Annotated in this window: 35 protein-coding genes, 1 tRNA gene and 1 pseudogene; 11 read left to right on the top strand and 26 right to left on the bottom strand. The window is 55.7% G+C overall.

Annotation, left to right across the window (positions count from 1 at the left end; all coding sequences use genetic code 11):
- Window positions 1-182 precede the first annotated feature (182 nt).
- The 5 genes and pseudogenes from DMG62_21250 to DMG62_21230 all read right to left on the bottom strand — a co-directional run bounded on the left by DMG62_21250 (window position 183) and on the right by DMG62_21230 (window position 6,323).
- Window positions 183-554 (bottom strand): hypothetical protein, encoded by a 372-nt coding sequence (locus tag DMG62_21250; GenBank protein PYY20948.1) that lies wholly within the window; start codon window positions 552-554, stop codon window positions 183-185.
- 646 nt (window positions 555-1,200) lie between these two features.
- The gene (locus DMG62_21245; GenBank protein PYY20947.1) at window positions 1,201-1,905 is read right to left on the bottom strand and encodes a hypothetical protein; all 705 of its coding nucleotides are present in this window, start codon (window positions 1,903-1,905) and stop codon (window positions 1,201-1,203) included.
- 81 nt (window positions 1,906-1,986) lie between these two features.
- Window positions 1,987-2,100, bottom strand: a pseudogene (locus DMG62_21240) (bleomycin resistance family protein).
- A gap of 70 nt (window positions 2,101-2,170) precedes the next feature.
- Window positions 2,171-4,597, bottom strand: a complete 2,427-nt coding sequence (locus tag DMG62_21235) for an ABC transporter substrate-binding protein (protein ID PYY20946.1) — start codon at window positions 4,595-4,597, stop codon at window positions 2,171-2,173.
- Window positions 4,598-5,084: 487 nt separating this feature from the next.
- The gene (locus DMG62_21230) at window positions 5,085-6,323 is read right to left on the bottom strand and encodes a hypothetical protein (GenBank protein PYY20945.1); all 1,239 of its coding nucleotides are present in this window, start codon (window positions 6,321-6,323) and stop codon (window positions 5,085-5,087) included.
- 142 nt (window positions 6,324-6,465) lie between these two features.
- On the opposite strand from DMG62_21230, the gene DMG62_21225 reads away from it, so the two are divergent.
- A complete protein-coding gene (locus tag DMG62_21225; GenBank protein PYY20944.1) occupies window positions 6,466-7,128 on the top strand; it encodes a hypothetical protein in 663 nt (220 codons plus the stop codon).
- Window positions 7,129-7,366: 238 nt separating this feature from the next.
- On the opposite strand, the gene DMG62_21220 is transcribed toward DMG62_21225, so the two are convergent.
- Genes DMG62_21220 through DMG62_21205 form a run of 4 tightly spaced genes read right to left on the bottom strand, consistent with a single transcriptional unit; the run spans window position 7,367 to window position 10,978 of the window.
- Window positions 7,367-8,683: a hypothetical protein gene (locus DMG62_21220; protein PYY20943.1), complete on the bottom strand. Its 1,317-nt coding sequence runs from the start codon at window positions 8,681-8,683 to the stop codon at window positions 7,367-7,369.
- Window positions 8,680-9,594 (bottom strand): hypothetical protein, encoded by a 915-nt coding sequence (locus tag DMG62_21215; protein ID PYY20942.1) that lies wholly within the window; start codon window positions 9,592-9,594, stop codon window positions 8,680-8,682. The genes DMG62_21220 and DMG62_21215 overlap by 4 nt, the downstream gene beginning before the upstream one ends.
- Entirely contained in the window at window positions 9,591-10,073 is a 483-nt protein-coding gene (locus DMG62_21210) for a hypothetical protein (GenBank protein ID PYY20941.1), read from the bottom strand. The genes DMG62_21215 and DMG62_21210 overlap by 4 nt, the downstream gene beginning before the upstream one ends.
- Entirely contained in the window at window positions 10,070-10,978 is a 909-nt protein-coding gene (locus tag DMG62_21205; GenBank protein ID PYY20940.1) for an ATPase, read from the bottom strand. The genes DMG62_21210 and DMG62_21205 overlap by 4 nt, the downstream gene beginning before the upstream one ends.
- Window positions 10,979-11,137: 159 nt before the next feature.
- Here DMG62_21205 and DMG62_21200 point away from each other — a divergent pair, with 159 nt between their 5' ends.
- Together DMG62_21200 and DMG62_21195 are read left to right on the top strand one after the other, a co-directional pair.
- Window positions 11,138-11,464 carry a hypothetical protein gene (locus DMG62_21200; GenBank protein PYY20939.1) on the top strand — a complete coding sequence of 109 codons (327 nt, stop codon included), beginning with the start codon at window positions 11,138-11,140 and terminating at the stop codon, window positions 11,462-11,464.
- A 3-nt stretch (window positions 11,465-11,467) separates the two neighbouring features.
- A complete protein-coding gene (locus DMG62_21195) occupies window positions 11,468-12,640 on the top strand; it encodes a hypothetical protein (protein PYY20938.1) in 1,173 nt (390 codons plus the stop codon).
- 7 nt (window positions 12,641-12,647) lie between these two features.
- Here the strand turns inward: DMG62_21195 and DMG62_21190 are convergent.
- A tRNA-Glu gene (locus DMG62_21190) sits at window positions 12,648-12,725 on the bottom strand.
- Window positions 12,726-12,985: 260 nt separating this feature from the next.
- On the opposite strand from DMG62_21190, the gene DMG62_21185 reads away from it, so the two are divergent.
- Window positions 12,986-13,588, top strand: coding sequence for a hypothetical protein (locus DMG62_21185; protein PYY20937.1), 603 nt, complete (start codon window positions 12,986-12,988; stop codon window positions 13,586-13,588).
- A gap of 256 nt (window positions 13,589-13,844) precedes the next feature.
- On the opposite strand, the gene DMG62_21180 is transcribed toward DMG62_21185, so the two are convergent.
- The 11 genes from DMG62_21180 to DMG62_21130 all read right to left on the bottom strand — a co-directional run bounded on the left by DMG62_21180 (window position 13,845) and on the right by DMG62_21130 (window position 25,371).
- A complete protein-coding gene (locus tag DMG62_21180) occupies window positions 13,845-15,977 on the bottom strand; it encodes a glycine--tRNA ligase subunit beta (protein ID PYY20936.1) in 2,133 nt (710 codons plus the stop codon).
- A complete protein-coding gene (locus tag DMG62_21175) occupies window positions 15,970-16,965 on the bottom strand; it encodes a glycine--tRNA ligase subunit alpha (protein PYY20935.1) in 996 nt (331 codons plus the stop codon). Before DMG62_21175 ends, DMG62_21180 begins: the two co-directional genes overlap by 8 nt.
- Before the next feature lie 65 nt (window positions 16,966-17,030).
- Window positions 17,031-17,771, bottom strand: a complete 741-nt coding sequence (gene recO / locus DMG62_21170; GenBank protein ID PYY20934.1) for a DNA repair protein RecO — start codon at window positions 17,769-17,771, stop codon at window positions 17,031-17,033.
- A 247-nt stretch (window positions 17,772-18,018) separates the two neighbouring features.
- Window positions 18,019-18,279, bottom strand: coding sequence for a ferredoxin (locus DMG62_21165; GenBank protein PYY20933.1), 261 nt, complete (start codon window positions 18,277-18,279; stop codon window positions 18,019-18,021).
- A gap of 276 nt (window positions 18,280-18,555) precedes the next feature.
- On the bottom strand, window positions 18,556-20,541 hold the full coding sequence (locus DMG62_21160; GenBank protein PYY20952.1) for a 3-isopropylmalate dehydratase: 1,986 nt from the start codon (window positions 20,539-20,541) through the stop codon (window positions 18,556-18,558).
- 348 nt (window positions 20,542-20,889) lie between these two features.
- The gene (locus DMG62_21155; protein ID PYY20932.1) at window positions 20,890-21,606 is read right to left on the bottom strand and encodes a sensory transcriptional regulator; all 717 of its coding nucleotides are present in this window, start codon (window positions 21,604-21,606) and stop codon (window positions 20,890-20,892) included.
- Window positions 21,607-21,726: 120 nt separating this feature from the next.
- The gene (locus DMG62_21150; protein ID PYY20931.1) at window positions 21,727-22,140 is read right to left on the bottom strand and encodes a hypothetical protein; all 414 of its coding nucleotides are present in this window, start codon (window positions 22,138-22,140) and stop codon (window positions 21,727-21,729) included.
- 371 nt (window positions 22,141-22,511) lie between these two features.
- Window positions 22,512-23,294 carry an inositol monophosphatase gene (locus DMG62_21145; protein PYY20951.1) on the bottom strand — a complete coding sequence of 261 codons (783 nt, stop codon included), beginning with the start codon at window positions 23,292-23,294 and terminating at the stop codon, window positions 22,512-22,514.
- A 65-nt stretch (window positions 23,295-23,359) separates the two neighbouring features.
- Complete coding sequence (locus DMG62_21140; GenBank protein PYY20930.1) at window positions 23,360-23,638, bottom strand: Sm ribonucleo-like protein; 279 nt, start codon at window positions 23,636-23,638, stop codon at window positions 23,360-23,362.
- A 66-nt stretch (window positions 23,639-23,704) separates the two neighbouring features.
- Entirely contained in the window at window positions 23,705-24,640 is a 936-nt protein-coding gene (locus DMG62_21135; GenBank protein PYY20929.1) for a VWA domain-containing protein, read from the bottom strand.
- Window positions 24,637-25,371: a molybdopterin synthase gene (locus DMG62_21130; GenBank protein PYY20928.1), complete on the bottom strand. Its 735-nt coding sequence runs from the start codon at window positions 25,369-25,371 to the stop codon at window positions 24,637-24,639. Before DMG62_21130 ends, DMG62_21135 begins: the two co-directional genes overlap by 4 nt.
- 447 nt (window positions 25,372-25,818) lie before the next feature.
- On the opposite strand from DMG62_21130, the gene DMG62_21125 reads away from it, so the two are divergent.
- The gene (locus tag DMG62_21125) at window positions 25,819-29,418 is read left to right on the top strand and encodes a hypothetical protein (protein PYY20927.1); all 3,600 of its coding nucleotides are present in this window, start codon (window positions 25,819-25,821) and stop codon (window positions 29,416-29,418) included.
- A gap of 387 nt (window positions 29,419-29,805) precedes the next feature.
- Window positions 29,806-31,011 (top strand): hypothetical protein, encoded by a 1,206-nt coding sequence (locus DMG62_21120; GenBank protein PYY20926.1) that lies wholly within the window; start codon window positions 29,806-29,808, stop codon window positions 31,009-31,011.
- Window positions 31,012-31,328: 317 nt separating this feature from the next.
- Here DMG62_21120 and DMG62_21115 read toward each other — a convergent pair whose 3' ends face one another.
- Entirely contained in the window at window positions 31,329-32,411 is a 1,083-nt protein-coding gene (locus DMG62_21115) for a rod shape-determining protein (protein ID PYY20925.1), read from the bottom strand.
- 263 nt (window positions 32,412-32,674) lie between these two features.
- On the opposite strand from DMG62_21115, the gene DMG62_21110 reads away from it, so the two are divergent.
- The gene (locus DMG62_21110; protein PYY20924.1) at window positions 32,675-35,389 is read left to right on the top strand and encodes an alanine--tRNA ligase; all 2,715 of its coding nucleotides are present in this window, start codon (window positions 32,675-32,677) and stop codon (window positions 35,387-35,389) included.
- Between the two features lie 3 nt (window positions 35,390-35,392).
- On the opposite strand, the gene DMG62_21105 is transcribed toward DMG62_21110, so the two are convergent.
- The 3 genes from DMG62_21105 to DMG62_21095 all read right to left on the bottom strand — a co-directional run bounded on the left by DMG62_21105 (window position 35,393) and on the right by DMG62_21095 (window position 38,103).
- Window positions 35,393-36,673: a histidine--tRNA ligase gene (locus DMG62_21105; protein PYY20923.1), complete on the bottom strand. Its 1,281-nt coding sequence runs from the start codon at window positions 36,671-36,673 to the stop codon at window positions 35,393-35,395.
- Between the two features lie 91 nt (window positions 36,674-36,764).
- Window positions 36,765-37,409 carry an AraC family transcriptional regulator gene (locus tag DMG62_21100; protein ID PYY20922.1) on the bottom strand — a complete coding sequence of 215 codons (645 nt, stop codon included), beginning with the start codon at window positions 37,407-37,409 and terminating at the stop codon, window positions 36,765-36,767.
- A 157-nt stretch (window positions 37,410-37,566) separates the two neighbouring features.
- A complete protein-coding gene (locus DMG62_21095; GenBank protein ID PYY20921.1) occupies window positions 37,567-38,103 on the bottom strand; it encodes a gamma carbonic anhydrase family protein in 537 nt (178 codons plus the stop codon).
- A gap of 365 nt (window positions 38,104-38,468) precedes the next feature.
- On the opposite strand from DMG62_21095, the gene DMG62_21090 reads away from it, so the two are divergent.
- Together DMG62_21090 and DMG62_21085 are read left to right on the top strand one after the other, a co-directional pair.
- The gene (locus DMG62_21090; protein PYY20920.1) at window positions 38,469-38,666 is read left to right on the top strand and encodes a 30S ribosomal protein S21; all 198 of its coding nucleotides are present in this window, start codon (window positions 38,469-38,471) and stop codon (window positions 38,664-38,666) included.
- A 202-nt stretch (window positions 38,667-38,868) separates the two neighbouring features.
- On the top strand, window positions 38,869-39,177 hold the full coding sequence (locus DMG62_21085; GenBank protein ID PYY20919.1) for a zinc-binding protein: 309 nt from the start codon (window positions 38,869-38,871) through the stop codon (window positions 39,175-39,177).
- A gap of 44 nt (window positions 39,178-39,221) precedes the next feature.
- Here DMG62_21085 and DMG62_21080 read toward each other — a convergent pair whose 3' ends face one another.
- Complete coding sequence (locus DMG62_21080; protein ID PYY20918.1) at window positions 39,222-39,680, bottom strand: response regulator; 459 nt, start codon at window positions 39,678-39,680, stop codon at window positions 39,222-39,224.
- A 143-nt stretch (window positions 39,681-39,823) separates the two neighbouring features.
- Here DMG62_21080 and DMG62_21075 point away from each other — a divergent pair, with 143 nt between their 5' ends.
- Together DMG62_21075 and infC are read left to right on the top strand one after the other, a co-directional pair.
- On the top strand, window positions 39,824-41,266 hold the full coding sequence (locus DMG62_21075) for a tRNA (N(6)-L-threonylcarbamoyladenosine(37)-C(2))-methylthiotransferase MtaB (GenBank protein PYY20950.1): 1,443 nt from the start codon (window positions 39,824-39,826) through the stop codon (window positions 41,264-41,266).
- Window positions 41,267-41,479: 213 nt separating this feature from the next.
- The coding region (infC, locus tag DMG62_21070) for a translation initiation factor IF-3 (GenBank protein ID PYY20949.1) at window positions 41,480-41,787 on the top strand (308 nt) is incomplete at its 3' end.

Below are 41,787 nucleotides of genomic sequence, written 5' to 3'. Positions count from 1 at the left end.
ACAACATCCACCTCTGAAAACGCCCGCCGACCTCAAAATTGACTCCACTCTCCTGCCGTAGAGCGAGCCCGGCGAGCACAATCGTGCACATCGCGCCGGGAACTGCCATATCGAACAGCAGTTGCATCAGATCCGTGAGTAACCGCGGTATGCTCATGGCGTCATTCGGTCCTTGCGCTTCACTACTGCACTCCCGTCTGGCCCTGCTGAATCCAGAATTCGAGCAGTCGCGTAAGACCTGAAACCATCAACAGGCCAGCGGCCGCAATTGCCCAGCGTGCTACGCCGCGACCGCTGGTGTAATGAATAATCGCCATCACGACACACAGCGCGGCTCCCACGGGAGCGATCACGTTTCCGATCCAATTGACCAGGTTCAGGAATGCGCCTTCCGGCTGAGCTGCGGTCTGGCCTTGAACGGCTCTATTTATCTGCGGAGTGCCTCCCAGGTTTTGGGAATACAGAAGTACTGGGGAGAGCTGAGCCAGGAGGTTGAAAAACAGAAATGCACTCGCCAGGCGAAAGGTAAATCTGTTAGCACCGTGATGAGGCATATTCTCCTCTGCGATGAACGGATTGAATTTCGTTCGTTGTCTTCGCGGAGGACTTTAGGATGGGTTACGAACTCGCGCAAAATTTCAAGCCACTTGTGACAGAGAAATGACGCCAGATGTCATTCCGGTGTAAGCGCACCTTTGGGAAATCAAGTTTCAAGTGAACTTCGCTCTGGCGAGATCCCCCAGGCTTAGACGACTAAATGCAGTTGAACATGCAGATTTTGGACAATAGAAGCGCACTGGCACGTCGTCTGAATTGTTGTCCAAGTCGCGATATATCCATTTTGAATCATGGTGGGAACCGAACCTTCGTCGCAGAGTTTTATGGCGCTGGCACGATGTCTGACATATTGGCCAAGTCACCAGACTTTTCTCGTTCAGACTTGTTTTTCGATTGCTATGCTTTGCTTCCGAAATACTGAGGATCTCCGCAGACCTGTAGGACGCGGTTAAACATAAAAGGAATGATCTTAACTTCCGAGTAGCCGACGATCCACGAAGATGACGTGCTCTGGCGTTGTGAGTGTTAACGCGATTTATCCTGAATTGATCCTCGGCCACTCGCTACTACAGTGCGGTAGGAATGATATGTGCTTGATCTCGGACGGCGTGCCACAACATCGTCTGCTAGAGTCGGGGTAATTCAAGATCTGAACACCATGCGCGCAATTCGCGTCTCCACATCAAAGTAGATAATCAGGACCGCCGCCACATCGAATGCGGCATGCGCGATCATCACAAACACAAGCTGGCCGGTGTACGCGAAGATCGAACCGAAGGTCAAACCGGTGATGATCGCTTGCACCACTCCATCGCGCCCCTGTCCCTGGTAGTGAGCCATCCCGAACAGCACCGCCGTCAGCAGCACAACTGTTATCTTCGTCACTGCACTCGATCCGAACATATGCTCCACGCGTTCGAATAGGTAGCCACGCCAGAAGGTTTCTTCGCCCCATCCTGCGCTCACCACAACCAACAGCAGAAATCCGGGAAGCGCCGCAGAATTGTGCGTCAGGAAGTGATACGCGCGATTAACAGGATCGGCACCCAGCAGCGGCATGACTACTGCCTTCAACAAAAGCTTCAAGGCGACGCCGAATGCGACACCACCGCAGATCGTCGCGGCATAGTTTCTAGGTCGAACATAGCCGATCTCGCGCCACGGCGTCTTCGAGAGCACGACCCACAACACGACCAGCGTCGCGGCAACCAGCCCGTTCACCAGGGCTCCGGCCAGAATGATCGCAACGCCCAGCAGGCCCATTGGCCCAAAACTGCGCAGCCGCTCTGCGAGGTTCTGCTGTTCCCCAACGTTCCCCGTCTGAGGAGTTACTGAACCTGTAGCCATGTTCACCTTACGATAACAAGCGTTATCTTCCCCATCGGCGACGATACATGCTCGATGAGCAACATTTCGGTTTGGTAGCTATTAGTTTGCGGGCCCAGCGAACAGCAGCAGATTCCCATCCGGATCCTTGACGACGAAATTCTTAGCGCCCCAAGGCTGCTTTTTCAGCATCTGGTGAAACGCGACGCCAGCGGACACCGACAGAGAGTTGGCTTGAGAACTGCGGCTTCATCTTTGTCCAAATCTATTTAGCTTCCTGGGAAGCTCACTCCGCGCGAAGCAATATCACAGGATCAATCGACAGCGCGCGTCGCGCCGGTATCCATGTTGCCGATAAGCCCAGCAGCACCATGATTGCAACAACGCCTATCAATACCAGGGGATCGTTGGGAGTTGCTTCATACACGATCAAAGCAAGCACGCGGCTCGCCAGGATTCCCAAGAGCAGTCCCGCAGCCGAACCAAAAGCCAACAACCTAAAAGCGCGTCCCAAGGCTGCCTTTAACACTTCCTTGCGCTGTGCGCCAAGGGCCACGCGAATCCCCAACTCTCGCAGCCGCTTGCTGACCGAATATGCTGCCATTCCGAAGATTCCTGTGATCGCCAACATTGCGCCCATCACGCCCATCACGCCCAAGACCAGAGCCGCCATTTGCGCAGGAAACATAACTGCCGCCATCTCGTCGTAACGGCGTTCGATTTGAACCGGCAGTCCTGCATCCGATTTGCGCAGTACGCTCCTTATATCTGAACCCAGTTGCTGGGGATCGCGGCTGGAGCGCACGACCACCCACGCCGAGCCGGAGGGCCATTGCAGGATTGGGAGGAACAGCGCCGCGTGCGGGTCTTCGGTGAGAGTGGAATACTTTCCGTCTTCGACGAGGCCGGCCACCTCTACGCGAGTTCCATTCGGCATCTTGAAGTAACTGCCGATTGCCTTTTCTGTTGGGCCGAAAAGTTTGCGCGCAAACTCCCGATTCACCACCGCAACCCGCGGCGCATTCTTATCGTCATGCAAGGTGAATTCCCGGCCGGCGAGCAAGGTAGTGCCCTCGGCACGAAGATAGCCAGACGAGACGTGGTACACGTACGTATTCGCTGCGGCATTCGCTGCTCGCAGATCCGTCGCAGTATCGGTAAAGACATCCGAACTGTTCTGGTCATTCAGAAGCAGCGCGTCGGTAAGTCCGACAGACTCTACGCCCGGAATCGCCGTGATGGAGTCGATCATGCGCTTCTGCATCGGCGGGACTCGATCGCCGGTGTAACCCGCCATGTGCAGATCAGCACTTATCAGCACAGCGTTCTTTGGCTCAAAACCGAAATGGGCGTGCAATGTACGGGAGAGCCCGCGCACTGCAACCATCGACGAGGTGACCAGCACTGCGCACAACGCAATTTGCACTGCGAGCAAGATGTCTCGCCCAGTAATATGCCGCCCGACCCTCGCAGACGACCCCGACTTGACGATCTCATATGGACTTGTACGGAGTACGTGGGCTACAGGGACTGCGGCAAACAGGAATCCGCTGATCACGCTCAGAAGGAACGCAATTCCATACACAGTCGTGTCAGGGTTTACTGGCGCATGCATAGGGAAATTCCCAAATGGCTGCCATTCACTCAATCGGCGCAGTAACGCTGCACTGGCTATCACACCCACCGCGCCTCCGGCGAGGGAGATGAGCACTGCTTCGGAAAATAGGCCGCGCAGAATCCGGTTGCGGCTGGATCCGAGCGCGAGTCGCAGAGCAATTTCACGGGAGCGGTCGGCGGCCCGCGCGGCAAAGAGGCTGCCGAGGTTGGCGCATGCTGCCAGCAAAACCAGCCCAGTCAGCAGCATCAATCCCGCAAAGAATGCCTGAAATGGCCCGGTAAAGTGATCACCCAAGAGATTGGGACGCGCCAACGAGAAGCTCATGCGGCCATCGACTTTGGGATAAGCCTTTTCAAGATAAGAGCCAACTGAGTTCAAGTCGGCGATTGCCTCTGCCGGCGTCACTCCCCTCTTCACGTGCCCCATCACCATGAGGAGCGAGCGATTCCCGCGATCATTCAACTGATCGTTGCCGTCCACCTGCTCGCAATTCACAATCGGCACAAAGAAATTGGGAGAGAAAAAGACCAAAGTCCCGCGAAATTGAGGAGGGGCTACGCCGATGATCGTGAAAGGATGTTTGTTGATCTGAACCACTCGGCCCAATACGCCGCGATCATCTTGGAAATGGGTGTGCCAATACGCATAGCTGAGCACGATGTACGGAGTGCTGTTGAGACCGTGCTCATCAGAGGCGTGAAAAAAACGGCCGAGATAAGGATGAATCCGCAATGCGTCAAAGTAGTTCCCGCTCGCCTCCACACCCCAGGTCGTGGATGGCCCTTCGCCGGTATCGAGCGCGACTTGAGAGATGCCGTAAGCAACCAGACCATCAAAGCTGCGGTTGCGGTCGCGCAAATCCTGATAATCAGGATAGGAGTGGCTTGTGTCCTTGCTGGTTGTGCGCTGGACTCCGTAGAGGGTTTGCGCATCGGGCACATTCAGTGGCCGCAGAATCAGCCCATTCATAACGCTGAATACCACGGCGTTCGCGCCGATAGCCATCGCCAGCGTGCAAACGGCGGTAATGGTGAAGCCCGGGGACTTGCGCAACTGCCGCAACACGTAGCGAAAATCTTGAGCCAACCCACTCATAGCCTGGAGTCCCTACCATTCAAGACAACAACAACGAAGCGCAATTCAACTACCATCTACGGAGGTTTGTAAAGCATAGATGGTTAAGCTGATGCACGCTGAATCGAAACGTGTGACCCGCACCAGTTTGTCCGCCGGTAGAAGACTGTGTTCGAACGTGGACAGCTTCTCGGACGACGGGTCGCGACGGGTGGGAGTGCGCATCGACCGAATCCGCGTCTGCCCAACGAAGCGGTGGTTGGCAGTTGGAGTGAATTCTCAGTTTCTAATTCCTGGGCGAATAACGGGCAATCCGGAACTAATGCCTCTGATTGGTGCCGGTAAACGCGCTGGTGCTCATTGAACGGGGCCGACTCCGGGATCGTCAGGCATTCGGAGTGATCCCCTGCCGCGCATAACTTCCGGATTGCCGACAATCCAGGAGTAATCGCGTGGCGGCCCGAATCGAAACACCGAGTACGGCCACTTACGTCTCTACTTTTTTAACTTACTCGATTGCGCGAACATCTCGCTGCAGAGCTCCAAAGACTGAGACCACTGAAACCGCCACTCCGGCGATCATGAACATGCCCTGTACGCTCCAGGAGACCGCCGCGCCGGCTCCGGCCATCGACAGTGGCATGAGTCCGAAGGCCGCGAGCATCATCAGGCTGGCTACGCGTCCTAAAACGGCACGATCGACACGCTGCTGGAACCAGGCCTGAATCTGCACGTTGGTGAAGCCACTCAGGCATCCCATGATTGCAAGCAGTGCCGCAACGGGTATCAATCCCGGAATGAAACCAACGATGCTTGTAAGCAGTCCCAGAATGCTGGTGGCTCCGACCAGCGCCAGACCACGTCGCTTCATGCGAATCACTCCCGCCAGCAACATTCCCATGAGGGTTCCTGCCGCAACGCTCGAAATCCATACACCGAACGAAACCGGGGAAGAGAACCGCCTTTTCGCCATATAGGCCAAGCCGATACTCAGCGGTCCAGCCAGGAAAAGATTCAGAACCGCGGCGACAAGCAGAAGCGCACGCAATGGCCGGTCGTTGACGACATAGCTAAGGCCTTCTTTGATCGAGTTGAGGACGCTGGGCTTCGGCGCTCCCGGTTTGGCGGCGATGAAGTCGGGCAACTTCCACAGCGCTCCAATCAGAAATAGAAAGCTGAAGGAATCAAGCAAGAACGCCCAGGCAGCTCCCAGCGATTTCATGATCAGGCCGGCAGGACTCGGAGCGGCCACGCCGGCCAGCAGGGCTGTGCTTTGCCATACTGAATTTGCCGCCGGCAACTGCTGCGGTTCAACCAGTGAACGCATCATCGCCGGAGCGGACGGCATCGCGAAGGCATCGGCAATTCCGAAACCGGTGGCGAGCAAGTACATGTGCCAGATGGCGAGATGCCCGGCCCACAGCAGGCATCCAATGGCTCCCACCAGGATTGCGCGACACGTGGCTGTGATCATCATCAGCTTGCGCGGAGAGATGCGATCGGCCACTGCTCCCCCCATCAGCATCAGCACGGCGCGAGGAATTCCCGCGCACATGCTCACCATGCCCATGGCGACCGCTGAACCGGTCAACTCCAAAACCAGCCAGGGCAGGGCGACTATATAAAACTGATCGCCGAGCAGGGAGAGTGTGGCCCCCGTCCACCACAAAACAAAGTTGCGGTTCTTCAGCGGGTGGGGAAGCTTCTGCGGTGCAGGTGACGCTATCTGCGCTGGCGCCGTCGCCATAATCGGGCTCCTTCAAGATGTAAATATCGATTTACATCACTGTAAATGTGAATTTACATTTACTATTGCCAATGTCAACACTTTTGTGATCAAGGCCGCCCAGACGGGCGGGACGAATGGGAAAGCTGATATAAGGAATTCCATGCCTAAAACCAAGAAAACGTTGGAGCCCCAGCAGGAGCGCAGCCGCGAATCGGAGCGTAAACTGCTGAAAGCCGCTGCCGAGGTTTTAGGGCAACATGGCGTCGCTGGCGCGACGATTCCCCGAATCGCCCGCCATGCCGGATTAACTCCGGGCGCGGTCTATCGGCGCTTTCGCGACAAAGATGAACTGCTAGAGACAGCAATCCTGGGAATTCTGGAGCGACAGGACGAGCGCACGAAGGTTGGATTGGCTCCTAAAGCGGCCGCGCAGATTCCCCTTCCGGTCTTTGCCGATCAAATCATCGGATCGATGGTGATCAGCTATCGCGCAAACGCCGCTCTGTTAAACGCGATGCGGCAATTCGTCCAGGGACGCGCCAACACAGAATTTTGGAAGAGAGCCTCAGTCTTGGAGATGCGCACCTTTCGTCGTCTTCTGGAGCTGTTTCTCTCACATCGCGACGAAATCCATCATCCGCAGCCTAAGATGGCACTCTCGCTGGGGCTGATGATGGTGATCAGCACTCTTTTTGAATTGGTCGTGTTGCCGCAGGATCCGTCGTTGTACAAGGGACTCTGGCCACAAGATGATCGCGTCATGAAAAAGGAACTGGTGCGCGCATTCTTAAATTATTTGGGCGCCATTCCCAGAACAGATTAGTTTTGTGCGGCTCTTGATTTGAATGGAGAGAAAGCTACACTCATCGGCAAACCGTTTCCTGAAACGATATTATTGAAACGCCTTCCAACGCTGACGGTTCCCCGATGACCTCGCCAATTAGCGGCTCCTCTCGCGGATTGCGCCCGAATCACGGGCTACTCGGAAACTGGCGAATCGAAAGTTATTTCGTGACTGGCACGATGTCCAGATTCTTTCCCAGAACTCTGGCAGGATTTGACTAGTCGGGAGGGTGACCATCGCTCTTCTGGTTCATTTCGTGTTGGAGCTGTAGCAGTTGACGCAACTGGTCGATGTTCGCTTCTTGTCGGACTTGCTCAGCGTGTTGCGCTCGTGGGTTGCCAATCGGCTTTGCATCCTTCTGCAGAATGACATAGAACTCAGTGTCAGAAGGCAGCGACACTACGATCCGATCGTTGATTGCCAGCTCAGACAAGCTTTGATCGGATGCTTCGCCGATATTGTTGCTGATGCGTTCTCGGAGAAGATCACTCTCACTCAACGGTTGGTTCAGGCTTCCGCGTCCCACCAGAGTCGCTGTGATTTCGCCTATTCCGGCGAACGAGCGCAGCAAGACGTTTTTTCCTGTATGCCTCCCCTCGACTTTTCCGCGCAGTGGTTGAAGCCGGAGGTCGCTTGCTGTTGCGGCAAGGGCTACCGGGGATTGATTCGGCATGAGCAGGGAGTCGAATCGTAGCCCAATGTAGCCGGAGCGATCAGCTGATTCAATATGGCCAAACGCCCTGGAACCTGCTGGAACAAGGATCTCTCCGTTTTGTTCATAGTTGTATTCGATTACTGCAATGGCAGGCGCTTGAATCGCCGTACTTACCGCTGATTCCAATCTGGCACGAAGTCTCGTTCCTGGCGGAAGTCCGATTCCAACACTGATGTCAGATGCAGTCGATGGCAGCTGCGCGCTCGTTGTTCGTGCTTCATTTTTCGCCACGAATACGAGCGAGGGTTCATCCATGGCTTCATGTTGCTTCAGTCCCGGTTGGGTTCCAGTGGATGTGCCGGTATCAATACTGGTGGGCATTTCCGCTCCTTCTCGATATGGCGCAGGATGCCACGATCCGCGATCGGCGAAAGGTGGTATGTCGGCAAGAGTAGAGGCAGAGGTCTGTTCCGGGTTTCTTGATGTCATGCGCCCGAGTTGCTCAGGCTCGACACGGCTGCTGTCCATTGCCTGCTCCTCGGAATGACCCGGCTCGAGGATCGGAGTGATGCTCACCGAGGTGCCAACTTCGTTTTCAACATGGGAACGCTTTTGTGGGTTTAGGTTTGGCGCAGGATTCTTCTGTACGGACAACGGGGGCTTGGAAATCCCGTTAAATGCGAGAAGCAATAAAACGAAAACGATGCCAACTCCTATAAACAGAATCCGACGATTGTCTTTGCGCGGAGGTCGACCCGACTTGTCGGGTATGTACGGCATCTTTTCATGAATTTTTTGCTCTTGAATGCTGCTGTTGTCTTCAGATGTCCGCTCAAGAGTGTCGGATGCAGTAGGGCCGTTCTCCTCTATGGCAGTCATCGCACTTCTCCTTGAGGGACCGGAGTAAAAGGGAGAGATAACAGAATTGGACGATCCACTTGGTCGGCTTCGGCCAGCCGAACCTGTAATGTTTCACCCGACTCCTTGAACGCCGGCCTCTCAAACACGACTACTCCGTCCGCTCTTTCTCCTGCCGTCAAGCGTCGCGCCGTGATGCGGTATTCGGAAATGGGAATGGGTTCGGCTATGATCCGCTTTCCGTTTCCCCGCGCTCTGCTGCTCAGCTCAAGCTGAGGCGGCAGGAGTTCAATGGTTCTCCGCGAATTGTTCAGAATAGAGAAGGCAACAATCGTCTGCCTGCCTCGTCCGACTGAGCTTCCAATCGCAGCACGGAAATCACTCCCGATCCATGCTGGTGACAACTCTTTCTGATCTTCCAGTGCACTCGTCAATACGTCCCGCTGGCGCCTCGGCAATGGCGATTCGAGCACGGAAGGTAGAGAGAGCGATCGGGTTTCCGGGATTAGAAAGGTGTCGTTATCGGCGCTTATGGCAAGAGCGTGTGGTCGGCGATACTCAACCAGGAAGTCAACCAGTACGTTGCGACCCGCTCTCCCTTCACTGACCAAATACAGGCTTATCTCGTGACCTGATTTGGTCGTGATCAAGGCATTTGTTTCCGACTGCAGCGTAGTCGTGGGCTTTAGGAATACGAGCCAGGGTTCAGCCTCTGAGTGTTCCGCTTTGAAAGTTGCGGGGCTGCCAACCACCACCGAGCTGATCTCTTCGGGCAGTCTTATCGAGGTTGTGTAGCCGGCTGCGAGATGCAGCAATGCAACTGTGTTGGGCTGAATCGGCAGGATGCTGACCTTGGGCACAACATTTCCAGTTCCGACCTGGGCTATAGCGATGCTGGTCGCGAGAAAGACGAAACCCCACTGCACTTTCATCGTGTCCTCCTGAGAATTCGCTCCGGAGAGCTGTTGCGTTCGAAGCGATTGCGAAGCTGGCTGACGTAACTGATGACGTCGGGGTTGGAATATCTGAGTCCTCGGCGGTCGATCACCCTCTCACCGGCGTAATAAGCGGCTGCAACCAATCTCAGATCTCCCCGGAACCTGTTCATCAGCCATGCCACATAACGCACGCCTCCAGACACATTCTGCGAGACATCGCAGCGATTCTGAACATTGAGTCTTCTGGCTGTATCTGGCATCAGCTGCATTAACCCCACGGCGCCTTTGCTTGAAACTGTGCATTGTTTCCATGCCGACTCTTGCTCTACCACGGCACGCACGAACTCCCGCGGCACGTGATAATGTTCCGCGTATGCGGCGACGTAGTATTCGGCTTCCGCTCTCTGGCTGCTCGCGACAGCTAAGCAGGAAGTCAGGGAGACCAAGGTGAGAAGCAATGTTGGACGAATCACGCCTTTCGAGCCTCCTCACTGTAGACGCGTGCATCACCGACCAGGCTCGACCAGCCGTCGCGCAGGAGAAGCTTTCGTCGATCGGCCTCGGTTTTGGCCAAAAGAGGCAAAAGAACGTCGCGCATTTCCGGAGTAATCCGTTCTTCCTCCAGAATTTCAAGCGCTTGAGCCAGGTCAAGCATTTCCGAAATCGAAGGTGGCTTTTCCAAACTCCAGCCGCGCAGCGCTTTTGCCAGGCCAGCCATCTCGAAGTGGAACTCGGCGCTTCGCCTGGGCGTTCTCAGTTCAATGATTCTGGCTTCTCGTTCCGGGCTCGGATGCTCGATGCGCAAATAAAAGGCTCTCCTGCGGAGAGGGTCACCGAGCCTTCGTTCCTCGTTCGAGGTGAGCACCACGAAAGGAATAGACCGGGCTCTGATGAGGCCCAATTTTGGAATACTTAGCTGCCACATACTTAATAGCTCCAGCAGCATTGCCTCGAACGCCTCGTTAACTTTGTCTATCTCGTCTATGAGAAGGACGCATGGGTCTGGCCGCTGCAACGCTCGCAGCAGGGGGCCAGCGCTAAAAAAGTTCTGACCATGCAATTGCTGTTTTAAGGCTTCCCATGCAACATCTTCTGTTTTCGAATGCAATTCAACGGCAAGACGCTGGAGAGGCTCGTCGAACTTTCCAATGGCTTTCTCCTCATCGATTCCTTCAAAGCACTGCAGGCGCTCGACCTCCGCGCCGGTGACTTTCGCGACGGCATAGGCAAGCTCGGTCTTGCCACTTCCGGGTGGTCCCTCAAGCAGAATCGGTTTATTCAGTTTTGCTGCGAGGTAAACGGTTGTCGTGGTGATTTCATCGGTGATGTAGCCGACGCGAAGAAGCCCGGTGTGAACGTGACCAAGAGACGAAAACAAGTTTGCTCCTTAACTCCTGCCCGCTTTGACTGTGTCCAAAAGCGGGGAACAAGCTATGCACACTCCGAATCTCCGTCAAATTTCTTCGCCGGTACTGCTTTTTTTGACCGAGATTGCCGGCTCGGTTACAAACCTGATCGTGTTGAAGTGGAGCCGGCAATGAAGGCTTTTATGGAAGTTGTTGAAGTTCGCGCGAAATCGAGATCCGATGCGCCGCTCTCTTTTGAAGGGCCGGCGCCAGCGCCTGGCGCAAGACCTGTTCTTACCCAGCGAACGGAGCCATTCGTAGACGCCGACGAAGCAGCCCGCTTCCTGAAGCTGCACCCCAAAACCCTGCTTCGCCTGGCGCGACACGGATCAATCCCTGCTCACCCTCTCACCGGCCGTCGTCGCCATGTCTGGCGCTTCCTTCTGACCGAGCTGGACGCTTGGGCGCGGGGTCAGTTAGAGTCAGGCAGCGACCGGTGCCAGAATTCAAGGAGCTGAAGAATGCTGGCACGTTACAAGAATGGCTGTTTACAGAAGATCAAAAGAAAGGACGGAACTGAACGATGGCAGTTTCGCTGGAATGCGCTGTGTCCCGACGGCGTCATTCGCGAACGCAAGAAGACTCTCGGACTGGTTAGCGACTATCCACAACGCAGCAGGAAGCTGCAGGATCTCCTGGCTGGACTGCGGCAGAACATAAATACCGATGGCCCCACAGAACTGACCGTGGTCACCCTGGCAACTGCAGTTGAGCATTACAAACTGCACGAACTCTCGGATTCCGCCGACAGCGGCAGAGCGTATTCGACTCGCCGAAAGAAGATACAGGTCTTTGATCGGTGGGTTCTTCCTCGCTGGGGAAAGCTCGAACTGCGGGACATCAAAACCGTGGCAGTGGAGCAATGGCTCAAATCCCTGATGACCTCGAAATCGGGAAGGCCAAAGCCGCTGGCGGGCGGAACCAAGAGGAAGATTCGCGATGCTATGAGCAGCATCTTCAATCACGCGATCCGCTGGGAGTTCACGGACCGGAACCCAATTCGGGGACCGGTAAAAGGTTCGGGCGTGCGCGTTTCCGGCAAGCGCGAGCAGATTCCTGACATCCTGGAGGTCGAGGAGATGCAGCTGCTTCTCGGGGCTCTGGAGGTGCGGGAACGAACCCTGGTCTTTCTCGTCACCCGATCTGTGGTTGATCAGCAGGTTGGAGATACGAAGACCGAGGTTTCGAGAAAACCCGTTCCGATCGATGAATCTCTCGCGCGTGACCTTTGCGCCTGGCGGGAACAAACGCCCTACAGAGAACCAGCTGACTGGGTGTTTGCAACCGACAGCCGTCGCGCCGGTGCCAAACGGGGAAAGCAACCTTTTTGGTTAAGCACGATCATGCGCTATCACATCCAGCCGAAAGCTCGCGAGCTGGGCATCACGAAGAAAGTCTCATGGCACACCTTCCGGCATACGTATTCGACCTTGTTAAAGGCGAACGGCGAAGACGTGAAGGTGGTACAGGAACTATTGCGTCATGCCTCGGCGAAGATAACGCTCGATATTTACTCACAGGCGCTCACTCCGGCCAAGCGGGCAGCGCACAGCAAGGTAGTGAAGATGATTTTCCACAAGGTTGTACCGCGAGGTTGTACCGCGGATTCCGACTCGGTCCGGGCAAATGCTTGAAAAGATTTGGCGTCCCCGACGGGATTTGAACCCGTGTTACCGCCGTGAAAGGGCGATGTCCTAGGCCGGGCTAGACGACGGGGACCCTGACAAAAGGAAGCTGTCGGGTGAGTACCAAACGAACAGCTTGAGATTTGCGGCTCTTCCAGTATCGCATATCAGACGAGATTCGGCAGCCGCTGACACTCAAGAAAGCCGCCGGAAAGGGAAACACGAAGGCACAGACGAGGAATGGAAAAAAAATGTAACCTTATGTGTTGCTTTCGTGACCTTCATGTTCCCCTTCCCGGGGCGCTTCCGTAAAGCACTGAATGAATCTTCAACGACTACAATAAAACCGTCCTTATGGCCGATCGCCTCTATCTCAGTCTCTGGTTTCCCAGTTTCGAAGAAGCGGAGATGATACCGCGAACTCTGGCTGTGTTGAAGCACTTCCCATTTTCCAACTCGCAGCCAGGGATTCGATACCTTGGCATCTATGCCATCTCATGGAACGAACCGTTAGTCTTCGAGCAGACCTTTGATTCGCGCGAGACTCCGGAGCAGGCCGTCGAACTTGCGCGCGAACACGTTCACCGCGACCACGCTTACGAGTTTGAAGCGATGTGGGACTTGTGGAGTCCCGAGATTGGCGGTGGACTCGACACGACTTGGCGCCTGCAGCCACAGCCAGTCAAGTTTCTGGTGCACGGAACTGAGTTTGAAGACGGCCTTTTTCAGGAGGACGGGCAGGTTAAGATCGATTTCGGGCTCGACACGCCTTTTCTCCACGAAGAACTCGAGCTCGATCAACTCAGCGAGGAGCGAGTGAAAGCCAACGTTCAGAAGCTCGTGGCTCTCACCTCTGCAGTCGAGAAAAATGTCGGAATCAGAGGCCGCATCCTGTGGTCAGATTCCGAAGAGAACCTGGTGCAGAAGCTGATCGCGCGATTGCAGAAGGTGCAGTGAAAGCAATTCGCAATTAGCGATTAGAAATTAGCTAACATCGAACCACAGCACATGCATCAGCAAGGGATGGTCGACACAGGCTTGGGCGGCGCGACAAGTGGGAGAGCTCGCCAGGTTTATGGGTCATTATCGCGGCAGTAGTGGGCTTGAATGTTTGGTATGACTGCTATCACTCTCTGGGAGTCATCTTTGACGTACTTGTGACCGTGGTTCTGCTTTTTTCTTTTTTCAAGCGGACTTAGTAGATCGGTAGTCGCTAGCGCTCCGTCACAATCTCGGAAAAGTCTGCAATTGTCGAGAAGCTGCGCTGCATGGTCGCGAGAAGCGCTAAACGATTGCTGCGAAGCTTCTCGTCATCCACCATCACCATTACTTTGTCGAAGAAGACATCTATAACCGGACGTAATTGAGCGATATGGGTCAAGGCCTGCTGATGCTGTTTTTGCTTGTGCAGTGATTCCACTTTGGCACGAGTCTCGACTACCCGCGCGCCCAGCACCTGCTCGGCTGATTCGCTCAGCTGCGAGTTGCTGAATTCTTCCGGCCACTTCTTTCCACCTTCGCGTGCCTGGCGAAGAATGTTCTTGATTCGCTTGAATGCTGTCGAGATTGCAACGAAGTCTTCTGTCGGGCGCACTGCTGTGACTGCCTCGGCTCGCGCACTGGCATCAACGACGTCCTCGGATCCCGCTGCAAGCACTGCGTTTACTACGTCGTAAGCGATGCCGCGAACGTCGCGCAGATAAAACTCCAGGCGCTCACGGAAGAACGCCGCCAGAGCCTCAGGAGCTTTCTCAATTTCGCGCAGCTTGCTCTTTAAGTCCTCGCAAGCCCGGTACTGCGTCAGCGCGCGCTCGACGATCTCGCCGATGCGCAGCGGGAGGTTGTGCTCGGCGAGAATGCGTATCATGCCGTTCGCCTGGCGACGCAGAGCAAACGGATCTTTTGATCCGCTCGGCTGAAGACCAAGCGCAAACATTCCCGCGATGCTGTCTGCCTTGTCGGAGAGCGCGACAAGTGCCCCCTCGGTCGAACTCGGAACAGTATCGTCGGTTGATTCGGGCCGATAGTGGTCGTAGATGGCATCCGCAACCGTTTCAGGATGGCCCTGCGCCCTGGCGTAGAGTCCGCCAATGATACCCTGCAGTTCGGTGAACTCTTTTACCAGCTCGGTCGTGAGATCGGCTTTTGCCAATAGAGCAGCCTGATCGACGACGCGAGAAGATACGCGCACTCCTGCCTGTTCCAGCTCTCGAGCAAGCGCGGTGCTGATCGCACGGACTCGTTCCGTTTTGGTCCAGTAAGTTCCCAGATCCTTCTGGAACATAACGTTCCGCAGCATCTCCACGCGATCGGTGAGAGGAATCTTCTGATCTGTTTGCCAAAAGAACTGCGCGTCGTTGAAGCGGGCGCGGAGTACACGTTCGTTGCCGTGGCGAATCACTCCGTCACGGTCACCATCAGTATTGAGCACGGCAAGAAAGTGTGCCGCCAGTTTGCCGCTCGCATCCTCTACGGCAAAATACTTCTGGTGATCGCGCATGACAGTCACGAGCACTTCTTCGGGTAGCGATAGGAAAGCGCGATCGAAGCTTCCGAGAATCACTCCGGGAAATTCCGTGAGGTTCACGACTGTGTTAAGCAGTTCTGCGTCTTCACGCCAACGGGCGCCGCTTACCTTGCGCATTTCCAAATCCAGAGCTTTGCGAATTTCTTCCAGCCGCTCAGCGCGATCGGCTATCACTTTGCTCGCCCGGAGTTCCTCAACGTACTCGTTGGCACCGGAGATCGTGACCGGAGCTGACGTCAGGATGCGATGGCCGCGCGAGCGATTGCCGGCTCTCACTCCTGCATACTCGAGCGAAAGTGATTCATCGTCGAGCAGCGCAACCATCCAGCGCACAGGACGCACGAAGCGTTCCGATTTGCCTGTGCGCCAATACATGTTCTTCGCCCAGTAGAGAGCATTTAATTCCTTCGGCAGAGCTTCCGCCAGAATCTCTCCCGCTGCGCGTCCTTTGCGCACCACTGTGGCGGCCAGGTACTCGCCCCTGGAATTTGTAATCTTCTCCAGTTTCCCGACATCCACTCCTGCTTTCCGCGCGAAAGCTTCCGCCGCCGCAGTCGGATTCCCATCTTTGAATGCGACTTTGATCGCCGGTCCGATCAACTGCTCTTCTACGTGTGGTTGTTGAGCTGAAACGTGTCGAGCCAGGACAGCCAGACGTCGAGGAGTAGAGTACGAGGCGACCGGAGCTTCGGCGCGCTGTACCGTCAAGCGCTCGCGTTGCAGCAGATCGGTAATTCGTTTAGCGAATTCGTCGCGAGCCCCTTCGATCATGCGCGCAGGAATCTCTTCGCAGCCGATTTCGATTAGAAGATCAGGCATGCACTTCCACCGTCTCCAGTTTTGGTTCTGCAGCCTCGCGCACTGAACTTTGCTGTTGATCGAGGTATGCCTTCGCCACTCCCACAGCCAGAGTTCGAATTCGCGCAATCACTCCGACACGTTCCGTAACCGAGATTGCGCCACGCGCGTCGAGGATGTTGAACAGGTGCGAGCATTTCAGGCAAAGATCGAATGCACCAAGCACAGGATAGCGGCGCAGCTCATCGGCGGCTGCTCCCTCCGGAGCCTTCTTTTTCAAGACAGAATAGCCGTCGATCAGCGCTTTGCATTCAGTTTCGTAAAGTTGCAAGTGCTGCCATGCTTTCTGAACATCGGCGGCCTCGAAGTTATAAACGGAGAGCTGGAGCTCTTCTGCAAGTCTCACATCACCATAAGTCACCAGCTTGCCGTCAGCGCCACGAGTCCAGGCGACGTCATAAATACTGTCAACGTCCTGAAGAAAGGCTGCAAGCCGTTCGATTCCGTAAGTCAATTCGGCTGAGATGGGATCGAGATCGATTCCTCCGCATTGCTGGAAATATGTGAACTGCGTGATCTCCAATCCATCGAGCATGACCTGCCAGCCGATTCCCCACGCGCCCAGTGTTGGCGACTCCCAGTTGTCTTCTTCGAACTTGATGTCATGCCGGCGCAGATCAATGCCGATCGCCTGCAGCGAGCGCAGATAGAGTTCCTGAACGTCATTCGGTGGCGGCTTCAAAATCACCTGAAGTTGCGTGTGCTTGTACAGGCGATTGGGATTCTCGCCGTAGCGACCATCTGCCGGTCGTCGGGAAGGCTGCAGATATGCCGTCCGGTACGGCTTTGGCCCAAGCACGCGGAGAAATGTTTCGGGGGACATGGTACCGGCGCCGACCTCGATGTCGTACGGCTGCTGGAGCACGCACCCATAATCGCCCCAGAAGGTCTGAAGCTTGAGGATGAGTTCCTGGAAGGTTGGTGGTTGCACTTTTGGTGTCGTTGCCAATTTTGTTCAGGACAGAATCGAAAATCCGGCCGGGGGCGGCTGGATCCACGTTTTGCTCTCAGCTCCTAGTCCAGTCTTGCCAGCGCGATGCTGGTTACCAGCTTACCTTCGATGTGACGCTCAATGCACTGCGCAAGAAATTTTCTCAAGTCTGCCCCGCGCTGTCGCTTCCACGGCTCAGCAGCGAAGGCGTCCACCGGGGAACGAAACATCTCCGCTGCTAGCTGACGCGAAGGCAGCGACATCTCCGAGCTGGCGAGCCGTTTATGTTGCGGGCACATCAGGCCGTCAGCGAGCGCATGAAAGAAGACGCGGCCTGAGCCGTTCAACTCCTCTCCACACACGATGCAGGCACCCAACTCGGGAAGCAGCCCCATCAGCCGCGTCATCCAGAGATCAAAATACGTAAGGGGCATCCAAATGCTGCCGGCTTCGAGATGCGGTAACACTGAAAGCGTAAGTCGAAATACCGCGTCGTTCGCATCGTGATCAGGTAGAAGTCCGTCCAGCACTTCCGCCACGTACGATAACGCCACGGTGCGTTCGTAGTCGACATCATGCATCAATGGCGATTCGATTACATCGCAGGAGTCAAGACGGACCAATTCCTGTCCCGACTTCTGGTCGTAATAAGCTCGAACTCGGGTCAGCGGCTCGAGCGCACCGCCGAAGCGTCGCTTTGATCTCTTCGCGGAGCGCGCGACTCCGCGGATCTTGCCTTCTTCGCGCGTGAATAACGTCACGAGCAGGTCAGCTTCCCGCAGCGGATATGTCCGCAGCACAATGGCGTCTGACTGCTTGAGCACCGGTTTCGCTGACCCTCGACTATCGATTCTATGGCACTTTGATTACGAATGTTTAGGAAGGGCACAGGAGAGCCAACGGTTTCGTTACTTCATGAGCGGCTTCAGCCTCGGCTGAAGCCGCTCATGAAGAAGGATTGTTTCTAGCTCACCGGCACGGATGGAATCCGTGCCCTTCCCTAAAAGCAGAATCCGCCAAAAGCAAAGCCCGGCCAAAATTGGCCGGGCGAAACCAAGAGCTTGGAAAGAGCTAGCGTCCGAAATACTGTGAGTTCTTGCCTTCGTATTCCTTCCACTTGTCTGGCAGATCGTCAGCCGCGAAGATCGCCGACACCGGGCAAACCGGAACACAGGCGCCGCAGTCAATACACTCCACAGGATCAATGAAAAGCTGCTGCGCTTCGCCGTGAGGAGCTTCGTCCTTCTTAGGGTGGATGCAGTCTACCGGGCAGGCATCCACGCATGCGGTGTCCTTAGTGCCAATGCAGGGTTCTGCAATTACATATGCCATTGAAATCTCTCCAAATAAATGCGCTGAGAATGCTGCTTGCAGGCGCGATGAATTCTTAGGAAAAGAAGAATTCTATCAGCGTCGCTTCATTTTCACCACGGGACGATCCTTGCCATGAAGGCAAAAACTTAACATGGAGGACAAGAAGCAACGGAGGAAAGAAAAGGCCGGCGCTTCGCGAGCTCGTGGGTGAGATCAACCAAGGTCATAGATTTACAACAAACCACCTCCGCGACCTCCGTGTTCAGCTTTGTCCTTTGTGGCCGTGAGCGACGATTATGCGAGTGCTGGTTCACGTTCTTCTGCCGGCTGGTACTCTGTGATGTACCCCGCGACTGCGCTCGCTGCTACCGTGTATGGGCTGGCGAGATACATTTGTCCTGGTCCGCTGCGGCCGGGAAAGTTGCGGTTTTGTGCGCTGATGACGATCTGATCGGGACGTGTCGAGACGCCGGGACCTGCGTTGATGCAGGCTCCGCAACTTGGCTCGATTACCTTCGCTCCCACTTTCTGGAAGACCTCGAGATAGCCTTTACGCAAGCAGTACTCGCGCGTCTCCTGCGATCCAAACTGGATGTAGAACTGTACCGATGACGAGACACGCTTGCCCTGGCGCAGCGCGTCGCTGAGCACTTCGGCGTACATGTCCATATCCTCGTTCTTGCCCGCGGTGCAAGTCCCGCCGTAAGCGATCTCCACCGGAACTGGCGTATTCAGGTCCCGCACATATTTGCCATTTCCCGGGTCGCCCGGTGTTGCGACCATCGGATAGATTTCGGAAGCGTCCATTTCGATCATGTGCGCGTATTCTGCGCCGGGATCGCTGCGGAGTCCGTCGATCAACTTCTCGGAGTGGGCACCTTTCATTCCGCGGCGCTCGACTAGAAAGTCAGCAACTTTCTTATCTGGCGCCACAATACCGGTGAATCCTCCAATCTCGGCGGCCATGTTGCACATCGTGGCACGCTCGTCGACACCGAGTTCCTCGATCGCCTCTCCTGAATACTCCATCACCTTTGCCAGCGCCTTGCCGCCGCGGATGTAGTCCATTGCCAACAGCTTGAGGATGTAATCCTTGGCTGTGGCATTGGCACGCCGTTTTCCGCGGACGATCACCTTTACCGATTCGGGAACTTTGACGCGAACGTCTTTCGTAATCCAGGAATTGAAGACGTCGGTAGTGCCGATGCCGAAGGCGACGCAACCAACCGCGCCAACGTGCGGGGTGTGTGAATCAGAACCAACATTCAACTGACCCGGAAGCGCATAACTCTCGGCCACGATCGAGTGACAGATGCCCTCTGATCCTTTGCGATCCTTCAGCTCGCCATGGAGCTTGATTCCCTGTGATTGCGCGAAGCTCTCCTGCTTGATCTTGAGCTGGGTAGCCAGGTCGAGCAGGCCCATCTTTTTCTTTTCTTCCGATAGAACTTCATCGAGGAACGTGAGGTGGTCGCGGAAGAAGATGATGCTGGCGCGATCGTTTACAGGCGTGTCTTTGCCGACGAAGTGCTCATAGAAGATGGCCGCCATTGGTGTCACGTACTCGTGACTGAAGCGGAGATCGGTGCGTGCGAATCCCGCGTCACCGGGCTTGACCGCAGGCACTCCCACCTTGCCATCCGGAGAAATCATATGCCGCGCGAAGATTTTCTCAGTGACCGTCATGGGCCGCGGCTTGGTGTCGATTCCCGGAATGGTCACCTTGCCTTGCATGCGCGCTACATTGAAGGGAAAGAGCCCGCCGTACTCGATCACTTGGCGCGTAATCTCGTCTTCGCCATGCGTGAAAACTTCTAGCGGAATTTCTTCTCCGCGCCGAATGCAATCAATAAGGCTGAAGTCAGTTGAGGTGAGCACGCCAAGGTTCTGGCAATTTTGCTTGTAAATCCGCTCAATATTCTCGGCGATCACCAGCTTGATGCCGGCGGAAAGCTCCGCGTATGGCGACTGCTCGCGACTCGATCCTTTTCCACGCCGCTTGCCGCTCACCGCCGCGACAAATCCACCCTTCTTCACGTCCGTGCGCTTGATCGGCAGCTCATTGCCGCACTTCAGGCCGGTGTATGGAAATTCACCGAGGGTCTCATCAAAGAAGAAGCAAATGTGAGCCGGCGTGATTTCGTCAGTAGAAATATCATCCCGCAACTTGGGGTTATTCACAGGGTTCTGGGTGTCCCATGGCAAATCTTCACCGGCCAATTGCCGCCGGATCAGCTCTGGATCTTCCGTAAGAAAAAGGATGCGGCCGGCGAACTTCACCGACGCCGGACGCTTGCGGACTTCGCGCTTGAGCAGAAAGTTGGACACACGTAAATTCTAGCTCAGAACCCTTCTCATCACGGAGGCACGGAGAAAGACAAAACTTGCCACGAAGGACGCTGAGTTCACTGAGGTGATTTTGCTTGATGTCTCCGACAGCGCGAGCTGACGGAGGCAAACTTCCCAAGATTCGCCTTTCCTCTGTGTCCTGTCTGTCCTCCGTGTTTCTCTCGGTCTTGCTTTTCTGCGCGTCTGCGTGATGAATTGGCGTTTCTAAGCACAGAGATAGGAACCGCTGCCCGTGCGTGTAGCTAACGACTCCTGTGCAAGCGCACGATTGATGGGGACTCAGGAAACTGGGCGGGACGATCCTTTCTTCAGCTCGTGGGCCAGCAGAATGGCTTCACTAACTTCCTTCATCGATTTGCGGCGCTGCCGTGCCTGCTTCTGGATCGTGCTGTACGCTTCCTCCTCCGTGATGGAGAGTTCGCGTTGGATCAGGCCTTTGGCACGCTCCACGATCTTGCGCGTGGCGAGCTTGTCGGAAAGTTGCGTGACTTCGTTTTCCAGGCGCGCCATCTCGATGGCTGCACCCACCAGATGACCGATCGTCGAAACCGACTTCACCTCACGCGACGTAAAGACGCGAGCTTCCCGATTCTGGACGTTGATTACGCTCACGACGCGGCCACGCGACACAATGGGTACCGAGAGCATGGCTTCGTATGCGTCTTCAGGAAGTTCGCTGAAGATTTTGAACCGCGGATCCCGTGAAGCTTTTTCAGGAAGGACCACAGGCTCGCGATGCTCGGCGACCCATCCGGTAATTCCCTGTCCGATTTGCATCTTGAGCCGGTCAAGAGCTTCCGGATGAGGATTTTTCGAAGCGCGAAGCACGAGCTCGTCGCCTTCAAGAACAAATATGAAGCAGGAATCGCAACTTACCAGGTCGGCGACGAATTCGACGATCTCGTCGAGCACCTCGTGCAAAGGATCTGCCGCCGCGATGCGAGTGCCGAGATCATGCAAAAAATCTAATGCGGGATTAAGGTTTAACTGATCCATAGTGCATTTTATCGGTGCAAACAGCATCGGATTATGAATTTTCTCTATCAGGGTTATCAAAACCTTCTGTAATCCTGCGTGGAACGCAGCCAGGCTGCGTCTCCACGCAGTAGTGTTCTCTTAATTGGCTCCCGAAAGTGAACCGGCTTGCGAAGCTGCGGCGAGACTCGTCTGGTGCGTCTTCTGCGACGGACTGAAGTACACGGCCAGCGTCGACTCCAAGCAGAGAGAACGTACACTCCAGTCTGCGCCAGTCTGCTCCAGTTCAAGAGAACTGCTCTTGCACTGCGCCGACTCCACGTACTGCGCGACGGCCATGATCGAAGCAGCGTTGCGATCTTCGGACGTCACCAGCACATAAGATACCGGCCCGGCGTGTACCGAAACGGAATAGCTTCCTGCCGGCAGAATAGCGGTGCCCCACCGTGTAGCGTGCTTCACTGTAAATCTGCCGCGTGGCTCTTGCGCCGACGCCACGAGAGAAGTGGTTACCAGCAGCAAAAAGAAATAAGCGATGCGTCTTGCGAGTTTCATATCCAATCTCCAATCGAAGTTAAGTGACCGTCCGCATGAGCCGAGGCTTGGCTCAATGCAGCGACGGACACGCATTCGTCCGGGTTCTGGCGCACTATAAATCGCTACTCGGCGAGGAGAAACAGCAACTGCTGCCAGAAGCGGCGCTATAGAACGTCCCACTTAGGAACAACAGCAGGACGTCAGGATCTAGAGATCAGCTGGGATGGGAGCAAGTGAACTTCAGGGTCACTCACTGCTCAGAGACTACGGAAATCAATTGTGAAACGCAAATCGGAAGATTTAATAGACACGATAAGTGCAGCCGCATTGTTATTGCTTCTTAACAACACATTCTCAATTGGGAATCGCTGCTTTGTGTGGCTATTCGTTTAACTACGACTCTTCGCAAACTCTACCAGGTCTGGCAAAGGTTCGAGTCCGCGTCCCTGCATTACGTTCCGCATCTCGTTCTGCAGTTCCTGATGAACAATCCCGTTGCTGGCCAGCACATCGCGGCTTGCGGCGACATCGAATGCGCTGCCATCGACATGCGAGAGCTTTCCTCCCGCCTCCTGCACAAGCAACACGCCGGCTGAGGTATCCCACGGATTCAGATTGAACTCCCAGTAGCCGTCATAGCGTCCCGCAGCGACACACGACAAATCGAGCGCAGCCGATCCCGCGCGGCGAATGCCGTGAGTCTTCATGGTGAGCTGGTGATAGAAGTAGATATTCGGATTTAGATGCCGCTTCTTGCTGGGAAACCCCGTGCCAAGCAGACTCTCGCCGAGACTGGAGGCGCGCGATACGCGAATCTTTTTGCCGTTAAGAGTCGCGCCACTACCCCGCTCGGCAGCAAACAATTCGTTGCGGGTGGGATCGAAGACGACGCCCGCGATCATTTCATTATCACGTGCCAGTCCGAGCGACACGCAGAACACCGGGAAGCCATGAGCGAAGTTCGTGGTGCCATCAAGCGGATCGACGTACCAAATGAACTCGCCTGAGCTTTGCGCTCGAGATCCTTCCTCGCCGACGATTCCGTGATTGGGAAACGCAGCCCGCAATGCCTCGACGATGAGCTTCTCCGAAGCACGGTCTGCCTCCGTGACTACGTCCACCGTCCCGCTCCCCTTGTACTCGGTTTTGACGCCGCGCGCGTAGTACTCCATGAGCAAAGCGCCAGCCCGGCGCGCAATGTCAGAGGCCGTGGAAATGTAATCGGGATGCGAAGCGCTCACAGACGCCCTCGGCGTCCGCCGTCCTCCGCGATATAGACGATTTCGTGCTTGTAGATGAAGAGATTCGGAGAGTGCTCGCGAGTCAGCCGGATCATGTTGGCATCGTAGTATTCGATCCAGCCACGCACCGCTCCTCCGCCGACCAACTTCACCGTTACCGGAGTCTGCTTCTCCCCGAGCGCTTTCAGATAGGAGGCCTCAATGCCAGTTTCTTCCGGAGGTGTGTTCTTTGACTTTTTTTGCAGGGCGGGAGCGGCAGCGCTACGAAAACTCATGTCGGCATTTTACGCGATTTTTACGATCATTCCGAACCACCGCCGCGCGAAATGACGATTGACGCATTACTCCAGTTTCGAAGTGTAATACCCACGCCTGGCGCGCACGACGAGCTTGTCGCCGCTGTCGCTGCCCTGAACTTCCGGCAAATCGTGGGGATGGGCGATGACATCTATCTGCCGAAAGTCGGACGAAGCACGTCGAGCCGCAGGATAGTAGGCCAGCAGATACTGCGTCCTAAGCTCATCGCTAATCTGCTCAAAAGCCCTATCGAGCTGCGCCACATTCGACGCATAGTAGTACTTTCCACCTGTGTCATTCGAGATTTGAATGAGCGCGTGCTCGCCCCCGGTATTGCGTCCGGCACTTGCCTCGACGGGCACATCGATCAAGCTATAGACCAGGGCTTCGGATTGCTGCGCTGCTCGCAGAGCTTCCTTGTAATCGATGCTGCTCGCCGTGTCGCCACCATCCGTGATCAGCACCAGCACCTTGCGTCCTTGCCGATTGATCAGCGCCTTGGCTCCAAGGTAGATCGCGTCGTACAGCGAGGTAGCGCCGCCAACCTGCACTTCGTTGATCGCGCTGTCGAGCTGCCGCAGCTTCGACGTGAACGGCGTCATCTCGCTCACGTTTGTTGCGAAGGTATAGAAAGCCACCGCATCCTGCGGGCGAATCATGGAGTGAATAAATCGGCGCGCGGCCTCCAGCTCGAGACGAATGTCTTTGCGCGTGCTGGAGCTGGTATCCACCGCCAGCACAATCGAGAGTGGAAGCTGCGATTCCTTGCTGAAGACCGAAATCTTCTGCGGAATGCCATCTTCGGTGAGACTAAAGTCATTCTTTACGAGATTGCCGATCGGTGCACCCTGCGGATCGGTCACCGTGACAAACACATTCACCAGCTTCACATCGACTTTAAAGGTAGTTTCGGTGTTCTCCTGGGCGCTCACCGAGGCGAGCAGAACCAGTGGGATGACTATGGTGCGCAGGAGTCTCACTTTGCCTCGCCAATGTTGGGTTCAGCGCTCGTGCGAAGCTCTTCGGGAAAAGGCTCGCCATCGGCCCACACAACGCCATCGGTGAAGTGTTCTTTCTTCCAAATTGGGACGGTTCGCTTGAGAGTATCGATAGCAAAGCGGCAAGCATCGAAAGCTGCGCCACGGTGCGCGGAGGCGACAACGATCAGCACGCTGGTCTCGCCAATCTCGAGCCGTCCAAGCCGGTGGATGATCGCGACCTCTCTCACCTTGTAGTTCGCAAGCACCTTCTCCGCCAGCGAGTTCATTTGATTCAGCGCCATCGGCTCGTAGGCTTCATAATCCAGAAACAATGTCCGGCGATTCCGTGTGTGGTTACGGACAATGCCTTCAAAGACCACCACCGCGCCGTCCTCGCCCTGCTTTATCCCTTCGACGATCCGTTGGGCCTGAATTCGCTCACGAACGATCTGACACTGATAACTCTCTTTGCGCACAACAGTTTCGGCTCCGCCACTGACTGGAGGGAGCAGCGCGACTTCATCGCCTTCCCGCAACCGGTCTCCCGGCGCCGCGTATTGCTGGTTCACCGCAAGAGCCAACGAATGGAAGAACTTAGCTTTCTCGGGCGCAAGTTCGCGGTAATGATTGAGCAAGTCGGAAACCGTAGCACCCGAGGACAAATCGAGTGAGTCCTCGCTGCGTTGCAAGATGTCTTTGAGCACACCGAACAGAAGGACTCGAACTCTCATGCTTTGTTAAGCATACGTGAGAGCGGAAGGAAAAGTTGTCAGATGATGCACGCGTCTGGCGCTCCTGAAATGGATGTTTGCGTGGTCCCAGCCGCCCTCGGCGGGCACGCTTGATTGAGATTTCGTGATCGTGTAATTCTCGATTTCACACTTCCCGTGCGAAATACCTGACAAGAACGAAATTTGATGCCTCGTACCGGCCCAGGACGGCCGGAACTACGTAACCGCTCAAGTCGTCAATGGGACTGCTCCCGTCCATGTTTTCCACACGCAAAGCTCACTATCACCAGCTGATTGCCCGCCTTTTCCACAAATTCACAGAGCTAACGGAACCGTAAACGAAAGTAACTGCAGATTTCCTTCCTGGTAATGCCCCAATCGCGGTACATTATCTCCGCCCCCGGAACGCAGTCCCATTCATCATGATCACGCAGGAGTCCCCTTGCTATGGGCTTTAGGCCCAAGCCTGCGCGTGTGACCGGCACGCCTGGAACCCGTGTGTCTAGCAACGCGAGACCACGTGCGTCCCATCCGCTCCCGCCTTCGGCCATCGATCTGTTCCAGGTTCTCGAGAACGCCAGCGACGTGATGTACACCCACGATGGAGCTGGGCATTTCACGTGGGTGAACGCAGCTGCGGAGCGAGTCTCGGGTTACAGCCGGGATGAGCTTCTCAGCATGAACATTCTCGACCTGCTAGCTCCGGAGCAGGCGCCAACCGTGCGTGCCCGCTGGGCCGACCGTCGTCCAGGAGAGCTGCCCGTTCCCTTTACCGCAGAAATCATCGTCAAGGACGGCTCCCGGCGCACGTTGGAGGTGGGTCACTGCTTGACCGAGGGTGGATCGTCGGCCTCCATCCTGAGCATCGGGCGAGATGTGACAAGACATGTCCGCGCCGAGCTGGATCTGCGCGAGAGCGAAGAACGCTTCCGCGCCTTCGTCGAGCAATCGTCCGACATGCTCGCGCTTCTCGACGAGCAAGGCAAGGTCATTTACCAGAGCCACTCGATCACATCACATCTTGGCTATCTGCCTGAAGAAGTGGTGGGAAGGTCGTGCTTCGACTTTGTGCATCCGGAAGACCTCGAGACGGCGCTCGTAGGATTCCGCCAGGGACTCGAAGATCCCGGCAAGGGCGACGCGATCCTGCTGCGCCTGCAGCACAGGCTGGGACAGTGGAAATCCTTCGAAGCTGTTAGTAGCACTTATATCGTCGGTGGCCATAAGACAGGTCTGCTCGCTAGCTTCCGCTACGTAGGCGACCGGCTGGAAGCTGAGATCGAACTGCGCGCCTCGGAGGAACGCTATCGGCAGTTATTCCAACGCAATCTTGCGGGCGTATTTCTCAGCAAATTGTCAGGCGGACTGCTCGATTGCAACGATTCGTTTGCGCATATCTTCGGCTACGAATCGCGCGAGCAGATGATCAAGCTGGCTGACTTCAACCCCTACTTCGCTCCTGAGGAGCGCGACCGTTATGTTGCCCGCCTAAAACGGGAAAAGGCGCTATCGAATTTTGAAATGCGACTGCGCCGCCGCGACCGCAGCGAAGTTTGGGTACTGGAAAACGTAACCCTGCTCGAGGATGAAGACGCCGCGATGATCCAGGGCACGCTGGTGGATATCACCGAGCGCAAGCACGCCGAACAGGCATTGGCCGAGAGTGAAAGCAAGTTCCGCGCACTGGCTGAGAGCGCGACTACATCGATCCTGATCCACAACGGGCAGGGATTCATGTATTGCAACGAGGCGGCGCAAAAAGTTTGTGGATATTCCGCCGAAGAGATGCGCGAGATGACGCCTATGGATTTAGTGCATCCCGACCAGCGCGAGATGATGAGCCGCCGCGCAGCGGAGCGGCAAGCGGGCGACACCTCGATGCAGCGCTATGAGCTGCACATCGTGCACAAAGATGGCGAGGATCGCTGGCTCGATTGCTCAACCAGCGCAATTCAATTCGCCGGGGAACGGGCGATCATGGCCACCGCCTTCGAGATCACGGCCCGGACGCACGCAGAGCGGCTGCAGTCTGCGCTTTATCGGATTAGCGATTGCATCAATTCGGTGGAAGATCTGGAGCACCTCTACAAAGCCCTCCATCAGATCATCGGCGAGCTGATGTATGCGCGCAATCTGTACATCGCCCTGCTGAACGACGCCGGTGATTATCTCCAGTTCCCCTATTACATCGATGAAAACGGCATTACAGCGACAGGCCGGCCTCTCGGACGAGGAATCAGCGAATATGTCCTGCGCACGGGCAAGCCTTTGCTCGCAGGTCCGCAAGAGATTCATGCTTTGCAAGAGTCTGGCGAAATTCAGCAGAGCGGTCCCAAATGCCTGGACTGGCTCGGAGTGCCACTTCGGCAAGGCAACAAAGTCTTCGGCGTGATCGCTCTCCAGAGCTACGACGCCAATATCCGTTACCGTGAGCGCGATAAAGAAATCCTTACTTACGTTTCTCAGCACATCTCCGTTGCTGTGGCACGCAAACGGCAGGAGGAGGCGCTGCGGGCATCGGAAGCGCGGCACCGGTCTTTGGTCGAAAGCGCCGTTTACGGAATGTATCGCTCCACGCTCGATGGCAGATTCCTCGACGTGAATCCCGCGCTGGTGCAGATGCTGGGATACTCCTCAGCCGAAGAGCTACTAACAGTCGATATGGCTCGCGACATCTATGCTGATGCCGACCAGCGCGCCGCGATTCTTCAGGCATACAGCCAATCAGGACGATTGAGCACTTGCGAACTGCGCTGGAAGCGAAAAGACGGGCACCAGATCACAGTGCGTCTGAGCGGAACTCCGTTCAAGAACGAGCAAGGCGAGACTCTCGGCTTCGACATGATCGCCGAAGACATCTCCGAGCGCCGCACACTGGAAGAGCAGCTGCGGCAGTCACAAAAAATGGAAGCCGTCGGACGCCTCGCCGGAGGCATCGCCCATGACTTCAATAACCTGCTCACCGTAATTAAAGGCTACAGCGAGCTGATGCTCGACGATCTCGACGCCGCCCACCCACTTCGACATGAAGTGGACGAGGTCAGGAAAGCTGCAGACCGCGCGGCGTCGCTCACGCGTCAATTGCTTGCCTTTAGTCGCCAGCAGGTGCTCGCACCCAAGGTCCTCGATCTGAACCTGGTAGTGCACAACATGGACAAGCTCCTGCACCGGCTTCTCGGAGAGGACATTGATCTGTTCACCGTGCTCGAGCAAGGGTTAGGCCGCGTAAAGGCCGATCCCGGACAGGTGGAGCAGGTCGTCATGAACCTCGCGGTCAACGCGCGAGATGCGATGCCACAAGGTGGCAAACTGACGATTGAAACCGTCAATATCGACCTCGACGAGGCTTATGTTCGCGATCACCCGGCTGTGAAGGCTGGCCGCTACGTCATGATTGCCGTCAGCGACAACGGCACGGGAATGCCGGACAAAGTGAAGTCACGCATCTTCGAGCCCTTCTTCACGACGAAGGAGGTAGGAAAAGGTACCGGTTTGGGACTATCCACGGTGTACGGAATTGTCAAGCAGAGCGGCGGTTATATTTGGGTGTACAGCGAAGTCGATCGCGGATCGACATTCAAGGTTTATTTGCCGCGCGTGGACGCTCCTGTCGAAGCTCCCATTTCGCGCTCGCTCCAGCCGGCTCGACACGGGAGCGAAACCGTTCTGCTGGTGGAAGACGAAGACGGCGTGCGTTCCCTCATCCGTCAGGTTTTACACAAGCACGGATACAACGTCCTCGAGGCACGGAACAGTGGCGAAGCGCTTCTGATGTGTGAACGCCATCCGGGCAAAATCGACATGCTGCTCACCGATGTCGTGCTCCAACAGATGAGCGGACGCGAACTCGCCGAACGATTACTGAAGCTTCGTCCCGAAATGAAGGTGCTCTATGTCTCCGGTTATGCCGATGATGCCATCGTTCATCATGGCGTCCTCACCGCAGGCATGGCCTTCCTGCAAAAACCTTTCACCACGGAGGCGCTCGCTCGCAAGATCCGCTACGTCCTCGATGGTCCACTTCAGTTAATCGGAGCTCGCGACTGACTGTTCGCTTTCGCCTCCAAAAGTTTCGGATTCGAACAGTATCCCACGCAAATCCCACCATCCGCTAACGCTAAGTACCACAATCGATTCTATTTACCGACTCGCGCCACCTCGGCCTTTGCTTGATGTAGTTGGCAGAGGGCTTGCTCTTTTGCTGGATGAGCCGAAATGAGCAGTACCGGCCGCCGATTTTGGGGAGGGTCACGACTTCCAGTCGTGCCGAAATGAGAGAAGCCTACACCCTTGCATTTTTTCATGGTTTCAGGCGCGGCTGAACGCGCCAACAAAGAGGGGAATAGGGGCTCTAGTACGGGACGGATAGAAGCCGTACCCATGCCTAAATCCGCCGCCGGAACTGCTCGTGCTCCCTTTGAAGGTCTTTAATACGTGTCTTTCTCAACCGAATCGGAGATTGCAGTGACGGACTCATACTCCACCTCCCTGGCTGCCGGAACAGGCGTGGCTACCAAACCCAAACGCGTCCTTGTTGCCGACGATCAGCAGGATGTGCTGCATGCGATCTCGCTCCTTCTGAAACTTGAAGGATTCGAATCGCAGACGGTGATGCACCCTGCCGCCGTGATCGAAGCGCTCGGAAGCAGCAATTTCGATCTCCTGATCATGGACCTCAATTACACCCTCGACACCACTTCGGGAACGGAAGGTCTTGACCTGATCTCGAGTATTCGCAAAATCAATACTGCACTTCCCGTTTTGGTCATCACTGCCTGGGGAACTATCGAGCTCGCAGTGGAAGCCCTGCAACGCGGGGCCTCGGACTTTATCCAAAAGCCCTGGACGAACTCTCAGCTGATCCAGAAATCCCGCGACCTGATCGCCCGCGCCGAACAGGCCCGTAAGGCCAGGGTCCAACTGGAAGAAGAGCAGCAGGAGTCCGTAGAGATTCAGCGCAAACTGCTCTCCCTGACCTTACCTGCGCAGCACGGGATAACGGTGAGCGGCGACTCGCGCTCGATGCGTTACGTGGGCGGCGACTACTGCCATCTGACAGCACTCACTCCCTCAAAGTTCGCTGTTTCCATCGCCGACGTAGCCGGCAAAGGCGTACCCGGCGCGCTCCTGACCGCGAGCCTCAGAGGTCTGGAGAAAAGCATCGTCATGCATGATGTCCATCCCCAGCAGCTTTGCAGTTCTCTGAACGAGGCACTGGTGGAGATCATGCCCATCGGCAAGTTTGTGTCGTTCTTTTTCGCCGTCATCGATACCGAGTCCCGCAATCTTTCGTACAGCAACGCCGGGCACAATCCGCCGATACTCGTCCGCGCTGATGGCACCGCGCTCGAACTACGCGTTGGCGGAGGTGTTCTGGGCCTTTTCTCCGATTGGACCTACGAGCAAACTCAGCTGAAACTCGAGACCGGCGACCGCCTGGTGCTCTACACCGACGGAATCACTGAAGCCGAAACCCGCGACAATGAAGAGTTCGGGATCGAGCGAGTGAAAGAGATCATGATTCGCCATCGCACCGGCTCAGCCGAAGAGATCCAGCGCAGTTTGATGCAGGCTGTGGCTTTGCACTGCGAGGAACGATTTCACGACGACGCCACAGTGGTCGTGATTGCTGTGCAATAGCCTTGGCCGTGGCCTTATCCTTCCCTTGCATTCCGAACCGCCGGTTTTTCGGCGGGAGGAATCCCTACTGTGCCGATAAGGTATGAACCGTGCGACCAGCTTTCGCAAGCCACGGATTAGACCGTCCCGGCCGCGATTCCAGCGCTGTAGGGAGGGCACGAATTCCAAGTCGTGCCGAATGAGAGATGCCTACGTCATTTTATTTTTTAGTGGCTTGAGCCGCCGCTGAAGCTGCACCAAAGAGGAAACAGGGACTCTACTATGGCACGCATAGATCCGTGCCCTACAGCTGCTCTGCATCGAGTTTGACGCAGCCTCTAAGCCGCCCGTTTCAAAGTCAACTCTTCCCGAATCGACAACCTCGCCAACATTTTCGGATCCCGAAGCAGCTTTGCCGCACCGAGGAGCACGTTGTTAAACGGATCGTCCGCCACCAAAACAGGCAATCCGGTAAGCTTCCGGAAGCGCGCCTCGATATTCCGCAATTGGGAAACTCCGCCGGCAAGCACAATTCCGCGATTTCTGATGTCGCCAAGCAGCTCCGGCGGAGCATGCTCGATGGCATTCAAAATTGCCGTGCCAATGCGGTCGAGGGCTTCTGCGAGAATGTCGCGAATCTCCACGTCGGTGAGTGACACGTCGCGTGGCATTCCCGTCGCGAGATCGCGTCCGGTAACACCGTAGTGCAGACCACGTTCCAGCGGAGCGGCCGAGCCCATCTCCAGCTTGATCTGCTCCGCAGTAGAGTCACCAATCAGAACGTGGTGTTTCGACCGAAGATAGTCGGCGATTGCCCGATCCATATCCAGACCGCCGACAGGCATCGAGCGCGAATAGACCAATCCGCCGAAAGAGACCACAGCTACTTCTGTCGTGCCGCCGCCGATAGCAGCGATTACACTGCCCGTCGGAGTGGTGATTGGCAGGCCGACGCCAACAGCTATCAAGAGGGTTTGCTCAACCAGCAAAACATCGCTCGCGTTCGCCCGCGTGGCTGCCGCCACGACTGCACGCCGCTCCAGAGGAGTAGCCGAGGAAGGCACAGCGATAATCATGCCCGGATTTCTCAACCGCCTTGGCTGCGCCCGATGCAGGAAAAACTTGAGCATCGCTGCCGTCGCATCGAGGTCCGCGACCTTACCATTGCGCAGCGGACTCACTACTTCGATGAATCGCGAAGTGCGTCCCAGGATCTCCTTAGCGTCTGTGCCAAATGCCACAGTTTCGCCGGTAAGGATGTTGCGGGCTACCAGAGAAGGCTCATTCAGCAGGAGTCCGCGCACAGGATGATAGATACGCGTGTTCGAGCTGCCCAGATCAAGGATGAGGCTGTTCGTGGACGAATCGCCAAAGGGAAAGAGAACGCGCCTACCGAGTTGACCGAGGCCGAGGGTGCCCATAGAGCGAAACCAGCTACTTGCACTGAATTGAGATGAGAATTCAGCAGAATACGTTCGCTGGCTTCTTCCTTAGTCATTCCGAAGCACCGGGTTTTTGGCGGTAAGGAATCCCTATGGGTAGCACGAACTTGAGGTAAACATAGGCGTTATGTTCGAAAAGCATGGCCAGAATAAAACTTGTGGCAAATGTAGAGATTTCTCGGCTGCGCTCGGAATGACAAGCGCGCCTGCACATGGAATGAGCTTGTTAAACTAGAACGTCCATGCGCCATCTCTCCGGATCAGAAACGCGCGAGACCTTCCTTCGCTTCTTTGAGAGCAAAGGACACCGCCGCGTCCATTCTTCATCATTGGTACCTGCAAACGATCCCACGCTCCTCTTCACCAACGCCGGAATGAACCAGTTCAAAGATGTCTTTCTCGGCATCGAGAAACGCGACTATTCCCGCGCAACCACGTCGCAGAAATGCGTCCGGGCAGGCGGCAAGCACAACGATCTCGAAAATGTCGGCTTCACCCGCCGACATCACACGTTTTTCGAGATGCTGGGAAATTTCTCCTTCGGCGACTACTTCAAGAAGGACGCAATCGCTTATGCGTGGGAGCTGGTGACCTCCGACGACTGGTACGGGCTGCCGAAGGAAAAGCTATACGCCACGATCTTCAAAGGCGAACAAGGCGTTCCCAAGGACGAAGAAGCAGAAGGCTTTTGGCGCGCTGTGGGAGTTCCGCGGGAGCGCATCTTCGCTATGGGAATGAAGGACAACTTCTGGATGATGGGTGACACCGGGCCCTGTGGTCCGTGCAGCGAGATCCACTACGACATGGGCCCAGCAGCATCCGACGAAGGCCACACCGACTGCAAGTTCCCCTGCGACTGCGGACGTTATGTTGAGATCTGGAACCTCGTCTTCATGCAGTTTGATCGTAGTCCCCAAGGCGAATTAACGCCGCTGCCCAAGCCGTCAATCGATACCGGAATGGGACTGGAGCGCGTTGCTGCTGTATTGCAGGGAGTGCTGTCGAATTACGACACCGACCTATTTACGCCGCTCACCAAGCGAGCTGCAGAATTGACCGGCACTGATTTGAAGAAAGAGCTGGCGGCGGAACAGCACACACGGTCAGCTGCATCGCTGCGCGTAATCGCCGACCACGCGCGTGCCTGCACATTTCTAATTAGCGATGGGGTTTTACCCGCCAATGAAGGGCGGGGATATGTGCTGCGCAAGATCCTGCGTCGCGGCATTCGTCATGGACGCCTGTTGGGGCAGACGAAACCGTTTATGCACGAGATGGTCTACGCGGTCCGCGACCTGATGAAGGACGCGTATCCCGAATTGGTTGAGAGCGTAAAGCGCGTTGCCGATGTGATTCTGTCGGAGGAAAAAAGATTCGCCAATACTCTCGACCTGGGACTTAGGAAGCTTGAAGAAGATTTCCAGCCATTGATTACGAGCAAGAACAGACACAGCGTTCAATACAGTGGCGATCGGGCCTTCAAGCTGTATGACACCTTCGGTCTGCCGCTGGACTTCATGGTTGATGCCGCGCGCGATCAGGGCATTGAGTTCGATCAACCGGGTTTCGATCGCGCGATGCAAGAGCAGCGCGAGCGTGCTCGTGCCTCTTGGAAAGGCGGAGCGAAGCAGACTGCGAGTCCGATCTATCGTGATCTCGACAAAACAGTCTTCGAAGGTTACAAGCAGACTGTTTCAGGCGACTGCGAAGTTCTCGCAATCGTTAAAGACGGTCAAGGCGTTCCCGAATTGAAAGCCGGCGAAGAAGGTGAAATCGTGCTGGATCACACACCCTTCTACGCCGATTCCGGCGGGCAGGTGGGCGACATCGGCCTCTTCCGCGACAGTTCCGGCAACGTGATCGCAGATGTAAACGGTTGCGTGATGCCGGTCCAGGGGGTCCGTGCGCACAAAGTGAAGGCACGCCAACCGATCCATCTTGGACAAAAGCTCGAAGCGGTTGTGCATGCTGATGTTCGTGAAGCGACGAAACGGAATCACACCGGAACGCACCTTTTGCACGCCGCTCTGCGCGAGACTCTCGGCAAACACGTGAAGCAGGCGGGATCGCTGGTTGCCCCAGGACACCTTCGCTTCGACTTTTCGCATTTCACCTCAGTTGCCGACGAAGAGTTGCAGGACATCGAAGACCTGATGAACCGCGAGGTGCTGAGGAATGCCCGGGTTGAGACCTTCGAAGACGTGCCGCTCGATGTAGCCATCAACGAATTCAAAGCCATGGCCCTCTTCGGCGAGAAATATGGCGAACGCGTCCGTGTAGTGAAAATTGGCGACTTCTCCACCGAACTCTGCGGCGGTACTCACACACTTGCGACCGGCGAGATTGGCCTGCTGAAGATTCTCCGCGAAGGCAGCGTCTCCTCAGGCGTCCGCCGCGTGGAAGCTGTAAGTGGCGAAGGTTCACTACAGCACTTCCGCAAAGACCATCAGCTTCAGCACGTAGTCTCCACATTCATCGGCCGCTCCGACGACGCCCCAGCTCAGGCGCTCAAGAGCGAATTGGAACGCCGCGACGAAGAGATTCGCCGCCTGCGCAAAGAACTCGAGCAGATGCGCATGAAATCAGCCTCCTCTGCCGTTTCCGCTGCCGCCGATCAGGTCCAGGAAGCAAACGGCATCAAGGTGCTCACGCAACGAGTCGATAACCTGGAACGCAATCAGATGCGCACGCTGGTCGATAACATGCGCAACAAGCTTGGTTCAGGAGTCGTAGTGCTCGGGTCAGTCCAAGACGGCAAAGTCGCGCTAATCGTAGGTGTAACCAAAGACCTGACCACGCGCGTCCAAGCAGGCAAAATCATCGCCGAAGTAGCAAAGAAAGTGGGCGGCAAAGGCGGAGGGCGGCCCGATCTTGCCGAGGCCGGCGGCTCAGAACCCGGCGCACTCGATTCGGCGCTGCAAAGTTCAGTGGATGTAGTGCGGTCCTTAGCTTCTTAGACGTCACAGTGTTTCTCGTAACTTTGAGCTACTCGCCTTCTCCTGATCGCCGCTCTTCAGATCCTTCACCGCATATTCATTGGATGCAACTTCGTTCTCGCCGACGATTACGACTTTCGAGATTCCCAGTTTCTCTGCTGTCTCGAACGACTTTTTCAACCTGAAGCTCTCATCGCCCAGCTCCACTCGAACACCCTGAGAACGAAGCTCGAATGCGAGCTTCGCAGCCGGAACATTCATTCCTTCGCCTAGTGGAGCAACATAAGCCTGCGGTGCCGAAATGAAACTTGAACTCTCTTCTCCAGCGGCCAAGGCGATGACGAACCGGTCTTCACCAATTGCGAAGCCGATACCGGGCGCGCGAGGTCCCCCGAGGGCTTCGGAGAGTCCGTCATAGCGGCCTCCTCCTAAAATGGCATTCTGTGCACCGAGACTTCCCTGTGTAAATTCGAACGCGGTGCGCGTGTAATAATCGAGTCCCCGAACGAGTCGATCATTGAGCACAAACGGAACTCCGGTCGCATGCAGGATTTTCTGCACTTCTTCGAAATGCTTCCGATCCGCCTCATCCAGGAATCCCGAAATCCGCGGCAGCGTTTCGATAATCGGCTGATCGTCGGGAACCTTACAGTCGAAGACTCGTAGTGGATTTGTCACTGCACGTCGCTGGCAATCCGTGCACATTCGATCGACCACTCCGCTCAGTGCCTTTCGCAAAGCCTCGTTGTAGGCTGGACGCGAGCTTGCAGACCCAACTGAGTTGAGCTGCAACGTCCAGTCCTTAATCTCAAGCCGGTTTAGGAGCATCACCAGCATCTCGAGGACTTCGGCATCACGCAAAGGTGATTCGCTTCCTGCAGAGGGCGGTCCGATTACCTCTGCTCCGATTTGGTAGAACTGCCGATATCGTCCCTTCTGCGGACGCTCACGGCGAAACTGAGGTCCGATGTAGTAGAGCTTTTGAAGCGCCGGACGCTCCCACAACTTGTGCTCGATATAAGCGCGCACAACTCCAGCCGTGTTCTCTGGGCGCAGTGTTAAAGACTGTGCCTTCTCCGATTGCGCACGCGCCCTGTCTTCCCACGTGTACATCTCTTTCGACACTATGTCCGTTGCTTCGCCGACACCACGAGCAAAGAGTTGCGTGTCTTCGAAGATGGGAGTGCGAATTTCGGAAAAGTTGTAGAGGGTGAAGACTTCGCGCGCCGTCTGCTCCACCCGGTTCCAGAGCTCAGTCTCTGGTGGCAGCAGGTCGCGCGTGCCGCGCACGGCTTTAATCGTCAATTTCGAATCACCTGGGTTTTATTTAACCACGGAGACATCAAGGCAAGAACGATTGGGTTTTCTCCCAACCCCACATCCCTGTGAAACGGGCTTACCGAGCGCTCGCGATGTACTGGGCTTCGACTCGGCGCGCATTGCTTTCGGGAACTGGATATTCCATGTGACGCGCGGTTGCCCGTCCTACGGCAGCTCCATACATCAATGCGACGAGATGCAACGTCATGTCGATTCCGGCGGAAATTCCTGCGGAGGTGAAGATATTTCCGTCGTTTACTACGTGAAGATCGTCACGCACTGTGACATTGGGGAAGGTGTCGCGCATGCGTTGCAGAGACTCCCAGTGAGTAGTCGCTGAACGTCCATCCAGAATACCGGCGCCTGCGAGGAGAAACGAACCGGTGCACACCGAGCAGACCACCTTCACTTGTTGGGCACAGAGTGCAATCCATCCCAGCACGCGTTTGTTCGACTGCAAGGCACGGGTTCCCCAACCCCCAGGGACAATCAGAATGTCGAGCGGCGGATGGTTCTCAAGCGTGAAGTCGGGAAGGACGTGCATACCTCCCGTGGTCGAAATAGGATCGTCTGCCTGAGCAATCAGCACCACGCGGAAAGGCGAAGGCTCCTCGCGCCGCCGCTCTTCGTTAAGGCGCGTGGCCGAAAAAACCTCGAATGGCCCGCAGAAATCGAGGATCTCAACTTCAGGAAAGACCAGAATGCCGACAGTATGCTGCACCGAGAAACCTCTTGAATCATGCAAAAAGCAAACGCCTTGAACACGGAGGACAGGAAGATCACGGAGAAGGATACAACTGAAATCAAGCTTTTATTTCGAATTCTGACGTGCAGGAGGGCTCGCAACCACCTCGCGGCCCACGTGGTGAGCTTCGCTTTCACCCGGGGTTTTCGGTTTTCAGACGCCGTTCGTTGAGATATGTCTGCGTGTAATCGAGATAATTGCGGGCATAACGCAAGATCATCTGCTCGTCCTCTGGCCCAAGCTTCCGACGCGTTTTGCCCGGCACCCCCACTACTAGCGAATTCGGCTCGATAACGGTCTTTTCCGGAATCACCGTGCCTGCCGCGACGATTGAGCCGGCTCCGATGCGAGCGCCGTTCAGTATCACCGATCCCATCCCGATCAGGCAGGTGTCTTCGACGACGCAGCCGTGCAGCGTTACGTTATGCCCAATGGTTACCCACTCTCCGACAGTTACGGAGTACTGATTCCGCATTCCGTGTAGTACGCAGCAATCCTGAATGTTGGAATATGCCCCAATGCGGATTGAATGGACGTCGCCGCGAACAACGGCGTTCATCCAGATGCTTGCTTGCTCGCCCAGAACGACATCTCCAATCACCTGAGCGGACTCGTCCACGTAGCAGGAAGCCGGAATGGTAGGACAAATTCCCTGGTAGGAACGGATCATGTTATCAGTGTCCCGCTGTCTCACCGACACCAAGGGCGTTGGGACAGTGGGACACTCCTTAGAGTATTGTGTAAATATCTAAAACTAAATCGTTTACGTCGAAACCTCAGGATGGGAAAACCATCCGAAAAATATTTGGTGTCCCAAAGCTAAAAGACGAGGATTTTTGGGATCCTAGTCGTCACGCCGAAGTAGCAAAGTAACATGCGCCGATTTGGAGAAGTCTCCGGTTCTCCACTACCATAAGAAATCTGGGGAAAACTAGCCGAAATAGCCGTAAATTCTGGTCGAATCTGCTTGACTTGCTGGCTTAAGGCTGCAATAACTACGCAAGTCCAAATGGGAACAGTCTGGGGGTGTGGTTATTGGCGGAAGTACGTGTGCAAGAGGGTGAGCCGTTAGAAAATGCCCTCCGCCGCTTCAAGCGTAAGGTTCAAACCGAAGACATCATCAAGGAAGTAAAGCGGCATTCTTTCTACCTGAAACCGGGTGAGAAGAAGCGCGTTAAACAAGCGCTGGCTCGCAAACGGAATCGGAAGAAGGTTCGCAAAGAACAGGACTAGCAACCTCTCAAAGAGGGCCGCCTATATCGGCGGCCCTTTCTATTTGGACCAGACTTCGCAGTCGAGAAGAGTTTTGATGTAACCATTCCGCAAGGAATGGGGGCCGAACCTGAAGTTGGGAACAAGTCCCAAGAATCGAATTTCGCCCTGTAGCCACGCGGGAGTGGAGTTCGTGCAGTTCAAGGGAGAACGGGGGCTTCTCATGGAATTCCAGGACAGGCTGCTGAAGTGCATAGACTGCGGCTCTGAGTTTCTCTTCACGGCGGGCGAACAACTGTTCTTCCACGACAAGCAGTTCAAGAACGAGCCCAAGCGCTGCAAGCCCTGCAAAACAAAGCGGGCAGCGGCTGTGGGAGCGTCTCCAGCGAACTCTTATCAAAAAGTCGAAACCCGCACTACCTGCTCCCATTGCGGCAAGGAAACCACTGTGCCCTTCAAACCGACGCAGGGCCGTCCAGTGTTTTGCCGCGAATGCTTCCAGCAGCGCCGCGCGGTAAGCGCGACCGCGTAAACGACTCCCGATTGCAAGTTTTCGGTTTCAGGGAAACGTGTGTTCTATGAATGCCGAGCGACAGCGGTCTTGTCTTGCGCCGCCCGATTAGCTGATTTTTTTTTAAGGGTTGCTGTACCTTGGCGCTCTTGGCGCTTGTCCTCATGACTCACGAGCAGCGCCTCGAGTTGGCGCAGAAGATCGTTAGTATTCATGGGCTTAACCAACATCGAGTCGGCGCCTTCTTCCTTCCAATCACTGCCCAGCAACGGAAAGGCCGTGAGGATAGCCACTGCCGGATCGTAATCCTGCTTTTTAGCTTCGCGGATCACGTCGTAGCCAGCGGTTTCGGTTTCCATCCGCATGTCGGTGATAACCATTTGGTAAGAGTTTCCTGAAAGCCGGGCGATAGCTTCCTTGGCGGAGGCGGCCGTATCCACTTCAAATCCGTTGATTTCGAGTATGGCTTTCAATGTGAGAAGAATAGCGAGTTCGTCATCAACAAGCAGGATGCGACGTTTCATCGGGAATGCTCCAGGGGGACCGATACTGAGCTGTTTGAAAGTATCGAAGATGACAGAGTCATCCAGAGTACCTCAGATGCAAGTTGCACCGACTCAGGTTGCGAGGTGAACCGAGCACCTCGTTCAACGGCTATGATAACACCGTGAGGGGTTACTACATCGAGAACTTCGGATGCCGCGCCGCCCAAGCAGACGGATCGGCCATTGAACGCCAGCTTGCAAACACCGGTTTGCGACGCGTAAACGCCACTTCCGAAGCCGATATCGTCGTTCTTAACACCTGTACGGTGACTTCCGCGGCCGATCAGGACGCTCGCGCCGCCATTCGGCGCACAAAAAGAGAGCATCCAGACGCAAAAATTCTCGTTACGGGATGCTATGCGCAGCGTGCTCCGGGGGAAATTGCGGCGTTAGAGGGCGTGACTTGGGTGGTTGGAAACTCTCACAAACACCAAATCGGGAACATTATTGCCGGCTCCAGCGCTGCTTACAGCGGCGGATTTGTACCCTTAAATGCTGTTAGCGGCAGCTTTCAAGGCTCAGATTTCGCTGCAAAGATCTATACCAGCGACATCTTTGCGCACACTGAGCTGCAATCCGCGCCGGTTTTTGACGCCATTGAACGCACCCGGCCCAACCTTAAAATCCAGGATGGATGCGATAACCGCTGCTCTTTTTGCGTCATTCCGTACGTTCGGGGACGCAGTAGATCGCTCAAAATCGACGAAATTCTGCGTGAAATCCACGTTTTGGAGGCCGCTGGATACCGAGAAATCGTCATTTCCGGCATCAATTTGGGGCGTTGGGGACGCGATTTTGTCGCTCAAAAGCGCGGTTTTGGGGCTTTAAGTAGCGATTCTGACACTCAAGCGCGCCGATTTAATGCCATAGATCGCTTTGTTGAAGCGCTTCGAGTCATCCTGGAACGCACTTCGGTGGAGAAAATTCGGCTTAGTTCAATCGAGCCCATGGACTGGACCGACGACTTAATTGCCCTTATGGCGTCCTCCAAACGCATTGCCAAGCACGCCCACGTTCCCTTGCAATCCGGCAGCGATCGCATTCTGCGCAAAATGCACCGCAAATATCGTCCCTGGCATTACGCCGAAAAGCTGGAAAGGATCCGTTCCGCAATGCCTGACGCCGCCATTGGCGCCGACGTAATGGTCGGATTTCCCGGCGAAAGCGAGGAGCTGTTCGAGGAATCGCGAGCCTTCATCACGCAAATGCCATTCACGTACCTGCATGTATTCACATATTCTCCCCGGCCTGGCACTCCAGCCGCGGCAATGCCGGACCAGGTTCCTCTCGAACTCGCACGAGAACGGAATCGGGAATTGCGGAATCTGGCTGCGGAGAAGAATCTTAAATTCCGGCGTTCCTTTTTGGGAAGGACTGTCGAGGCGATTACGCTCGCGAAAGGCGATTCAGAGATGACTGAGGCCCTGAGCGATAACTATTTGAAAGTTGAGATTTGCGGGCAGCACGCAGCGAACCAGTGGATGAGGGTGAGAGCTCGCGTCCTCACGGAGCATGGAATATCGGGGGATCGGGCCCTTGAAGAATCGGGTGATCGGGTGAAGTAAAAAGAGCGCACTCGGCGTTCTGCTATTGTGACTACACGACGAGCGTTTGCGGCCGAAAGCCGAGAGCCGATAACCACTTCTTACTTCACCCGATCACCCGATTCTTCTAGGGCCCGATCCCCTCGATTTTTTCCATGCTATACTCCATTGAACTGCGCGATCCCGCGCAATCCCCCGGAGGAATGTATCGACAAACGTTTTGGCCGCAGTACTATTCGCACCAATGAGCGAATTCGCGCCCGCGAAATCCGTGTAATAGACGAAAACGGTGCTCAGCTTGGTGTAATGCAACCCTTTGAAGCCCTCAAAATTGCCCGCGAGCGTGGTTTTGACCTGGTAGAGATCTCTGCCACGGCAAATCCGCCGGTCTGCCGCATCCAGGATTACGGCAAGTTCCTGTACGAGAAAGAGAAGCAGGAGCGCGCGGCAAAGAAGAACCAGAAGATCATCACCATCAAGGAAGTGAAGTTCCGCATCAATGTGGACGAGCACGATTACGAGTTCAAAAAGAATCACGTACT

This window comes from Acidobacteriota bacterium, assembly GCA_003225175.1.
Taxonomy (GTDB): Bacteria; Acidobacteriota; Terriglobia; order Terriglobales; family Acidobacteriaceae; genus Gp1-AA112.
Note: the sequence above shows the minus strand (reverse complement) of the source record. Positions and strands in the feature narration are given on the sequence as shown.

What these genes read in the sequence shown, in the direction of transcription:
- DMG62_21250 (PYY20948.1), bottom strand. Translation starts at nt 554, where the DNA reads ATGCCTCATCACGGTGCTAACAGATTTACCTTTCGCCTGGCGAGTGCA.
- DMG62_21245 (PYY20947.1), bottom strand. Translation starts at nt 1,905, where the DNA reads ATGGCTACAGGTTCAGTAACTCCTCAGACGGGGAACGTTGGGGAACAG.
- DMG62_21235 (PYY20946.1), bottom strand. Translation starts at nt 4,597, where the DNA reads ATGAGTGGGTTGGCTCAAGATTTTCGCTACGTGTTGCGGCAGTTGCGC.
- DMG62_21230 (PYY20945.1), bottom strand. Translation starts at nt 6,323, where the DNA reads ATGGCGACGGCGCCAGCGCAGATAGCGTCACCTGCACCGCAGAAGCTT.
- DMG62_21225 (PYY20944.1), top strand. Translation starts at nt 6,466, where the DNA reads ATGCCTAAAACCAAGAAAACGTTGGAGCCCCAGCAGGAGCGCAGCCGC.
- DMG62_21220 (PYY20943.1), bottom strand. Translation starts at nt 8,683, where the DNA reads ATGACTGCCATAGAGGAGAACGGCCCTACTGCATCCGACACTCTTGAG.
- DMG62_21215 (PYY20942.1), bottom strand. Translation starts at nt 9,594, where the DNA reads ATGAAAGTGCAGTGGGGTTTCGTCTTTCTCGCGACCAGCATCGCTATA.
- DMG62_21200 (PYY20939.1), top strand. Translation starts at nt 11,138, where the DNA reads ATGAAGGCTTTTATGGAAGTTGTTGAAGTTCGCGCGAAATCGAGATCC.
- DMG62_21195 (PYY20938.1), top strand. Translation starts at nt 11,468, where the DNA reads ATGCTGGCACGTTACAAGAATGGCTGTTTACAGAAGATCAAAAGAAAG.
- DMG62_21185 (PYY20937.1), top strand. Translation starts at nt 12,986, where the DNA reads ATGGCCGATCGCCTCTATCTCAGTCTCTGGTTTCCCAGTTTCGAAGAA.
- DMG62_21180 (PYY20936.1), bottom strand. Translation starts at nt 15,977, where the DNA reads ATGCCTGATCTTCTAATCGAAATCGGCTGCGAAGAGATTCCTGCGCGC.
- DMG62_21165 (PYY20933.1), bottom strand. Translation starts at nt 18,279, where the DNA reads ATGGCATATGTAATTGCAGAACCCTGCATTGGCACTAAGGACACCGCA.
- DMG62_21155 (PYY20932.1), bottom strand. Translation starts at nt 21,606, where the DNA reads ATGGATCAGTTAAACCTTAATCCCGCATTAGATTTTTTGCATGATCTC.
- DMG62_21150 (PYY20931.1), bottom strand. Translation starts at nt 22,140, where the DNA reads ATGAAACTCGCAAGACGCATCGCTTATTTCTTTTTGCTGCTGGTAACC.
- DMG62_21145 (PYY20951.1), bottom strand. Translation starts at nt 23,294, where the DNA reads ATGGAGTACTACGCGCGCGGCGTCAAAACCGAGTACAAGGGGAGCGGG.
- DMG62_21140 (PYY20930.1), bottom strand. Translation starts at nt 23,638, where the DNA reads ATGAGTTTTCGTAGCGCTGCCGCTCCCGCCCTGCAAAAAAAGTCAAAG.
- DMG62_21130 (PYY20928.1), bottom strand. Translation starts at nt 25,371, where the DNA reads ATGAGAGTTCGAGTCCTTCTGTTCGGTGTGCTCAAAGACATCTTGCAA.
- DMG62_21125 (PYY20927.1), top strand. Translation starts at nt 25,819, where the DNA reads ATGGGCTTTAGGCCCAAGCCTGCGCGTGTGACCGGCACGCCTGGAACC.
- DMG62_21115 (PYY20925.1), bottom strand. Translation starts at nt 32,411, where the DNA reads ATGGGCACCCTCGGCCTCGGTCAACTCGGTAGGCGCGTTCTCTTTCCC.
- DMG62_21110 (PYY20924.1), top strand. Translation starts at nt 32,675, where the DNA reads ATGCGCCATCTCTCCGGATCAGAAACGCGCGAGACCTTCCTTCGCTTC.
- DMG62_21095 (PYY20921.1), bottom strand. Translation starts at nt 38,103, where the DNA reads ATGATCCGTTCCTACCAGGGAATTTGTCCTACCATTCCGGCTTCCTGC.
- DMG62_21085 (PYY20919.1), top strand. Translation starts at nt 38,869, where the DNA reads ATGGAATTCCAGGACAGGCTGCTGAAGTGCATAGACTGCGGCTCTGAG.
- DMG62_21080 (PYY20918.1), bottom strand. Translation starts at nt 39,680, where the DNA reads ATGAAACGTCGCATCCTGCTTGTTGATGACGAACTCGCTATTCTTCTC.